The sequence below is a fragment of the Algoriphagus sp. 4150 genome, from assembly GCF_031457395.1.
GTDB lineage: Bacteria > Bacteroidota > Bacteroidia > Cytophagales > Cyclobacteriaceae > Algoriphagus.
Genome location: NZ_JAVDWS010000027.1, coordinates 1 through 57,671, shown reverse-complemented (window position 1 = coordinate 57,671; position 57,671 = coordinate 1). Strand labels below are relative to the sequence as shown.

The window sequence follows — 57,671 nt, the reverse complement described above, 5'->3', positions numbered from 1 at the left end:
CCGATTTCCTTGGTCCGCTGCTCAGCGGTGTAGGTAGCAAGTCCTAAAAGCCCAAGGCAGGCAATCAAAATCGCCAATACCGAAAATGTGGTGAAAATCTGTCTGAATCTGAAATCTGATTCGTATTGCTTATTGAAATCCTCATCCAGAAAACTGTAGATAAACGGCCTGTGGGGAGCCAGTTGCTTCCAAACTCCCTCAATCTGAGAAAGTGTGGCGGGCAAGTCTTCACCTTTCACTTTCAAACTCATATACCTACTCGCATAGGCTTCAAAAGGCAAAGTCAACGGCTCTACGGTATTATGCAGAGAGATATAATTAAAATCCTTTACCACTCCAATCACTTCCCCAGCCCTTCCCCACTGGTCAAACTTTTTTCCTACTATGTCCGCGGGATTAGAATAACCATACTGCCTAGCCGCAGCTTCATTGATGACCAAAGCCGATGTGGAATCTGAGGGATAATCTCTGGAATACGATCTTCCTGCCACCAACTCCAGACCATAATGATCTATAAAATCCAATCCTACCTGAAATATGGCCTGTCCTCGCTCTAACATCTCCCCGTCAAGCCCCTCGATAGTTGTACCTGCATTAGGAAAATGACTTCCCGGAACGCTCCGCGAAAAGGCCACTGAAAGAATAGCCGGGTTTTTCTCCAACTCGCTTTCCAAAGACGAAGAGACATTATTCACCTGCTCATCATAATTGTAGTCCAATACCACCATGTGCTCTTTATCAAAGCCCATGTCCTTATCCAGCAAGTGACTCATTTGAGTATAGACAATTATCGTCCCGGCAATCAGGGCAATCGATAAGCTGAACTGAAAAACCACCAATCCCTTTCGGAGATTTACTCCTCTGGCATCTGATTTATTTATTCCTTTGAGAATCATCACCGGCTTGAAACCCGACAAAACCAAGGCTGGGTATGAGCCTGCCAAAAGGCCAATCACAAGCATGATAACCAGAAAAGCAGGAATTGTCTGCCAGTTGACTATTCGGCTGATTTCGAATACCTTTCCAGTCATATCATTCATCATCGGCAATGCGATGGTCGTCAAAATAATACCGACTACGGCTGCCAATACCACGATAATCAGAGATTCTCCCAAAAACTGAAATATCAAACTTCGGCGATCTGCCCCGATAGATTTGCGGATACCTACTTCCTTGGCCCGCTCCATAGACCGGGCCGTGGATAGGTTCATAAAATTGATCATCGCAATAGCGAGAATAAAGAGACCTATGATGGAGAATACATAGATATTTGTCAAAGAACCCGTATCGCCAGGTTGTCTTACTGCCGATGTTCTTAGATAAACATCTTTAAGAGGCTCGATTGCAATGGTATATGGATAATCTTTGTACGGGTATCTTTTATCTAAAAATCCAGGCACTTTTGCTTCAAAAGAAGCCGGGTCAAATTGCTCATTAACCAGGAAATAGGTGTAAGTATCCACGTACCCCCATTCTTCAAAAATCCCTGGTCTGGACTGCTTGAAAGTGCTTAGAGACAATAAGGTATTGAACTTGAAATGAGAGTTGGAAGGAAGATCCTTCATGACTCCGGTCACTGTATAATCACCCGCATTTGATCTACCGGCTGCTTCACTTCCCTTCATTGTTTTTCCCAGTGCTTCCTCATTCCCAAAGTATTTTTTGGCAGTTGACTCCGTCAAGACCACACTGAACGGAGCTACTAGAGCCGTCTTGGGATCTCCTTCCAGCAACTCCCAGCTGAATACATCAAACACCGTGGAATCCATAAAAAACACGCCATCTTCCTGCTGAGTCTCCTCCCCTACAGTAAAAAGAATATCAGCTCTTCCGGAGAACTGGACCACTTTTTCAATCTCCGGAAAATCCAGTTGCAAAGCTGGCCCAATAGGAGCATTCCCCCAAACCCAAAAACCGGATAGATCAGGCTCCACTCCTTCCTGTGCTTCACCGTGAGTTACTCTGAATATTCTGTCCCCTTTTTCGTGATACTTATCATAGGAAAGCTCATCCTGCACAAACATAAATATGAGTACACAGCAAGCCATTCCGACTCCAAGTCCTACGATGTTGATAAACGAATACACCTTCTTTTTCAGAAGATTTCTCCAGGCGATTTTGATGTAGTTTTTCAGCATTTTCTTTATGGATTGGAAATACTTGTCCGCCGTGGCGGATTGGAAGATTTTAAAATTGAAAGATTAGGTGTTCAGAAGTTGGAAAGTGGTAAGGTTGAAAGGTTCTAATGTGGTAAGGTCGCTCACTGTGTCAGACTGAGCGAAGTCGAAGTCTCTACTCACTCCTCAAACTATCAACCGGATTCCTCACCGCCGCTTTTATCGCCTGCGAACTTACCGTAACCAAGGCGATAAGCATAGATATTGCCCCAGTGGCTACAAAGACCCACCATTCAATGCCAATCTTGTACTGATAATCCTGCAACCATTTGCCCATAATATACCAGGCAATAGGAGTGGCGATGATGAATGCAATGCCCACCAGTTTTAGGAAGTCTTTGGAAAGCAGTATAGAAACACTTGCTGCGCTGGCTCCCAAAACTTTTCGCACCCCGATTTCCTTGATGCGGTTTGCAGCCATATAAGCCGATAGACCGAATAAGCCGAGGCAAGAAATGACGATGGTCAGTACGGTGAACAACATGGACAGTCTGGCAGTACGCTTGGTATCGTCAAACTTCTTGGCATATGCTTCATCCACAAAATGGTATTCAAAGGGAAAGTTTGGGTTATATTGTTCGAAAACACCTTGGACAGATGCCAAACTTTGGGAAACAGTCTGTTCGGGATTGAGGCGGATATGCAAGACGCTAAACCATGAAGTGGGCCCCATGACCATCAAGGGCTTGACTGGATCATAAGGAGACTCAAAAATAAAGTCCTTGATAACACCCACGACGGTGTATTTCTCATCGCCCCTGGATACAACCTGCCCAAGGGGATCGTCCAAGCCCATTTTTTTTACGGCTGTTTCATTCAATAAAACTGCCGTAGAATCACTTGGAAACTGATGGATGTCGATGTCCCTTCCTGTTACCAGTTCTGTATCAATTACTTTCACGAAATCGGCATCCGTACTGAATTTTATGAAAGTAAGCTTGTAATCCTCCAGAGTGCTGCCCGGCCAGGAATAGCCCCAGTTGTTACTATATTGTTCTGTAATGGGGCTCATGGATTTGGTGACCGCAAGAGACGAGCCGTTGCCGAGCAACGACTGTTTGATGCTCTCATATCGTTTGTCTATGTCGCCCTGTATATTCACGTAAATGAGGTTCTCTCTATTATAGCCCAGCTCCCTGTTTTGTGCATGGCTGATCTGACGCTGGATAATGATGGTGGAGACGATCAGCACGATGGCAAAGCTGAACTGCAACACTACTAATACTTTACGGGGGTTGACCGTCGCATTTGCCAAGCGGAAAGTACCTTTCAGCACCTTAACCGGACTGAATGAGGAAAGGAAAAAAGCAGGGTAGCTTCCCGCCAATAGACCCGTAAAAAGGATAAACCCGAATAATTGTGCCCAAAAGACCAGGTCACCGTAAGGCAGGAAAAGCTGTTTGTCCACTAGTGTGTTAAAGGACGGAAGGACAAGCTGGACAACCAGTAGTGCCACCAGTCCGGCAATGAAGGCAATTAGTGTGCTTTCTCCGATAAACTGGGCTACAAGGGATGCCTTGCCCGCACCCACCACTTTTCTCAGTCCTACTTCCTTGGCTCGCTTTTCACTCCGGGCTGTACTGAGGTTCATAAAGTTGATACAGGCGATTGCCAGGATAAAAATTGCGATGAAGGCAAACAAGCGTACCGTGATGGCTCGCCCGGCCACCAACTGACCGTTTTCGCTTTTGCCGTAAAGATGCACCTGTGACAGCGGATAGCTGAACATTTCCGTGCTGGATTCCCCATTGGTGTGCTCCTTGGTAATGTCTTTGACTTTTTGGTCAAATGTTTCTTGCGATGCGTTTTCACTCAGTAAAACATAGGTATCCACCGAGGTATTTCCCCAATCTTCATCGTCCCTACCCAATTTGGTCATATAAGACCACGGAAGAATATAATCGATCTGGAAGTAATCGGATTGGAAGCGGGTGTTGTTGGGCAGGTTTTTCAATACTGCGGTAACTGTGAATATATCGGCACTATCAATTTTGACGGTCTGTCCCACGGCGTTCACTGAGCCGAAGAGCTTCCGTGCAAAGTCCTCCGTGACCACGATATTATAGGGATTATCCAGTGCCGAAGAAGGGTTGCCTTGGAGCAAGGGGAAATCGAATACATCGAAAAATTCGGGATCGACAAAGACACCATTCTCATTCAGTTTTTTATTCCCTACAGTAATCAGGAAATCGGCATAATCGGTAACTCTGACTGCTTTCTCGATTTCCGGATAGTCTTTTTCAAGCGTAGGAGCCAATATTTTGGGAGTACTGTTCCAAGCCCAAAGCCCGCCGCCGAACGTATCCCTGCTGTACATCATGTAGATCCGGTCGGACTTGGGGTGTTCCCGATCCATGCTCGTCTCGTTTTGTACCCACAGCAGAATGAGGATAGCCGATGCCATGCCGATGCCCAGCCCGGCAATGTTGAGGATGCTAAATGCCTTGCTTCTGGTAAGGTTACGAATGGCGATTTTTATATAGTTTTTTAACATGGTTGCAAGATTTTAATTACTTGTCCGCCGTGGCGAGTTGAAAGATTGAAAGGTTCCTAGTTCAAAAGTGGTAAGGTCACTCACTGTGTCAGACTGAGCGAAGTCGAAGTCTCTTCTCACTCACTCGTAAATCTTTTTTTATAAGCTAAAACCTCTTCACTTCTTTCTTTTCACCTAATACTTTTTACTCAATCATCTTGATTCTGTGCTCTTGACTCTTACCTCTTGCCTCTACTATCTTGCTACTTACGTCTTTGCTACTTAATACTTTCTACTCGCTCTTCAGCGTTCTCGCAGGATTGGTCATAGCTGCCTTGACCGATTGAAAACCTACCGTAAACAAGGCAATAAGCATCGTCACAGTACCCGTGGCCACAAACACCCACCATTCAATTCCCACACTGTATTGATAATTCTCAAGCCACTGATCCATGACATACCATGCTACGGGAACGGACAGAAGAAATGCGATCCCTACCAGCTTTAGGAAATCCTTGGATAGCAACATGGAGATACTTCCCACACTTGCACCCAGGACTTTTCTCACACCTATTTCCTTGATACGGTTTGCCGCCATATAGGTGGAAAGTCCAAATAACCCCAAACAGGAAATCACTATGGTCAGAATGGTGAAAAGGATAGACAAGCTGGCGGTACGCCTGGTATCATTGAATTTTCTGGCATATTGCTCATCTACGAAACTGTACTCAAAAGGAAAATTGGGATTGAATTCTTCAAAGACTTCTTGAATTGAAGCAATATTCTCAGCAACAGGCTGATCTGCTTTGAAGCGTATATGTACCACACCAAACCAAGAAGAAGGCCCAAATACCATTAAAGGATTGACGGGATCATAGGGAGATTCAAAAATAAAATCCTTAATAATACCTACAACAGTATAGTTGTCATCTCCATCAGATACGATCTGTCCCAGAGGATCTTCCAATCGCATTTTTCTCACAGCCGTTTCATTCAATAAAATGGCAGTCGAATCACTTGGAAACTGATGGATATCGATATCCCTTCCCTCAACCAACTTGGTCCCCATCACCTTCATAAAATCCGCATCCGTACTAAATCTGATGAAGTCCAACTTTTCATCCTCTGGAGTACTGCCTTCCCAAGAATAACCCCAGCCATCGCTGTAGCGCTGGGTAATAGGGCTCATGGACTTAGTCATAGCCTCTATGGCCCCGCTGTTTAGCAGGGATTGTTTGATGGCGCTGTAGTGCTTATCAATATCACCTTGCATCATTACATAAATAAGGTTGTCTCTATCATAGCCCAGCTCCCTTTTTTGGGCATGACTAATCTGACGCTGAATGATTATCGTGGAGACTATAAGTACAATGGCAAAGCTGAACTGAAGAACCACCAATATTTTTCTTGGGTTTACCGCAGAGGCTGCCGAGCGGAACGTCCCTTTCAATACATGTACAGGACTGAATGAGGAAAGAAAGAATGCGGGATAACTACCCGCTAGCAAACCTGTCAAAAGGATAAAGCCAATCAGTTGAAACCAGAAAACCACATCGCTGTATGGGATATGAAGCTGCTTATCTACCAGCGTATTAAACGATGGAAGAGTCAATTCAACAAACAGAAGCGCAAAAAATCCTGCTATAAACGCGATCAATGTACTTTCTCCGATAAACTGAGCAATTAGTGACGTCTTTCTTGCTCCTACCACTTTTCTCAAACCCACTTCCTTCGCCCTCTTTTCACTTCGGGCAGTGCTCAGATTCATAAAGTTAATACAGGCTATCACCAGAATAAACAGGGCGATAAATGCAAACATCCGCACAGTGACCACTCTACCTCCTACAAGCTTTCCATTCTCACTTTTCCCGTAGAGGTGGATTTGCGAGAGTGGATAGGTAAACACCTCGGTAGTATTTTCACCATTCGTATGATCCTTGGTTACGTTTACTATTTTTTCATTAAACGACTCCAGAGAGGCATTTTCCGCAAGTAAGACATAGGTTTCCACTGAGTTGTTTCCCCACCATTCATCATCCCAGCCAAGTTTCTTCATGTATGCCCAAGAGAGAAAGTAGTCGGACTGGAAACGGGTGTTGTTTGGGATATTTTCTAATACCGCGGTGACGGTGAATATATCAGTACTATCGATCTTGACTGACTGACCTATTGCATTTTCTTCACCAAAAAGCTTCTTGGCAAAATCTTCTGTGACCACCATATTATAGGGATCATCCAACGCAGTAGAACTGTTGCCCTGATGCACTGGTAAATCAAAAACATCTAAGAATTCAGGATCAATAAAGACCCCTGATTCGTTCATTTTTTTATCCCCAACTGTGAAAAGGAAATTGGCATCATTGATTCTCACCGCCTGTTCCACTTCAGGATAATCTTGTTTAAGCGTTGGTCCCAGAATTTTTGGGGAGGATCCCCAAACCCAAAGTTCACCGCTGAACGTATCCCTGTTATACGTTTTGTAAATCCGATCGGACTTGGGATGCTCCCGATCCATACTTACTTCATTCTGCACCCACAACAGAATGAGAATAGCAGAAGCCATTCCGATACTCAATCCTCCAATATTAATGAAGGCGTATCCTTTGCTTCTGGCAATGTTTCTCCAGGCGATTTTAAAGTAGTTTTTCAGCATTGGAATTGGAATATTTTAATATTGGAAAATTAAGTCCCTTTATACGAGCCATTTGTCTTTTTTTTATTGTCTTTGCTTCGACTCCGATCAGCATGACAGATACTAACGTCTTTCTACTTGATACATAATTCTTTTTTCTTAACTCTTGATTCTTGTCTCTTGATTCTCTGATCACTTATCACTGCCAACTGAAAACTTCGCCCCCTAGTCGCTCTTAAGCGTCTTCGCTGGATTAACCAATGCAGCTTTGATCGCCTGTGAGCTTACCGTCAAAAAGGCAATCAGCAACGCAATCAGGCCTGTCCCGAGGAACACTTTCCAGTCTATCCCAATCCGATAGTCAAATCCTTCAAGCCAAGCACTCATGGCATACCAAGTGATCGGAACACCAATCAGCATCGCAATCAACACCAGCTTGGTAAACTCTCCTGAAAGCAGCAGCACCAATCCCTGCACGGAAGCACCCAATACTTTTCGTACTGAAATCTCTTTGCTCCGCTGCTCTGCGATAAATGCTGCCAAACCAAACAGGCCCAGGCAGGAAATCAAAATCGCCAGTCCCGAAAAAATCGCTGTCAGGGAACCGGTTTGTTGTTGACTGGCAAATTTCTGAGCATGAACTTCATCCGAAAACTTGTATTCAAAGGGCGAACCGGGATTAAACTTCCTAAATATTCCCCCCAACTGCGCCAAAGTGGTCTGTAAGTCTGCACCGGAAAGTCGGATATGGATAAAATTCTGCTGGATTTTGGGGCCAAAAATCATGATTCCCTCTGGATTGGCAAATGGAGATTCAATGATAAAATCCTTCACCACACCAACCACCCGATATTCCCGATCACCGTCCTTGACGATCTCACCTAGCGGATCTGCAAATCCCATAAAGTCTCTCGCAGTCTCATTGATCAAAACTGCCGTGCTGTCGCTGGCATTCGTATAAACGTCTATATCCCGTCCTGCAATTAGCTGCAATCCGGCCGTTTTCACCACATGGGCATCTGCTCCCATTCGGTTGATATTTGGCATGAAAGCATCCTCCTTTCCTTGCCAACTGATCGTATTGGTGTTGCTGTATTCTTCAGTAAAAGGCGAAAAGGTACTGGAAACAGATACAATTCCAGGTAAAGCTTCTACCTCACTTCGTACTGCCGAGAAGTTTTTCTTCAGCGGTGCAGTCATCGGATGGAAGATTAGATTTTCAGTTTGCAAGCCTAGATCTCTATTCTGTACAAACTGCATCTGTTCGCGGATAATCCAAGTGCTGGCAATCAGGATTGCCACAATGGTAAATTGAAATACGACCAAGACTTCTCTAGGTTTAAACCAGCTTTTGGCACTGCTCATCCTTGACTTCAGTACCAATACGGGTTTGAATGAACTCAGCAAAAACGCAGGATAAATTCCAGCCAAAATCCCAGTCAGAAACACATAGCCCAGAGAGAAAACCCAGAAATAAGGCTGATTGAACGGGAGTTTCAGCTCTTTTCCGATTAATTGGTTAAATCCTGGGAAAAGCAACGAAATAAGGAGTAAAGCCAGTAAATATGCCGCCACTGATATCAGAATTGATTCAGCCAGAAATTGACCGATCAGCATGCCACGATCCGCTCCTGAAACTTTTCTGATTCCCACTTCTTTAGCCCTTTTCTCACTTTGAGCTGTGCTTAGATTGACAAAATTGATACAAGCGATCAGCAAGATCACAATGCCTACTAAGCCAAACATCCGGATCAGATCGATCCGTCCTCCTACAGATTTCCCATTTTCAAACTTACTCTTCAAATGGAGCTCAGACATGGGAAACAAAAAATCGGTGGTGTTCTGGACATCTCCATTTCTTAGAGAGAAATCAACAATTTTCTGATTGAAGGAGTTTAAGTCGGAGTCTGCCTTCAGCATTGCAAAAGTCCGACAGTTATTGTTCCCCCAGTAATTCCCGGTCCATCCTATGGCTTCGAGCTTGTTGTAAGGCAAAAAAGCCGTGAATTTAAAGTTGGTGTTTTCTGGTAAGTCTTCTACAATGGCTTTCACCTCAAACTCTAACTCAGACTCTACCGTCACTGATTTCCCAAGAGCGGACTCTTCTCCAAAGAGTTTCCGGGCGACAGATTTGGTCAGAATTATATGATCAGGGGAACTCATTGCTTCCATCGGATTTCCTTCCAAAACCCGGAAATCAAACATCTCGAAAAAGCCCGGATCAACAAAGGTCGTTTGCTCATAAAAACTGTTTTCTCCCACCGACAAGACCATCGGGTCCCATTCTGTGACATGAGTCACGGCTTCGACTTCCGGATATTGCTCCTGGAGTGCCGTAGCGTAAGGTGTTGGAGTAGCATTCCAGGTGATGGATTCACCCTGGTTTATATTCGTTCGCCACACCGAGTAGATCCGATCTGACTTTTCGTACTGACTGTCTACCGAAAACTCAAACTGAATCCAGACCATAATCAGAACCGAAGCGGCCATTCCTATGGCAAGTCCCCCAATGTTAATGAAAGCAAAGCCTTTTTTTCTGAGGAGACTTCTCCAAGCTATTTTAAGGTAGTTTTTGAGCATTTTATAGGATTTGAAAGGACTTGTCCGCAGTAATGGATCTTTGTATTGAAAGATTAGGAAGCAAGGAATCGGGAAGTTGGAGAGTTTAAAACCCGTATCCACTTTCGGGGTCTTATAAATCTCTTAGTTCTTGTTTCAATTCTCTTGTCCCCAATCTCTTGACTCATTATTCTTGGTTCTTGGTTCTGACCTCTTTGGTTCTACCAATTTCAACTTTCCACAAACGTGCCAGTCAAAAAGCATTCATTTGAGTCTGAATCACGTGTTTTTGAATTCAAAGCTCAATACGCTCGGACAGTTTTGTTCGCTCTCGGGCAACTAATACTAGTTATAAGGATGTAAAAAATGACACTGGAGGGTGCAGTTGTATTGGAATTAGAATCCTGAGTTTGAAGAAAGTGAGTGAGGACACTCACTTTGGCGAAAAGAAAAAACGTCAGTCACTGGAATTGGGCTGAAGCCTGATTGTGATTATAAATCCTGAAGGAATGGGCTAAAGCCCCATTCCTATTTATGAAAGGGAATCCCAAAGAGTTTAATTAATGGCTTTTACTTCGCCCACGTGAGTGTCTCACGTGATAACATCGAACAGGAAAATCAACTTTTCGCTCCGGTTTTTGTCTCACAAACTGAAATCAACTTGGGACGTTTACCATTTGTGACGCCCCGCCCACCGGAAGGTAGGCACAAGTGGAGGCAGAGACTTTGGTTACTCTCCTTTCAAATTATTCACCGGATTTATAAGAGCTGATTTAAAAGCATGATAACTAACTGTAAGTAAAGCTATAGAAATGGCGACAGCCCCGGAAACAAGAAATATCTGCCAGCTTATTTCAATTTTGTATTCATAATCTTTGAGCCAATTCTCCATCGAGTAATAAGCGATAGGAATGGCAAAGAGCAATGATATTAGAACTAAATAAACGAAATTTTGGGTTTGCAGTCTATAAATCCCTTGGATGGATGCTCCCAAAACTTTTCGGATGCTCATTTCTTTGTTTCGTTGCTCCACCATAAAGGCTGACAAGGCAAACAACCCCATGCAAGCGACGAAAATAGCCAATACCGCAAAACTGGTAAATATGGTCTTGATCCGATAGACGTTGTCGTACATCTGAGCAAATGAATCATCCATAAACGCATAACGGAATGACAGATTGGGAGCAAATTCATCCCACTTTTTTTCTATAGTTTTCAGCAGGCCGGGCATATCCGCAGTATTTACTTTGACCGATATAATGGTATTGCTCTTCTCATAAAACAATGCCAGAGGCATTACTCTTTGTTTCATGTTATCGTATCGGAAATTCTTCACCACGCCTATTATTTCATTCAAATGGCCTGATCTGGATACTTTTTTTCCGATAGGGTCAGTAAGTCCCAGCTCTGCTACCATTTGTTCATTCACGATGGTGGCATCCCGATCTGAAGCTATAGTTGCATCGAAGTTCCTTCCTGCTATCAGTTCAATCCCCAGCGTCTCCAAATAGTCTTCGTCTATTTGCCAGACCTGGCCAGAAATGTCTTCATCTATATTTTCTCCACCTTCCTTGGTAAATGAATTGCCGTTTCTTTTAGTGTTCTCCAGTGGCAAATAATCACTGATACTTACGGATTCCACTTCCTGCATCTTGGAAAGTTCTTCTTTGAATATCACATCTTTTTCCCCCAGCATGTTCGTTCCATAGAGTTGAATTACCTGATCTTTTTCAAAGCCCACTTTGGAATTCAGAATAAAAGACATTTGCTCATTAATGATGAGTGTGCCGATGATAAGTATGATGGAAATCGTGAACTGAAAGACCACTAAACCACTTCGAAAACCACTGGATTTACCCCCTAGACGAAGTTTTCCTTTTAGCACATTGATCGGGGAAAAGCCGGATAAGTAAAGCGCCGGATAAAATCCTGCCAAGCCACCCACCACCAACGCAGCAAGTAATAAAACGGGAATAAAAAGTTGATTTCCCCAAGGCATAGACAGCTCAATACCAGTCATTTTCTGGAAAACCGGCAAAAAAGTCTGCGCCAATACCACACCGAGCACAAAAGCCATCAGGGTGAGTACTAGTGATTCTGTTAAGAATTGTATGACTAAGTTACTTCGACCGGAGCCCACCACTTTCCGCAGGCCTACTTCCTTAGCCCGATTGGCCGATCTGGCTGTTGACAAATTCACAAAATTAATAGTGGCAAGCAGCAAAATAAACAAGGCAACTGTCCCAAAAATCCAGATAATTTTGATGTCATTTCTAAAGCCGGATTCATAACCAATATCAGCAGAGTAAAGCTGAATATCGGTCATAGGTTGAAGGTAAATACTTGCCTTATCTTCAATCTCCTCTGCCATGGCATATCCTCCGGCTGCCAGGGCTGGTTTTAAATATTTCTTAATAATGGAAGCTCCAAATGTTTGATCAAAAAGGGAAACATCGGTATCCGGTCTAAGTCGGACGTATGTAAAATAGTTGGATTGTATCCAGCGATCCTGTTCCCCTTCGTCAAACTCCACACCTTTCATTGTCAAAAAGTACTGATAGTCCATGTGGGAATTTGTAGGAAAATCCCGCATTACAGCCGTGATTCTATGAGGATCATCCCTGTTGCCATTAAGGTACACAACCCGTCCTATAGGGTTTTCATCCTTAAAATATTTCTGGGAAACAGCTTGCGAAATCACAATTGTTTTGGGTTCTTCCAATGCGGTTTTTGCATCACCGAATATCATCGGGATACTGAAAATATCAAGAATAGCCTGATCAGCATAAGCAAATCCGGCTTCATGATGTTGCATCACTTCATCATCAATTTGGAGTTCATTTGTCCCAGCCCCATAGAAGAGATCGTTATCCATTATCCTTCCAGCCTGTTCAATTTCACCAAAATCTGATTCAATTGTCCGAGCCGTGTTTGCAGAGAAATGAATACTTTTCAGAGTCTCTTTCCCAAAATTAAATTGACGGACTAATCGGTAAATATTCGTTGAATCCGGCACGAATTTATCGTAGCTAGTTTCGTGAATAATGTAAACTGAGATAAGAATACATGCCGATATGCCAATGCTCAATCCGGTTAAATTGATAAATGAAAATCCTTTGGATTTGAGGAGATTCCTCCAGGCGATTTTAAAGTAGTTTTTCAGCATGGGTCAATTGGTTGTCAGATTTGTCTCACTTTGGTATTCAGCATTCGCCATTCAGTGTTCATTATTTCAAAAGTTGTCATCGTTGTTCTCTCAAGGTTCCTGTTTCTTGCAATTGGAATAGTTACCAAATGATAGAAAAAGAGATTGCTTCATTCGTTCCTCATTCGCAATGACGGAAATCCAGTCTCTCTTATCTAGAATCTACATTCTTGATTCCAGGCTCTTGGCTCTACCAATTTCAACTTTCCACAAACGTGCCAGTCAAAATACATTCATTTGCGCCTGAATCAAGTGTTTTTGAATTCAAAGCTCAATACGCTCGGACAGTTTTGTTCGCTCTCGGGCAACTAATACTAGTTATAAGGAGGTAAAAAATGACACTGGAGGGTGCAGTTGTATTGGAATTAGAATCCTGAGTTTGAAGAAAGTGAGTGAGGACACTCACTTTGGCGAAAAGAAAAAACATCAGTCACTGGAATTGGGCTGAAGCCCGATTGTGATTATAAATCCTGAAGGAATGGGCTAAAGCCCCATTCCTATTTATGAAAGGGAATCCCATAGAGTTTAATTAATGGCTTTTACCAAAATGTGATTCCTCTTGATCATTAAAATCAGACCTGCAATGATAAAAGGCAAACTTAACAATTGCCCCATGTTTAAAACCATTCCTGATTCAAATCCAACTTGATCAATTTTGAAAAACTCAAGAAGAAATCGGGCTGTGCAGGACAAAACCAAAAAAAGCCCAAATAGGAATCCTTTTTCTTTTTGGGCTTTCCCAGCGTAAAAGTTCAAAAATAGAAATATGGAAAAATAGGCCAGAGCTTCATACAGCTGCCCAGCATGCCTTGGGATTGAATCAATTTGTTGAAATACAAAGGCCCAAGGTACCGTGCTGGGATTCCCAATCATTTCAGAGTTAAATAGATTTCCCAACCTAATAAAACCACAGGCTAATGGAACTACCAAGGCTAATTTATCCAAAACCCAGTAAATATTAATTTTTTGCTTCCAAGAAAAAAGCATAACTGAAACCAAAATCCCAATCCCTCCCCCATGACTTGCAAGTCCACGAAAGCCGATAATTTCAAATTCAGGATAAAAACGTACAGGAATGAAAATCTCCAGGGGATTTTGAAAACAGTAGTCAAACTCATAAAAAAGGCAATGTCCTAGCCTTGCCCCAATTACGGTTCCAACAACTACAAAAACGAGTAATTTATCCAGCTTTTCTTCTGGCACGGATTCGGCTCTGAATTTCTTGTGCAAAAGGTAAAAACCTATAATAAAACCCAACCCAAAGAGTAAGGAATAGATCCTTATATCATAGAATCCAAGGTCCAGTAAGCTGCCATCATAGTTCCAATAAATGTATAGGGGAAGCATGGACTTAGATTGAGCACCCTCCACTCAGTGCGAAAATCAACAACGAATAAGCAAATGCATTTTGGGCTATTCGCTTGGAAACAAGGTTAAAGGAACTCGAACTTTTTGGTTCGATACAGGAAAGGATTTCAGATTCATCAATATCATCCAATCCATTGATAACCTTGAATTGATCCCAGGAAGGCTTCAGTCTATTTAGGTTCATTTTGTAAGGTCTTTACTGTTTTTCTAAGTTGAGTTTTTATCCTGTTCAATTTTGTGCTGACATTGCTCTCTGAAATGGAAAGCATCTTTGCCATCTCTTTATTATCGTATCCTTCCAGATAGAGGATTACTACCGCTTTATCCATTGGTTTGAGAAAACCAATCGCATGCTGAAGAATCAACAAGTCATCATCAGAGCCCACATCCTGATGATATTTTCTATCAAAAGATTCTGAAAATGGCTCTGTCAAAACAACAAGCTTCTTTTTTCGTTGAATGGAGATCAGTGTATTGAGTGCTACCCGATACATCCAAGTACTTATTTTCGATTCCTGATTGAATTGGGGAAATGACTTCCATAGTGCGAGTAAGACATCTTGCCTATAATCCTTCATCTCCTCTTGAGAATTTGCATAGAGCCGACAGAGGCTATTGACAATACCTTGGTTTTGTCGAATCAATCCTAAGAATATAATTTTTACTTCAGACTCCATGATACCTTTACTATATAAACCATTAGTCGCAAAGTTTTCAATTTTGTCACAGTCTAAATGAAAAAATAATGAAAAAGGCTCGAACGTTTTTGTTCCCTTTCGGGCAAAAAAAAGCGAAGTTGTCTCATCACTCATAATTGTCCCATTGAGCAGCTTGCCTCGCTGTGGAGGGAAGTCGAAATGGGCCAAATTAGCGCATAAAAGGCTTCGACTTTCATGCCTTCGGCAGACTGGCTGCTCAGCCTGACAAGAAAACCTACTTATGAAACAGCCTCGTTGGCAATGGAAGTCAGGAGAAGTACCATAGTTATCTCTAGTCACTACTCTCTAAATCCAACTTCTTGTTTCTTAGCTCTTGTATCTTGTTTTTTTGCTACTTAAATCTTGATACTAATTAAACTCCAGATTGATACTTCCACCGGAGCTTTGCATAGTTACGGGAACTCCCCCGCCATTGATTTTACCCAGAATTCTATCCTTTTTCACTTCTCCGCTGAAATTGGAAAGCTTGGAATTTACCCTTCCCCCACTGAGATCAAGGTCAAGCCCCAATCCATCAGGAACTACTGCGGTAATGCTTCCTCCACTGCTCTTCATGGTAAGTTCTTTCTCCACATTCAATAGCTGAGCCCGGATAGATCCTCCACTGGTATTTGCGGAAATGCTGCCATTGATATCCGTTATATTAACGCTTCCTCCGGAAGTATTTACTTTCAGATCTCCTGTGAGCCGGTTTACTTTTATCGAACCTCCACTGGTCTGCACATCGACGTTTCCTTCGAAGTTTTCAAGTCTAAAAGAGCCTCCTGAACTGTGTGTATTCACATATCCACTGCTATTTAACACCTGGATACTTCCCCCACTCGTAGCTATTTCCTGCTCTCCTTTCAATCCATCCACTGAAATAGATCCTCCGCTGGATTGAAATTTAGAAGACATTTCGGTGGGCACCTGAATCTTGAATGACAGATTCAATTTACTTCGGCTACTGTTATTTTTCTTTTTCACGATCACAGCAATGGTATTTCCACTTTGGCTGATATCCAAGTTATAGTTAGCCAATTCCCGTTCTACCTCTGCATCTTCAGTGCCTATTTCCTGTCCGTTCAGCTTCACAAACATATCGACGATTACTTGATTACCACTTGCGCCAGTTACAGCGACTGATGCACCGGATGTCTCTATTTTGAGATTGCCTGAGCTATTGAGCGTAAACTGCTTGGTGAGATAAGGATCTGTCTTAAAAGGAGTTGCAAAAGCAGCCAACTGCACGGATAGCAAAACAAGAAGCAGGAATGCTGAAGGGATTTTTAAGAGTTTCATACGTGTTGGGTTAAGATTCACAGTTGTCAGTGAGTCTGCTATTCCCCATTAGTATGCCGGTAAAAAAAAGTGAGAATTTCGGCTGGAAATGGGCATTTCCGATTTATCCCAAGTATATCTCGGACAGTTTTGTCCGCTGACGGGCAAAATTTCAACGTATGTATATACGCAATTCCCCTTACTTCGTAACCTTTACTGGATTAGGGAAGTCGCAGGGATAGGACTATATTAAAAAAAGAGACCCCGTCACCGAAGTCTCTTTATTTGAAATTTTAAAAGCAGCTTAATGCAAGTTTATTCTACAATATGAACTTTAAGCATGTTAGTTTTACCGTTTGATTTTAGCGGCATGCTGCCTGTGTTTATTATGATGTCACCGGTTTTTACGTGACCGTCATTTTTCAACGTATTCTCGATATCAGTAAAGGTAGCGTCAGTTGACACCTGATTTTCGTAGAAGTAGGCACGTACTCCCCATACCATACTCATTTGAGTGATCAAAGGCTTGTTTCTGGTAAACACAAAGATACCTGCAGACGGTCTGTGGGATGCGATTCTAAATCCTGTAAAACCGGAAGAAGTAATTCCCACGATTGCTTTGGCTTTCACATTTCTGGAAAGTCTGGATGCCATCAAGATCAAATTGTTGCTTAAGAATGTGCTGTCATCCTCAGGGATTTTATAGAGGTTGTGATAGATCTCCGCATTTTCTTCCAAGTAGCTAATGATACTACTCATAGCTTTCACTGCATTGACAGGATATTTCCCTGAAGCAGTTTCCGCTGAAAGCATAACTGCATCTGCACCATCAAGTACTGCATTGGCCACATCATTTGTCTCTGCACGGGTAGGACGGGGATTTACTATCATACTTTCCATCATCTGGGTAGCGATGATCACCGGCTTACAGGCAAGCTTACATTTCTCTACAATTCTTTTCTGCCAAAGAGGAACGATTTCCATGGGAACTTCCACTCCCAAATCACCGCGGGCCACCATTATTGCATCAGTGGCCTCGATGATTTCATCTATGTTTTCAAGAGCTTCAGGTTTTTCGATCTTGGCTACGATCTTACAAACTTTGCCTTTTGCTTCAATTCTCTGTCTAAGATCGATGATGTCCGCAGCAGTTCTTACGAAAGAAAGTGCGATCCAATCAACTTCCTGTTCTAGTCCGAACGCCAAGTCTTCTATATCCTTCTCGGTAAGAGAAGGAGCACTTACTTTGGTGTTTGGAAGGTTGATTCCTTTTCTGGATTTCAGGATTCCGCCATGGATTACTGTACAATTGACATTCTTTCCATCGGTATCGTTCACTCTTACCTCCAGATTACCGTCATCGATCAAAATCCTGTCTCCTACCACCACATCATTCGGAAGATTCTGGTAAACAGTACTTACGAGGCGGCTTGTACCTATTACAGGATCATTTGTAATGGTGATTAGCTCTCCGGACTTGATCTCCACACCATTGTTCTCTACTTCACCCACACGGATTTTCGGACCTTGGAGATCTTGGAGAATACCCAGATTAAGGCCTTCATCCTTGTTGATCTGTCTGATAATTGATGCTACTTCAGCGTGAATTTCGTGTGTTCCGTGCGAAAAATTCATGCGAAACACATTTGCACCGGCAGCTGCCAGACTCTTGATGGTTTCGTAGTTATTTGAAGCAGGGCCTATAGTTGCTAGAATCTTAGTCTTATTGAAATGGCTCATTAGGGGATTAATAAGTTAATAGGTTTTCTTTTGATTTAAGTTTGCTTACATCCAGCTTCATCACATTTTGTATGTAGCGATTTTTTGCCAGCTGGTTCGCAAATGTATTAATACTTATTTGAAAGGTCTCGTCTTGTACCAAAAGGAAATAATCCATTGATTTCAATTCCGGTATCAAATACGACACTTGATTCGTGGAATTCAAGGCTTTATTTTTTAACAGTTGAACAAATCCATGGGGTAAAGAAAGGAAATATTGGGAGATTTTTAGGCTTGGAAGGGTCATAAATTCCAATAATAGGTCATCCGATTTGATGAGTTTGAGGTCTAATTCCCTATTGATAAGCCATGCCATCTTATAGTCCTTTACGGGCGATACAAGCCCCAAAAGCTCGAAATCATATGTATGTTCAATCAGTAATTTGGACTTCTTCATGCGGGGAAAAAATGAATCAAAACAAAGTTAGAAAATATAATTCAACTTCTATGGACAACGATTTGCATAAAAATTTACTTGAATCTTTTCTTTGTCAATTAGGCATTAAATATATTTCTTTGCGAAGTGTTATTAACTAAACTGATCACAAAATGTCTGAAATTGCACAAAAAGTAAAAGCCATCATCGTTGACAAACTTGGCGTAGAAGAGTCTGAAGTTACTTTGGAGGCGAGCTTTACCAATGATCTTGGTGCTGATTCTCTTGATACTGTAGAATTGATTATGGAATTCGAAAAAGAATTCAACATCTCTATTCCGGATGATCAGGCTGAGCAAATCGGTACTGTTGGACAAGCAGTAACCTACTTGGAAGCTAACGTAAAATAATAATTCCTAAATTCATTCCATGAATTTAAAAAGAGTTGTTGTAACAGGTATAGGTGCCCTCACACCAATAGGCAATACCGCAGAGGAATTCTGGAACGGTCTGGCTAATGGTGTGAGCGGTGCTGCGCCGATTACCAAATTCGATGCTTCCCTTTTCAAAACCCAATTTGCCTGCGAGGTCAAAAACCTTGACGTAGAGCAGTTTATTGACAGAAAAGAAGCTCGAAAAATGGATCCTTTCACCCAATATGCCATGATTTCAGCTGATGAAGCCGTGGTAGATTCGGGATTGGATCTTGAAAAAATCGATAAATCAAGAGCCGGAGTAATCTGGGGATCAGGAATCGGAGGGCTAAGAACCTTCCAGGATGAGGTGACTACATTCTCCACCGGAGATGGAACTCCCCGTTTCAATCCTTTCTTTATCCCGAAGATGATTGCTGACATAAGTTCCGGCTTTATATCTATTAAATATGGTTTTCGCGGTCCAAACTTTGTGACAGTTTCTGCTTGTGCCTCAGGAACCAATGCCCTAATCGATGCATTTACATACATCCGAATGGGAAAAGCTGATATTTTCATCAGCGGTGGTTCCGAAGCTGCAGTCACTGAAGCGGGTATTGGTGGATTCAATGCAATGAAAGCCCTTTCCCAAAGAAATGAATCACCGGAGACTGCCTCTAGACCTTTTGACAAGGATCGTGATGGTTTTGTATTGGGTGAAGGAGCCGGAGCATTAATCCTGGAAGAATACGAACATGCTAAAGCACGTGGGGCCAAAATCTACGCTGAACTCGTAGGTGGTGGGATGACTGCTGATGCGCACCACATCACAGCTCCCCATCCCGATGGTTTGGGTGCCAGCAGTGTGATGAAAATAGCTTTGGAAGACGCAAATCTTAAGCCTGAAGACATAGATTACATCAATGTACACGGCACCTCCACTCCATTGGGAGATGTAGGAGAGATTAAGGCGATTCAGGGAGTTTTCGGTGAGCATGCGTACAAGATGAACATCAGTAGTACAAAGTCCATGACGGGTCACCTACTGGGTGCTGCAGGAGCTGTCGAAGCGATTGCTTGCATTTTTGCTTTGAACAAAGGCGTGGTACCTCCTACGATCAATCACTTCGAAGATGATGAAGCGTTTGATCCAAGACTAAATTTGACTTTCAACAAAGCACAGGAGAGAGAGATAAAGTATGCGTTGAGCAATACGTTTGGATTTGGCGGACATAACTGTTCGGTGATTTTCAAAAAATATAATTAGTCTGGATTTTGAAATTATTTCAAAGGCTCGGATTTAACAATCTCTTCTTTAGTGCAAAAGACAAAAGGCTTGCTGCCTCCATCAGACTGATGACGGGGAGCAGGCCTTTTAATTTATCGCTGTATAAACTAGCACTTACCCCATCCGGTTTGGGCGAGGAGACTTCACAGGGATTTCGACTCTCCAATGAGCGACTGGAATTTCTTGGAGATGCAATTTTGGGAGCAGTCATTGCCGAATTCCTTTTCCAAAAATTCCCCTTCCGGGACGAAGGCTTTCTCACCGAGACCAGATCCAAACTGGTAAACAGGGAAACGCTGAACGATACCGGAATCAAAATCGGCCTGCGAAAAGCATTGGATATGGAGATCGGTGAGCGGACATTTACCGGAAACAAGTCGCTGTATGGAGATATGTTGGAGGCTTTTCTTGGAGCTGTCTACTTGGACAAAGGCTATCACTTCACCAAGAGATTCATTACCCAAAGAATTCTACTTCACTTTGATGTAGAAAGCATGATCGCCACTACTACAAATTACAAAAGTAAGATCATCGAGTGGTCTCAAAAGGAAAATAAACCGGTGGAATTTGTGGTGCTCGGCGTCAGCGGAAACCAACGATTCAAAGAATTCAAGGTTGCTTTACACGTAGATGCAAAAGAAATCGCACAAGGGAAAGGGAGCACCAAAAAGAAAGCGGAGCAAGAAGCAGCCAAAAATGCGTGCGAAACACTAAGTATTGCCACTTAGCTTAGTAATTTTAGGATTAATCAATCCAATCCATGTCTTCTATTAAAATCGCGGGAGCCACCGTCAATCAAACACCGCTGGACTGGTCAGGAAATCTGAACAGAATTATTCTAGCCATTGAAGAAGCCAAAAAACAAGAGGCTGAAATCCTGTGCCTGCCGGAATTGGCTATCACAGGATACGGATCTGAAGATTTATTTTTAAGTTATTGGTATCCCAAGAAAGCGCTGGCTCAACTTGCACTTTTGCTCCCCCATTGTAAGGGAATCACTGTAGCTGTAGGCCTTCCCGTAAGAATTCAGGATAAGGTTTATAATTGTGCAGCGGTCATTGAAAACGGTACTGTCAAGGGCTTTGTGGCAAAGCAATTTATGGCAATCGACGGTGTTCATTATGAATTCCGCTGGTTTACACCATGGATAGCAAATGAGGTTGTGGAAATAGAATTCCTGGGCCAGCAGGTTCCTCTTGGTGATCTGACTTTTCATCACAAAAATATCCATTACGGATTCGAAATATGTGAAGATGCCTGGAGGGAAAATCTTAGACCCGGTTTAAGCCTATACGAGCGTAAGGTCGATTTGATCTTCAATCCCAGCGCCAGTCACTTTGCCATGGGCAAAACCCAGCTTCGCAAAGAACTGGTAGAAGAAAGTTCAGCCAGTTTTGACTGCTATTATTGCTATGCGAATTTACTGGGAAACGAAGCGGGAAGAATGATTTTCGACGGGGAAATCCTGCTTGCTAAATCGGGAGAGTTACTCTCTAGGAATAGACTTCTATCTTTTGAAGACTATCAGGTAAATAGCTTTTACCTAGAACCAAAAATTCAAGGTATCGCTCCCGTCAACTCTAAGAATGAGGAGTTTGTCCAAGCTTCAGCTCTGGCTCTTTTTGATTACATGAGAAAAAGTAAAAGCTCCGGTTTTGTCTTATCCCTATCAGGCGGTGCAGATTCGTCTTCGGTCGCCATCTTAGTTGCTGAGATGGTAAAGCGGGGGATAGATGAATTGGGACTGGAAATATTTACCAAGAAAGCAGGTATTAAGAAGCTCCCTACTTCAAAAGATCCGGAAAAAGAACTTGTAGGACAATTACTGACCACAGCATATCAAGGAACCAAAAACTCTTCTGAAGACACATTTTCTTCAGCAGAATCATTGGCCAAAAGCATAGGAGCCACATTTTATCATTGGGATATCGATGAAGAAGTGCAATCCTACACAGCCAAAATAGAAAAAGCCATTGGCAGGAAATTGACTTGGGAGCAGGATGATATCACGCTTCAAAACATCCAAGCAAGGACCAGATCTCCTATAATCTGGATGCTTGCCAATATCAATAATGCCCTGCTCCTAGCCACCTCCAATCGAAGTGAAGGCGATGTGGGCTATACTACTATGGATGGAGATACTTCCGGAAGCATCTCTCCCATAGCTGCTGTGGACAAATATTTCATCCTAAACTGGCTGAGATGGGCTGAGAAAAGCCTGAATCGCGAAGGTCTGGCAAAGGTAAACGCTCTTCAGCCAACTGCCGAACTCCGTCCGCAGGAGAGAACCCAGACAGATGAAAAAGATTTGATGCCTTACGCCGTCATCCTGGAAATAGAAAAACTTGCCATTCGCGACAGACGTTCACCTATGGACATTTATCTTATCCTCTCTGAGGAACTTGAATTGGAACATGATATTTTGAAAAACTATATCAAAAAATTCTTCCGACTTTGGTCACGAAATCAATGGAAAAGGGAAAGATTCGCTCCTTCCTTCCATTTGGATGAATTCAATGTGGACCCCAAAACCTGGTACAGATTCCCGATTTTATCAGGAGGATTTGCGGAAGAACTTGCTCAACTAGATCAACTATAACAAAGAAATTATGTTTGAATTAATCATGAACTATATGGTGTGGGATGCAAACCCCTCAGTAATTCCCGGTTGGGAAAGACCACCTTGGTACAGTATTCTTTTTGCCGCCGGTTTCGTGATTTCGCAGCAGTTCATGGTTCACTTTTTCAAAAAAGAAGGGCAAAACCCAGAGTTGGTTGACAAGCTAACCATCTACATGGTGATAGCGACCATCGTAGGAGCTAGACTTGGGCATGTGCTTTTCTACGAACCCGCCAAATACTTAAGTAATCCAATAGAGATCCTGAAAATCTGGGAAGGAGGACTCGCCAGTCATGGAGCTGCTATTGCCATTCTTTTTGCCTTATGGCTGTATGCCAAAAGAACTCCTGGACAAAGTTACCTCTGGGTAGTAGATCGAATTGTAATCGTGACAGCACTGACAGGAGCATTGATCCGCTTCGGGAATCTGATGAACTCTGAGATCGGCGGAAAAGACACCGGATCAGATTACGGTATAGTTTATGCCTGGGATACGGAGGAATTACTGTCTACGCTCAAGGTTCCTATAGAATCAATCGATCCCTACAAACCTGATGACCGCCAGAATGAATTGGTTGGAAACGGAATCGTTCCACTGAATATTGACTTGGAAATAAGCAAAGGCACCTATTCTTTGGAAGAATTGGAAAGTACACTACGACGCGATATCAAGTATGTATTAACGCAATTCAAGTCCAGTCAGGATTACTTGGCTGAGCCAAGAGAAAGTCCTCTGGATATGACTATTGCTGACAAAGGAGACCATTACTTGATCACAGTACGTACATTCGGAAGAGCCAAGCACCCAACTCAAATCTACGAATCCCTCTCTTATTTTGTAATATTTCTTGTGCTTTTTGCTCTTTGGAACAAATACAAAGAACGGTTGCCGGAAGGAATTCTATTGGGTATCTTTCTGATCACAGTATTCGGCATGCGCTTCGTCTGGGAGTTCTTCAAAGTAAGTCAGGTGGATTTCGAAGATGCTATGGCCTTCAATATGGGTCAATTACTCAGTGTTCCTCTGATAATAGCCGGGGTTATATTAGTGGTCCGTGCCCTGAAAAATGGGTTGAAGCCAATCAAAGGTTAAGGAATTGGATCATGCCCGTGGCCTCCCCAAGGGTGGCAACGGGCTATCCGTTTTAGCCCCATCCAGCCCCCTTTGAAAACCCCATGCTTCATTATCGCCTCTTTCATGTATTGACTGCAAGTAGGTGTATATCTACAACTCGACGGAAATAAAGGAGAAATGGTGTACTGATATACCAAGACTGGAAATATAGCTATCTTTCGAAGTATGGATTTTGGCATGAATTAGTCCTATAATTGTAGCGAATGTGCTCGCAACTGCGTAAATAACCAAAATTAAACTTTCAGAATTCCCTCTTGATCCTCAAGAATCCAAATATTCTCTTCTTCTCTCTTTTATTCTACACTCTTTTCTTTGGGTTGGGAGAAAGCAGGACCTATGCACAAGGGGATACCTCCTATGCTCCTGTGATCAACCAATCTCCTGATAGCGTAAGAGTCAACAACATTTTCATCGTAGGAAATGTGAAAACTAAAAAGAGTGTAATCCTCAGAGAGTTGGATTTCATCACCGACTTTTACTATGACTGGAATACCTTCCTGGAAATACTTATCGCTGATCAGAAGAAGATTTATAATTTGATGCTTTTCACTTCAGTAGAAATCACCCCGCTGGTCACTGGAGACAATGAAGTGGAAATTCTCATCGCAGTGAAGGAACGTTGGTATCTCTTGCCACAGGTAATTTTTGAGCTCGCTGACCGAAATTTTTCAGAATGGTGGACCAACCAGAACCGTGATTTTTCAAGGGTGAATTACGGGTTGCGGTTAAGTCACAGCAATGTGGGGGGGAGAAATGATAAACTCAAATTTGCAGGACAACTCGGCTTCACTAAGGCATTGGATCTACAATACAGCAAACCCTATATTGACAAAAAGCAAAAGCACGGATTGGCGGTACAACTTACCTACAGGGAAAATAAGACAATTCCCATCCGATCGGAGTTTAATAAACAGGTCTTTTTCACCAATGAAAAAGAGGATATAATCCGGAAAAATTTTGCCGGCGCGCTAAGATACACGTATCGAAGAAGTTACTATAACTATCACTTCCTCACCTTAGGCTATAGCTATACTTGGGTGGCGGATGATGTTCTGACTGAAAACCCGGAATATTTCCAGCACAGGGGCAATAAGCTGAGGTACGCATTCGCCTCCTATACTTTCAGACATGATAGAAGGGATAACGTGTCTTACGCTACTGATGGCGAACTTTTACAGGTTTCTCTAACGAAATATGGGATCATATTCACCGATGAATTAGATGAAGTGGAGGTCAATCTCACAGCAAATAAATATTTCAAAATTTCCGATAAATTCCACTTCAACTCCGGACTCACGGCCAACTGGTTTTTGAGTACAATTCAGCCTTACACCTTAGTGAGAGGAACAGGATACAACCCTAATTTTATACGTGGCTATGAGCTGAACGTAGTGGAAGGGCAGCAACTATACGTGCACAAAAACAGCTTAAGATATAAATTTTTGGATTGGGCAATTGACATCTCCAACCTGATCAAGCTGGAGCAGTTCAACACTATTCCGATCAGGCTGTACCTAAGTGCGAATTTCGATCACGGCTATGTGAAGGACAGAAACAATATCCCTGTAAATTCCCGTCTCGCCAACAAGTACCTGATGGGATATGGCACCGGGATAGATTTGGTAGGTTTCTATGATGCCGTTTTCCGGTTTGAATATTCCATGAATAATAGTAAAGAAGGCAACTTCTTCTTTAACTTCTCGGCACCTTTCTAAAATTCTTGTCAAAATAATTTCAGTGCCTTTGGCTGAATATCAAGTTTTTAACTAAATTAGTTAAGACTTTTTATCCATCCATTATGAAGCTATTGACTTTTTCATGCTTCCTGCTGTGTGTATGCTATTGTGCAAAAGCGCAAACAGACCCTCTCACACAAGTGCACGGTGCCAGAGGTCAGGGCATGGGCAATCTACGCGTGCATGGCATGGATACCTGGAGCTACTTCAATAATCCCGGCGGACTCGCAAAACTGGAATCTTCCGCTGTATCAGTAGGATACGATAATCGATTTGGGCTAAAAGAGCTAAGCAGTCTAGATCTCGTCGGAGCTTGGAACCTAAAAGCCGGAACAGTAGGATTTGGTCTCTCCCGCTATGGAGGTAGTTTGTTCAATCAACAATCCCTTGGTCTTGCATTCGCCAATCAGTTGGGAATAGTAAGTATGGGAGCAAAGATGGAATGGTTTCAAACTCAGATTGAAGGATTTGGGAGCGGAAACAGTGTTATTTTCAGCCTTGGGGGAATGGCAGAGCTTAGCCCTACATTTTCTATTGGAGCCAGTATCTCCAATCTCAACCGATCCAAAATATCACGGGACTCTGATATAAGACTGCCCACAGGGATTAGCTTAGGCGTCTTTTACACCCCCATCCCACTGCTTCAATTTCATCTCGAAGTGGAAAAGGACATCCAAATCAAACCTGTAGTAAAGGCGGGATTGGAATATGGCATTAAAGAATGGGTGTATCTCCGTACCGGTATCAACAGCAACCCCAGCAGAATGTTTTTTGGAGTAGGCCTGAAATCGGACCGCTTTAGTCTGGACTATGCCCATGGACAAAATCAAGCTTTGGGAAGTTCGAATCATGTAAGTTTGGGATTCTCACTGGTAGAAAAATGAGGGCGTTAATTTTCATTATCGCTAGTTCATTTTGCCTGAATTGTTTTGTCTTTGCTCAGAGCCCTCCATTGCCAGACATGGATTTGGAATCATTAATGGAGCGGCTATTCCCTGTTCAGGATGAAGACTTGGATTATGAATCCGTCTACGAAGTCCTTCTCCAACTGTACCTGAATCCAATTGATATCAACCGTGCAAGTGCAGAAACACTAGCCGCGAGTTACCTACTCGCCCCAAGGCAAATTACCAACCTGATAGCTTATAGAGTCAAGTATGGTTCACTGATTTCTCTTTATGAACTCCAAGCCGTCCCGGGTTTTGACTTAAAAACAATAGACCAAATCCTCCCTTTTTTAACGCTGGGATCTGGGACTTCAAATCAAACCCAACCTTTTTGGAAGCGTGTTGTCAATGAAAAACAAGCATATATTATACTTCGTAATCGCCGCACGTGGGAAACCCGCAAAGGATTTACCCCTGCAGACACCAGCTCTACGGGCAGGATCTCTAACCGTTATTTAGGAGATCCCAATGAATTATATATGAGATTCCGTATACAGCATGCCAGAGATTTCAGCCTTGGGATTACACTGGACAAAGATCCGGGCGAACAATTCATTTGGGACAGAAAAACCGCCCGATATGGGTTCAATTTTTTCTCGTTTCACTTCACCAAATACTATCTCGGCAAATGGAAAACGATAGCATTGGGCGATTTTCAGGCTCAATTTGGTCAAGGATTGGTTTTCGGAGCGGGCTATTCCCTAGGCAAAGGTGCCGAAACAGTTCCTACTGTCCGCAGAAGTAGTGTTGGAATATTGCCTTATACCGCTGCTATGGAATTTGGTTTTTTCCGCGGTGCAGGTCTTACGTATCAAAGTGGGAACTGGCAAAGCAGCTTAATCACCTCCTATGCACCCAGAGACGGCAGAGCAGCAAGCAGTCTTGACACCCTGAGTTCGGAAGATTTGATCATCAGCTCATTTAATCAAAGTGGGCTTCACCGTACACAGAGTGAGCTCAGCACCAAAAATCAATTTAAAGAATTAAGTCTGGGAGGAAATATCCAGTATTCCGCATCCTCAGGAAAACTACAAACCGGAGCCAATTATCTCTTTACCCGATTTGATCATCCTTGGGTCAAAAGGCCCACATTGTACAATCAGTATGACTTCTCGGGACAGAGTAACAGTGTGGGCAGTTTTTATATGAACTACAATTGGAAAAATTTCTTTCTTTTTGGAGAATCAGCCCTTTCTCAATCAGGCGGAAGCGGCAATGTAATCGGTTTTGTATCCAGCCTGAGCAAGCAGCTGGATCTATCCTTCCTGTGGAGAAAGTATGATAAAGATTTCCATAGTTTTTATGCAAATTCCTTCGCAGAAAGCACGAGATCAGCCAATGAGCAAGGCGTCTATCTTGGCATCCAAATCAAGCCGGTTTCCAAGTGGAAAATAAATGCATATTATGATTTTTTCAGATTCCCATGGCTTAAATACCGACTATATGCTCCATCCAAAGGCTACGAATGGCTAGGCAGGATCAGTTACCAACCTACAAGAAATCTTATAGCCTTCTTTCAAATCAGAGAAGAACAAAAGGACAGAAACTTATCAGATTCAGGAGAACCGGCACTCCCCTATCAGATCAGACCTCTGAATAAGATAAACGGATTACTCAGTTTGGAGAACCATGTCAGTAAATCATTCTTTTTCCGTTCTCGAATCCTTTTTAGCAGAGTCAATTTCAATGACCAAGAATCCTCAGGGTTTATGGTGCTGCAAGATGCCCAATACAGTTTCAACAAATTCAGGTTGACCGGACGGGTTGCCCTCTTCGACACGGATGATTACGACACCAGACTATATGCCTTCGAAAATAATGTACTGTGGACTTTCTCCATCCCTGCTTTTGCAGGACAAGGCATGCGTTACTATCTTCTTACACAGTATCAGATCAATCCCCAGATCACCGCCTACTTTCGCTTCTCCCGGACATCTTATACAGACAGAGAAACTATCAGTTCGGGGCTGCAAGAGATTGATGGATCCAGACAAACGGAAACCGCCTTGCTGGTCCGCTGTATGCTCCATCGTTAAACCCGAATTATTCATTTGCATCCCCACTTCGGATCTAATACAAAATCGGGGTTAAATTTCCATCAATGGTATCATCCTGAGCCTACTTTTTTGATAATTTGTACCCAAACCACATTACCGTATGAAAAAAACGCTACAATTAACCATTTTCTTTTTGTTTTCATTAAATCTCGGTTACGCCCAAGACTTGGATTTGGGAAAAATGAGTAAAAATGACGGATTCATTCCATTCTATCTAGATGAAGACAAAGGGAAGATCTACCTCGAAATCGATAAGTTGGAATGGGAATTTCTCTATGTAAATTCTCTCACAGCAGGTGTAGGATCCAATGATATCGGGTTAGACCGTGGTCAATTGGGCAATACCAGAATAGTGGAATTCAGAAAGTCGGGGAACAAGCTGTTTTTGGTTCACAAAAATTATAATTTCAGAGCTTTTTCAGACAATCCCGCCGAAGTTCAATCCATTAAAGATGCATTTGCCGAATCAGTACTTTGGGGATTTGAAATCACAAAAACAGAAGGCAACAAGCTTATCGTCGATGCCACAAATTTTTACCTTCAAGATGCCCATGGAGTCTCCGAAACATTAACGAGAACCCGTCAGGGATCATTCCGGGCAGATGCAAGCCGTTCCGGTCTGTACTACCCAATGACCAAAAACTTTCCCCAAAACACTGAAGTGGAAGCCACCATCACTGTGACGGGACAGGCCACAGGCGGAAACTTAAGAGCTGTCACCCCTTCTCCCGACGCAGTCACGGTACGTCAGCGGCACTCATTCATTGAGCTTCCGGATGATAAGTACGTTCCCCGTGAGTTTGATCCCCGGGCAGGCTTTGGAAGTATCTCCTATATGGATTTCACTACGCCAATCTCAGAGCCGATCATGAAGAAATTCATCGCACGTCACCGATTGGAAAAAAAAGATCCCGGCGCAGCAATGTCAGAAGCAGTGGAGCCCATAGTATATTATCTGGATCGGGGAACGCCTGAGCCTGTGGCTTCGGCTTTGATTGATGGCGGAAACTGGTGGAATCAAGCATTCGAAGCTGCCGGATTTATCAATGCATTTCGGGTGGAACTGGCGCCGGAAGGTATGGATCTGATGGATGTGCGTTATAACGTAATTCAGTGGGTACACCGCTCTACCCGGGGCTGGTCCTATGGAGCGAGTGTACGCGACCCCCGCACAGGAGAAATCATGAAAGGACATGTTTCCTTAGGCTCACTGAGGGTGAGACAAGATTTCTTGATCGCGCAGGGATTACTACAGCCATTCGAAGATGGCGCTCCGTCCAATCCACAAATGCTTGAGCTAGCTGTCGCCAGGCTCAAGCAATTATCAGCTCATGAGATCGGCCACACCATCGGCTTGGCACATAGCTATGCTACCTCAGCCAATAATCGCTCTTCCGTCATGGATTATCCTTATCCGCTGATCACCGAAACCGCTGAGGGTGAACTCGACCTAAGCAATGCCTATGACGATAAAATAGGTGATTGGGACAAGTGGGCAATCAAATACGGCTATGCTGTCATCCCAGAAGGTGAAGATGAGAATGAATTTCTCAGAAAAACCTTGGAGGACACTTACGATGCCGGCCATCAATTCATTACGGATGCTGACTCCAGAAATCCAAGCGGCGCACATCCAACCTCCCATCTTTGGGACAATGGAACCTCGGCTTCAGTGGAGCTGATGCGGATGCTGGAGCTTAGAGGAAACCGAATGAAAACCTTTGGCTTAAATGCCATTCCTACGGGACAGCCTCAAGCTTTACTCGAAGAGGTCTTCGTGCCACTTTATCTGATGCATAGGTATCAACTGGAAGCGGCCAGCAAGCTACTGGGCGGTGTCGATTATAGATACAAGATAAAAGGGGACAATCAACCTATTCATGGTTGGGTTCATTCGGATGAGCAGGAAGCCGCACTAAAGGCTCTTATGCATGCTATTTCGCCGGAGCAACTGCGGGTTCCCGATCATATTCTCAAGTTAATTCCCCCAAGACCTTTTGGCTATGGCAACAACAGGGAGACCTTTGTTTCCAGGGTAAATCCAATTTTTGATCCAATTGCCCCGGCAGAAACCATCGTTGATCTTGCGCTTGATTTCATGCTTGACGGCTCCAGAATAAACAGAATCTATTTGCAACATCTTCAAGAGAACAATCTTTTCGGAGCTAATGAAATGTTGGAGACTATGGAGAAGCAAATTTTCTCCAATTACACCAAAGAAGATCTCAACTTGGAAATCGTCCTGATGACCCAATCCAAGTATGTGGATCATATCATAGCATTGGCTAAGAATGCAGATGTTTCCAATACAATCAGGGCAATTGCCAGAGGAAGATTACGGAAACTTGCAGGCGCCCAAGGACAAATGGCTATGGACGGGAATGCAATAACCCAGCATCGTACTTATTTGAGCGAAAAAATAAATGCTTTTCTAAATCTACCGGAAGAGCTTGTGGTACAGGAAAAACTGAAAGCCCCGGACGGTCCGCCTATCGGAATGGATATGATGAGCTGTGATTTCGATTTCTGAAGTGTGCCCGGCATGCAGCTGCACCATAGTTATAGTCCAGTGATTCGGGATTGAAAAAATCTTCATCCATTTGGGCTATTACACAAAACATTAATTAATACCTCTGCCACCGTTCGTGCCTGCCCTCCGGTAGGCGGGTCATCACAAACGGTCCTCAATCTCCACTCGCTGCCGCCGTTCGTGTCACCACGAACGGACTTTAACACCCACTTTTCCGTGAGTGAGGACACTCACGGAGGCTTTGGAATAGACTTTCAGAAAAAAACGCATCATGCACATATTTGGCAAAGCTTTACAAAGCAAATAGGTAAATTAGCGGGAGCATTGATCAGGATAGGACATTGGATGAAACCTTCTTGACAAACCACTGTTTAATTACCCAAACGCTTAACTATATATGAACAACCCTTTATTGGCTGATTTTGCCACGCCTTTTGAGACCGCCCCATTCGATCAGATCACTCCCTCCCATTTTCTTCCTGCCATCAAAGCCGCAATCATAGAAGCGAAGGAGGACATTACGAGGATTAAATCCGAAGCTGTTCCGACTTTCGAAAACACTATTGAAGCACTTGATGGAGCAGGCAAACGATTAGGCATTATAGCGGGAATATTTTTCAATCTGAATTCAGCGGAAACCAATGATGAAATCCAATCCCTAGCCAGAGAGATCTCTCCCCTTCTGACTGAGCATGGCAATGACATACTGCTGGACCAAGCACTTTTTCAGCGGGTTTTACAGGTTTTTGAGCAAAAGGAGCAACTGGAATTGACTCCGGAGCAAGCTACTTTGCTAGAGAAAACTTATAAATCTTTTGTACGAAACGGAGCGAAACTCACCGGAGAAAAAGCTGATCAGCTTAGGAAGATAGATCAGGAATTAGCTCAAGTGTCCTTAAAGTTTGGCGAGAACGTTCTGGCTGAGACTAATAAATTCGTGCATTTTATAGATCAAGAATCTGATCTGGAGGGGTTGCCTGAGGGGATCAAAGAAGCTGCCGCACAGATCGCAGAAGAGAAAGGAGAGCCCGGTAAATGGGCATTTACGCTGGATTACCCAAGCTATATCCCTGCGATGACTTATGCCAAAAACAGAGCCCTACGTGAGACACTTTTCATGGCTAATGGCACCAAATGTGCCAAAGGGGACGAACTTGACAATCAAGAAATAATCAAAGAAATCTTAAAACTTCGTCATAACCGTGCCGTGCTGCTGGGCTATAAGAGCCACGCGGACTTTGTGCTGGAAGAGCGCATGGCCAAAAGTCCGGACCAAGTCATGTCATTCTTGGACTCCCTTCTCGAAAAAGCTAAGCCAAAAGGGATAGCCGAAATGAAAGAGTTGGAAGCTTTTGCTGCCGAATTGGATGGTCTGAAGGAGTTGAAAAAGTGGGATTTCGCCTATTATTCCGAACTTCTGAAAAAAGAAAAATATGCACTTGACGATGAATTGTTAAGACCGTATTTCCGATTGGAGAATGTCATTGACGGGGTGTTTCAGACAGCCGAAAAACTCTTTGGAATCACCTTTTCTCCGGTAGCGGACATTCCACTCTACCATAAAGATGTCACCGCCTATGAGGTCAAGGACAAGGAGGGCAAATACCTATCCATATTCTACGCTGACTTTTTCCCGCGCCCCGGCAAACGAAACGGAGCATGGATGACCAGCTATAAGGGTCAAAGTATCAAAGCAAGTGAAGATATCCGGCCACATGTCTCCATCGTCTGCAATTTTACCAAACCTACCAAATCAAAGCCGAGTCTCCTTACTTTCAATGAAGTTACGACGCTTTTCCACGAGTTTGGTCATGCGCTTCATGGCATGATGGCAAAAGGAACCTATGAGTCACTTTCAGGCACAAGTGTATTTTGGGATTTTGTAGAGCTGCCTTCCCAGATTTTCGAAAACTGGTGCTACGAAAAGGAATGTTTGGATCTTTTCGCGAAGCATTATCAAACTGGAGAAAAAATCCCTGAAGAGCTAATCGAGAAAATCAAAAAGGCGTCTAACTTCCAGCAAGGATATCAGACGGTAAGACAACTAAGTTTTGGCCTGCTGGACATGGCATATCACAGTCAGGATCCAAGCCTGATCTCCGGCATTTCAGAGTTTGAAGAAGAAGTGATGAAATCTACGGAATTACTTCCCAAGGTACCCGGGACATTGATGAGTACTTCATTTTCACATATTTTCCAAGGGGGTTATTCTTCAGGCTATTATAGCTATAAGTGGGCAGAAGTACTGGATGCCGACGCATTTGAACTGTTTCAAGAAAATGGCGTTTTCGATCAGGCTACGGCTGATTCTTTTGTCAAGAATATACTTTCGGCCGGCGGTAGAGAACACCCTTCCATCCTATACAAGCGATTCCGTGGCAGAGAGCCTAAGCAAAATGCTTTATTGAAACGTGCCGGATTGATTTCGGAATAATTTGCTTTCTTTACTCAAAGGTATCTTGTAAAGATTCTTTGGCCTATAAACTCCCCAGCCCCAATGGAAAACCCGGCGTTCAAACTTCCTCCTTATTTAAAGGCCCTCAGTGTAATGATATTCATTATTGTGCTGGTATTTTTCCTGATAATAGGCAAGAGCTTGCTCGTCCCTTTATTCATGGGTGGTTTTTTTGCGATTTTGTTAACGCCGCTTTCTATATGGCTCGAGTCAAAGAAGGTTCCAAGGATACTTTCCTGCATCATTTCCTTGTTGGTAATGACTGCATTGGCAGGTGGTCTTTTGACTTTTGTGATCGGAAATGTGGCAAATTTCACCAAGGATTTTGATGACGTTTCGGGAAGACTTATTGAATATGCAGAAGAGGTTGATCGTTGGGCGATGGATACCTTCTCTTTCGACCCTGCAATAAGTGAGAAAGCCAATACACAATACTTGAAAAACATATTGACCGAAAACAGCTCAAGCATTGGTGACTTCGCCATGAAGACTGTGGGGTCGCTTACCGGACTGGTTTTAATTCCGGTCTTTATGTTTTTCTTTCTTCTGTATAGAAATCACCTCACCAATGTCATTATCAATATCTACAAAGATAAAGACCCGGAATTGGTAAAAATCCGTATTGTCAGCCTTAGAAAAGTGATTTTAAATTACATCGTGGGCGTGGTAAAAGTGATGGGGATTTTAGCTATTCTTAATATCACAGCCTTCTCATTATTAGGGATAAAACATGCCGTTTTCTTCGGAACCCTTGGAGCAATTTTGAATATCATTCCGTATGTCGGTCCTTTTTTCGGTGCCATGCTCCCAATGGTCTATTCCTTTCTCACCAAGGATAGTTTGTTTTATCCGGTGGGAGTCCTCGTCAGTTATCAAATTATACAGATGATTGAGGGAAATTTTCTGACTCCCAAAATAGTGGGAGGAAATGTCAATCTCAATGCCTTTATAACATTTCTGGGCCTACTCATCGGAGGTACAATCTGGGGCGTAGCCGGTATGATTTTGATCATTCCTATGATGGCGATTCTCCGTGAAATATTTGATCTGAGTGATACCACCCGACCCTATGCATTGCTACTAGGTGAGGAAAAGGAAGAAAAAAAACAAGAAGCGCAAGAAGAAGAAGCCGAAGAAATCAATGAAAAAGACAACGATTAATATCCTCTTGACGATAGTGATTGCGGGAGTTATATTTTCCTGTGATTCGGACGAGAATAAAAAAGGCAGATTTCTTCTAAAAGGAAATGAAAAGATGGAGGAAAATGATCCCAAAGGAGCGATGGGATTCTACAAAGAAGCCCTGAAAATGGATTCTACCTATGCTGACGCCCACTACAATAAGGCTCTTGCCCACTTGCAATTGAATCAGCTTACCGAAAGCATCCAAGACCTAAGTCTTGCCATCAAATACAAGCCTGATTACTATGATGCCGTCTTCCAAAGAGGCCTGAGCTACCTAGACAACGGTGAATTTTATAATGCCAGAGAGGATGGGAAAAAGCTGATACAGCTTGATGGACAGAACTGGAAAAGCCACTTTTTTGAGGGATTGGTGGAGGAGAAATTAAAGAATTTCCCTAAAGCACTCGAAGCATTCGGAAAGGCATCCGAACTCAATCCGAAGAATTCTGATCTATTAGTTAACCAGGCTACCATACTTTACTATCAGAAGAACTTCGCCGCTGCACAGCAGGCGTTAAATGAAGCAATGGATGTCAATCCGTCGGAACCAAATATTCATAATCTGAGATCCATGATTTATTTTGATGAACAGAATTATGAGAAGGCTCTGGATGCTGTAGATAAAGCAATTTCTCTGAATAAAAGTCAACCATATTTCTACAACAATAAAGGCTTGTATCTGCTCTTTCTTGATCGACAAGAAGAAGGATTGGAGCTAATCAATCAAAGCATCAAGATGGATGCTAAAAATCCTTTTGCACTAAGAAACAAAGGGATTTATTATGTAATGCAGGGAGACAAAACTTCAGCCTTGCAGTATTTGGTGGAATTGGGTCGGGATTATCCGGATATGGACTTAGTGGAAGAATACTTGAAAAAAGCTCAATCGCTCTGATTCTTCTCAAAAATCACTTCTTTGATAATCTTCTGCAGTTCTGAGGCATCAATAGGTTTCGCTACAAAACCGTCAAAATCACATTCCTCTATCCGGTCTATAATTTCCAGTTTTGCGGAAGCAGTAAGAGCAATTACAGGGGCTTCTGAGATTTTTTTAATTGCCATAGTCGCATCGAAACCGTCCATTTCCGGCATTTGAATATCCATCAAAATACAATCAAAATTAGTGTTACTCACCGCATTGACTGCTTCGAGTCCATTCATAACCCGCTCATAAGTGAACCCCCACTTATTAATGATTTTGCCCAAAACCAAAGCATTCACATCATTATCCTCTGCCATGAGTAGATGAAGCGAAGAATTTTGATCAGAATAATTCCAGTTAGCCACAGGTTTTTTCAACTTCACCTCTGCGATATCAAACTCCAACTCGAAAAAGAACCTACTTCCTTTATTCAATGAAGATTGCAGGGAGATCTCCCCTCCCATTAAATTCAAAAGCTTGCGTGTAATAGAAAGTCCAAGTCCGGTTCCTCCATATTTTGAGCTGAAAGTAGGTCTTACCTGATCGAAATCGTTAAAAATCCTCTCTTGATGCTCCGGTGCTATACCTATGCCATTGTCGCATACTTCAAAGTAAACTTGAATCTTGCCATTGCTATTTTTAAGTAAATTCACCGTCACTTTAACCTCACCTTCATTGGTGAATTTGAGTGCATTGGTGATCAGATTATTCAGAATTTGCGAAAGTCGTGTTTTGTCTCCGAAAACCGTAATATCAAGTCCCTCAGAAAGTGAGATTTCCAATCTGTTTTTACTATCACTGGCATGGAATGACAATCCTTTGATAATCTGATTTATAAAGGAACTCAGATTAAAAGGCACTTTTTCGATTGTCAATTTTCCTGCTTCGATTTTCTGAAAATCCAGTAAGTCATTGATCATAATGATCAGGTTGTCCACAGCAAAATTGATGGTATCCAATTCTGATTTTTGATGTGTCAGCGGTTCGCCATGAAGCAAGGAATATACGGAAGCAGAAATAGCATTCAACGGTGTACGAAGCTCATGGCTGATCATAGAAAGGAAGTCAGACTTGATTTGATTGGCCTTTTCCGCCACTTTTCTGGATTCATCCAAAGTAGCTTCAAATTCTTTTTGTTCACTGATATCCGTCAAGTATCCATACCAAACCATATCACCATTCGCCAACGCTTGCGGTCTGGCAGCTCCAAGAACCCAGCGATAAGTATCAGAATTTGGTTCTGATTTTACCCTAAACTGCCCTTGCCATGGCTCTAATTTCCTTGCTGAAGCGACAACACTCAATACCAACTGAGGCAAGTCCAGCGGATGAACTTGAGAAATTGCCATTGTAAGGTCTGTAATACTCTCAATATCTTGAGGCTTTAATCCCAATACCTGAGCAATACCTTTGGAGAGAAACGAAAAGCCCATTTTTCCTTCGCTGTCCAATACCATTTGATATAAACCGCCGGGAACCTGTTCAGTAAGATTCGCCAGGAAATTACTGCTATTCTCCAAATTCTTCTTCAAGGTGACTCTTTCAGAGATATTCTGAAATGAAAGCATCACGTATTGTAGACCGTCTGACAAAAGTTGTTTTGAGGCGATTTCTAAGTATACCTGATTTGGATAGAAACCGGAAAGTGTGGATGAAAAGCGATGAGTGACCGGTTCTGAAACTGCGGCCCCTATCCATTGCCTCCATTGCTGAGGGTCCTGGAATAATTCTTCCAATTCGCTAAGATGATTAATTGAGGCATCTGTAGCATATCCAAAAAGTTTCAGTGCTTCTGCATTAGAAAGAAAAACACTTCCGTCAGGTCTTATTATCAATTGTGCATCAGGAGATTCTATCAAAAACTGCTGAAATTCCATCTTGGCAGAATAATCCTGACGTTGGTTTTTTTTGCCTTTATGGAAGATGAAATAATTTGTAGAACTATCCTGAGGAGATTCAATACTGAAGTTGTAATCATTGCCTCCATACCTCAGTTCAATCTCTTCTGTAAAATTAATATCACTGAGATTCAGATCTAGTCCCACAAGGCTTCTATCTGATAGATTTGCTCCAATTTGATCTTCAAAAGATCTATTGGAAAAAAATATGGGATAGGGAAAGATATCATCAGCAAGAAATACCATCTCTGATGACTCATTGACGAGTTTCTTAAAAGTATTGTTGATTTCCCTCTCTTGCATTGAAATGGCTATTCCCTAATTGGTAATCACTCTTGGGGCAACTTATATTCAAGACCCAAGCATCATGACGTAAACATACATCAATTTGTATTTCATATCAAATATTTTGATCTATAAATATATTTAAATGAAGTTAAAATTAATTTTTATTTTAAAAATGTTCATATATGGGACATACTCCCGCCAGTCTTCCTAAATCCATTGACTCCTTTTGAAAAAAAATGATTATGCATATTCGCTTCCAAATCACTACAAGAAGTGAATGATTGGACCACCAAGCTAAAAATCAATATTCAAAAAAACTGTAATCAGATTGCCCGGACAGATGTCACACCATGAAGAAAAAAAAATCGGGAGAAACCTTAATGGATAAGCTATAAAATCAAATCTAATTATCCGCAACCATGCCAGCTGTCTAAGTTTCTTCGCTTATCTGACCGGAAGCCCCATGTGTAGGCAATGACAGGAGACTCATCGCATCAAGGCAGTTGAAGTGGCCTAACCACTAAAATTCAACAAATCCTATATTATTTTGTCCTCCTACTTGCAGAAAAGCGGATATACATAAAATCAAATTCCGAATTCTACCTGGAATGTGGCAAACCAATAATTCCTCAAGTTTACTACCTGGATCTGTCCATCATTCCAAGCGTATCCCAGATTCCCCTGAAGCTTTATTCTATGCCCGTTTAGGTATTTGGAATATCCCATAGCTACTTCCTCGATCCTGCCTTCGTATTCATCAATCACCTTATCGGGACGTACTGAGGCGTATCTTAAAGCCAATTCAGACTTCCTGGTAATCATTTTGCTGAGGTGCATATTGGTGCCGATTCCGACAAAAACCACTTGAGAATCTCCTTCTGCATTTCTGGTGACGGGATCAGCTGCATCTCTCTTAAAAAACTCTGCCATAGCCCCCCAGCCTGCATATTTGAACATGGCATCAGCAATAAGCACATTCAAATCCCTTCCCTCATAGAGCCTAGATCCGAGCTGCCCTCTTGTCCGGTGGGCATTTTTATTCAAATTATAGGACACACCAAGGGTAAGTTTTGGCGTCTGTTCGAATTCCAAATCGCCTTCCGAATAATCTCCATTATTTGTAAAATTACCGAATGGCAGATACTCAAACCTTCCCGTGTAGCTCAGCCCACTGTCCCCTACAGAAGGATTTCTTCCCTCTCCTGTATTGATAGCACCTTTGAGTTGGAATTGGGATTTCCCCATGGTTTGATACGTGTAATATCCAAAAAAGCCAAAATCACGGTCCAGTGTAAAGAAGCCATTTGCTATAGATCGATCCGCAAACTGAAGATTTCCCGAACTTATTACACGCTCCCTATTCCCCGGAAGCTTGGATTGTCCGAAACCCAAATACAGATTTGGAGTCAAAAAGTAATACACTATTGCATCACGGATAGGCTGGGCGTACCCCCCGGATTCCAAATCCAAATCTGATTTAGAAAAGCCCAATTGTATATAATACTGAATCTTAGGACTCAACACGTATCCATCAAGCCGTAGTCGAAGTCTTCTAACTCTAAAATCCACCTGGTCAATCGAAAAATCCTTAGCATTAACTGTATTAAAACCAAAACGGTTTTGCATTCTAAATCTCAGATTCAGAAGAAAAAGAGAGTCTTTGGAAATACTTATCCCATTTTTCACATTGATAAGTGCACGCTCATCTGATTCATTCTGGGCAAATGAAGCCTGGGTACCACATGCGATCAGTAGAATGCAAAAGCAAAGGCAAAATAAGAGTTGAGACTGTTTTTTCATGAATCCGGTGCAAGAAAAAAGCCGTAACGAATATCGCTACGGCTTAAAATTGGATTAGTATTATTAGGCTTTTGCTTTGATCAGATTAAGTGCTGATCCCGCTTTAAACCACTCTATTTGTCCTTCGTTATACGTATGATTCACTTGGATCGTATCAGAAGATCCATCAGCATGATTCAACACCACTTGTAATTGCTTGCCTGGAGCAAACGTAGTCAAACCTACAATATCAATGGAGTCGTCTTCCTGTACCAAATCATAGTCAGCAGGATTGGCAAAAGTCAATCCCAGCATACCCTGTTTTTTCAAATTTGTCTCGTGAATCCTTGCAAAAGATTTCACCAAGATAGCACGTACTCCGAGGAAGCGAGGCTCCATCGCTGCATGCTCTCTTGAAGATCCTTCACCGTAGTTCTCATCACCTATTACGATCGAACCGATGCCATTGGCTTTGTAGTCACGCTGAGTAGCAGGCACTTCACCATATACTCCTGTCAATTGGTTCTTCACAGAGTTGGTAGCATCTGTATATGCATTGACAGCACCGATAAGCATGTTGTTGGAGATATTGTCCAAATGCCCTCTGAATCTCAACCATGGACCGGCCATAGAGATGTGATCCGTGGTACACTTACCTTTTGCTTTGATCAGAAGTTTAAGACCTTTCAGATCTACCCCTTCCCAAGGCTTAAAAGAATCCAATAACTGCAGACGATCAGAAGTAGGGCTTACGGCGATAGTGACAGCAGAGCCGTCTTCTGCCGGCTGCTGGTATCCTGCATCCTCTACCGCAAAACCTTTTGCAGGCAACTCAAGTCCACTTGGCTCATCCAACATTACAGATACACCTTCTTCATTGATTAGGCTATCAGTCATTGGATTGAAAGTCAAATCACCTGCAATTGCCAAGGCAGTCACGATCTCGGGAGATGCCACGAAAGAGTGCGTGTTGGGATTACCGTCGGCACGCTTTGCGAAATTTCTGTTGAAAGAAGTTATAATCGAGTTTTTCTCCTGTTTTTCAGCTCCATGACGGGCCCACTGACCGATACAAGGTCCACAAGCGTTTGCAAGAACTACACCGCCCATTTGCCCGAACGTATCCAAGAAACCATCGCGATCAACGGTGAACCTTACCTGCTCAGATCCGGGAGTAATTGTATATTCAGATTTAGCAACCAATTTCTTGTCTACAGCCTGCTGCGCTAGGGAAGCAGCTCTGGAAATATCTTCGTAGGAAGAATTGGTACAAGATCCGATCAAACCAACTTCCAATTTTGCCGGCCAACCGTTTTCTTTCACTGCTGCGGCAAATTTAGAAATAGGCCAAGCCAAATCAGGAGTAAATGGACCATTTACATGTGGCTCCAATTCCGAAAGGTTGATCTCGATTACCTCATCAAAGTAGGTCGCAGGATTGGCATAAACCTCCTCATCTCCTGTAAGGTGCTCAGCGATTCCATTTGCCAATTCAGCCACATCAGCTCTATCTGTAGAGCTTAAGTAAGCAGCAGACTTCTCGTCGTAACCGAAAATAGAAGTAGTAGCTCCAATTTCAGCTCCCATGTTACAGATAGTACCTTTACCTGTAGCAGAAAGAGATCTGGCACCTTCACCGAAATACTCCACTATAGCGCCTGTACCGCCTTTTACTGTAAGGATACCGGCCACTTTTAAGATTACATCTTTTGCAGCCGTCCAGCCGGAAAGCTTTCCGGTAAGTTTCACTCCTATTAATTTAGGAAATTTCAACTCCCACGGAAGTCCTGCCATTACATCGCAGGCATCAGCTCCACCTACTCCTATCGCCACCATTCCAAGTCCACCTGCATTTGGAGTATGTGAATCAGTCCCAATCATCAATCCACCCGGAAATGCATAATTTTCCAACACTACTTGGTGAATAATACCTGCTCCCGGTTTCCAGAAGCCCAGTCCGTACTTATTGGAAACAGAAGCTAAGAAATCGTAGACCTCCTTGTTTTTATCTTTTGCTTTAGTCAAATCCTGAACAGCTCCCACTTCAGCCTGAATCAAGTGATCACAGTGAACCGTGGATGGCACAGCCACTTGACTCTTACCTGCCTGCATAAATTGAAGTAGAGCCATCTGTGCAGTAGCATCTTGCATTGCAACCCTATCCGGTTGAAAATCAACGTAAGATACACCTCTGTTGTAAGCCTGGGTAGCGACTCCTTCAGTTAAGTGTGCATAAAGAATCTTTTCAGTCAAAGTAAGTGGACGCCCCACAGCCTTACGAGCCGCTTCGATACGTTCTGGGTATCTGGCATACACTTTTTTGATCATTTCAATATCAAAAGCCATTGTATAGGGATTTTTTGTTTGGTAAAAGTTTCGATTTTTATCGACCGCAAATATAGGAAGTTAGCCCAATAATAGGTAACCATTCCCCGTGTGTAAAGCAGCCTTTCTCCTTATTTAAAACCATTTTAGCTTTATCAGACGATGAAGCCTACCCATACAAGCTTCTAACTACTTATTTATCGCACTCCAAAAACTTAAATCAAACTTAACCTATCGTCGCCAAACAACTTTTTCACCCTTCATTTAGAGTCTAAAAATACTATTCTGCTTCCCTTTTCCCTAAACACCTTTGTTTCTGCCCATATATTTACTCTCACTTATCGGTTTTGGACAACACCCAATGGCCAAAACACTTATGAGATGGGCTATTCTTTCTTTCCCGGCGAAAATCCGAAGCAGAGAACTCAATTCCTAAACTGAGTTTTGCTGTGTCCGTGAAGCTGTCCATAATCATCTTATTTTTTTAGTCATGGTACTCGGCTGTAGTCGGAAATATTTAAATTGCGTATACATTACTAATTTATCCTTCCGCCTAAATGGAGTTCACTTTCAATCCGTTCTCTGTCACTCTTATATTTTCAGGATTGCTTGTAGGCGGACTTTCACTTTATATAGCGATCAAAGTAGAAGACGCTACCCGATGGGTTGCCATTACCATGCTTTGTGCAGCAATTTGGGGATTTTTCTATGGATTGGAACTCAGTGTCGCTAACAGAGAAGCCATGCTATTCTTCATCAGACTAGAATATCTTGGAATATCTTTTCTCGCAGCATTTTGGCTCTTTTTCAGTTTGAAATACACGAGCTATAAATCAAAAAATATCGGTTTACTGGTTGTACTGATACTACTAATACCGGTATTGACTTATTTATTGGTGCTTACAAATGAAATCCATCATTTACACTACAAATCATTTGAGGTCATAACTGCCGCATCCTTCCCTACCGCTAAAATCGAAGTTGGTCCATGGTACTATGTCAATTTGATCTATATATACTTCGCATTCTCACTGGGAAGCCTTATCATTTGGAAAAGATTCCGGTTCTCAGACCAATTGTTCAAAACCCAAACCAGGTTATTGCTCTTGGGAGGTTTATTCCCATTAGTTTTCAACTTTCTGTATCAAACTCATATTTTCAGGCCATTTGATGTCATTGATTTGACTCCGTTCGCCTTTTTGTTTACCTATCTGATTTTGGGATTTGCCATACTCAAATATCAGCTTTTCAGTCTCAAGCCCATTGCCCGCACCAAGATAATGGAAGCAATTACGAAAGGAGTTCTAGTGTTGGATTCTAACACTAAAATAGTGGACTACAATCCGGCTTTTAATTCCTACAGCTTTACTCCAAAAAAAATAAAAGTGGCGACTAAAGCCGAAGTTATTTTCAAAGAAAGCGAAGAAATTCTTGAATTAATTGCACGTAAACAAGCTACTAGCATCGAGAGCAAAATCGTCTCCGGAATGCAGGAAAAAATTTATCTTATTGAGGCAATTCCACTTTTGGACAGAAAATCCATAACCAACGGGCTAGTCTTGCTCTTTGAAGACGTCACAGAACAAAAATCAATTAACGAAACGCTTAAAAACCAAGCCATTGAACTTCAACAGTTAAACGATTTAAAGGATAAGTATTTCAGCATTATTTCCCATGACCTGAAAGGCCCAATTTTCGGCATCAAAGAACTGATCCATCTGACCAACTGCGGGGTAGTGTCACGGGAAGAATTTATGAATATGCTTCCTGAAGTATCAAAGAATATGGAACAAGTCGCCCTTTTGCTTGAAAATCTATTGGCTTGGTCCAGCTCTCAACTCAAAGGTGGAGAGGTAGTGAACTATCAGGAATTCGATATCCACAAAATACTTAGTCAGCAAAAGGAAATTCTCGAAAGGATAGCCACTGAAAAGAAAATTGGCATCTCTATAGATGCCCAAGCTAAATTCACGGCAAAGGGAGACAAGAACATGATAGAATTGGTGGTAAGAAACCTGATAAACAATGCCATAAAGTTTTCTGACATTGGAGGGAAAATCAGAATTTCCACCTACGATGAGCTGGCCTTTCTGACTATTTGCATTGAAGATTTCGGCAAAGGAATTTCCGTTGAAAACCTTTCTAAAATCCGCAACGGGGTTTCATTTACCACCACAGGCCAAAACAATGAATCAGGGACTGGTCTCGGCCTACTATTGGTCAAAGAGTATATCCTAAAAAACAATGGGCAACTGGAAGTTCACTCCGAAGAAGGCAAAGGCACCAAATTCTGTATGAAACTACCAATTGCCAGTAAGGATATTCTTTGCACTAAAGAGATCCTTTATTAGGACAATCCCAACAAAAAAGCCACGGTATCCACATTGTCTGCATATTCCCATGGTTCCGGACTCTGGGCGGAGCCAAATGGAATGTGTCCTGACCCGCTTCCTACTACGCATTGAATTCTAGATTCTATCGGATTCAGCTTTTCTGCCAACTGCTCTTTGTTTTCATACACTTCATAGTATAGAACTGCTATAGGAGACACGAGCTCACTACTTTCCTTTACCAGCAAAAAACCATTATCCAAGTGCTCTTCCAGGTTCACGAGATAGATTGATTTATTGTAATCGTAGTTGTTGTGATACTTGTGGTGAGATCCTATTTCAGAATAAACTTCCAGAGCACCGAGCAAATCCTGAAGTTGATCCTTCGACTTCACGTATATTTTAGAAACATTTCTACATCCCAAACCATAGTATTGAAAAATATCTTTTCCTAACCCGATGTAGTCTTCGGTAGTCTCATTGCCGGAAAGCACCGCCACTGAAGTTCTGTTTTGCCGGATCACATGGGGATATTTCCCAAAATAATAATTGAAATACCTCGAGGAATTGTCACTTCCTGTGGCGATATAGGCATCCATGCCCTTGAGCATTTCTTCAATCCTCACTTGCCTTTCTATTCTGGGGTCAATTTCAATCAATTTTCCAATGATCCATTTCATCAAGACCGTATCCGAGGAACTCAACTTGATCACTGCCTGATGGCCCGAAAGTATCACACACATCAGATCGTGGAATCCCACTGCAGGGATATTCCCGGCCATCATCAAGCCAACCGCCTTCGGGTTTTCTATTTCTTTCAGTTCATAGTCAGAAAGCCAAGAATTCAGTTTCTCTTCAGATAGCATATGCGTAATCCCCTGAAGAGATGATTCTACAGAATCTTTGGTAAACCAATTATTGTTGTTTTCTGCTCTCCAAAGCAATTCATCTTTTTCATCCAGACTCAATTCTTTGATAGCTTTTCCAAGATTGACAAATGCGGATATACGTTCTGCTGGCTTCATGCTTTGTAGTTAATTGGAGCAAATTTAGCTTTTTTGAAAATAAGCGACCTTAGAATCGAATTAAATTAGTTAGTATGACAACTTTTTTATTGCCTTACAGTTTTAAGGTTATTACTTTTGATCTTTAAATAATCGAAGTTATGGCTATAATGATTACCGACGAATGCATCAACTGCGGTGCATGCGAACCAGAATGCCCAAATACTGCCATCTATGAAGGTGGAGTAGAATGGACTTGGAGTGGCGGTACTAGTTTGGATGAAGTTACTTTAGAAGACGGTACTGTAATAGATGGGCATGAGAAGCAAGAACCCGTATCGGATGAGTTCTACTACATTGTGACTGACAAGTGTACAGAATGCAATGGCTTTCACGAGGAACCGCAATGCGCTGCCGTATGTCCGGTAGATTGCTGCGTGGATGATCCCGATCACCTTGAAACAGAAGATGAATTATTGGCAAAGAAAGCAATGATGCATGGAGAATAAGTCCTCATAATAAAGGCTTAAATTTCACCCGTATTCACACTTATGCAACTTAAAACATGCCACTGCATAAAATATTACCGCTAGAATTTGACTTCTAGAGACGAATTGTTTTATATTCGGTCGTATTTTAACCAACTTTATACTTATAACAAAACGAATTGTGGAAGATCAAAGAGGCTATGATAGAGATGAGATTTTCTCTAAAAAAGTAAAAGCAGGTAAGAGAACTTATTTTTTTGATGTCAAATCAACTCGCTCAAACGATTATTATCTGACGATTACAGAAAGTAAGAGAAAAGTAAACGGCGAGAATTTCACTTACGAAAAGCATAAAATCTTCCTTTACAAGGAAGATTTCTTCAAATTTGTAGAAGCACTTAATGAATCGGTAGATCACGTGAAAAACGAGCTTCTTCCGGATGTTGATTTCGAGCAATATGAAAAAGAAGAATCTGAGTCTGAATACAATGATGAACTGAAGTGGGAATAACACATCTGGATTTCAGTTTCAAATCAGAGAAATAGTATATTAGAGGAGACAGTTTTGTCTCCTTTTCTTATTTTAGGATATGCAGCGTTTTTTCATTTATCTCATTCTATTTATTGCAGTTTTTCTGCTATTCGGCTGGTATTTTTCCAATATCACTCTTTACCTGATCATTTCATTAATCCTAGCTGCGCTGTTGCGTCCGCTCACCAACCAGCTGAATGACATTCACTTATTGGGGCAGCATATCCCAAGATGGGCAGCTATATTGCTATCCTACTCGGCCATCATTCTGCTGATGGTACTACTCAGTTTTCTGTTTTTCCCACTGATCAACAACCAAATCATTATTCTTAGTGAATTGGATCTGAATGGCATCTATGAGCAAATCCAAGTCCCTGTCACAAGAATTGAGAGTTTTCTCTTCCGACATGAATTATTGGAAACCCAGCCGGGATATTTGTTTGGCCGCCTGAAAAGCAGCATGGTCCGTATGATTACCGAATTCGATTTCACTTCATTTATCGGTGGAGTGATCAATACCACGAGTAGTCTTTTTATTGGAATAATGGCAATTGCTTTTATAAGTTTCTTCCTGCTTTTGGAAAATGGACTATTGCGAAGAAACTTACTCAATTTAATTCCAAACCCCTATTTCGAGCTTTCGGTTGCGACTTTCACCAAGGTGGAAAAGCTGCTTTCCAATTACCTTTCCGGGCTTATGCTACAGATGCTCGCAATTTTTTCCCTAGCAAGTTTTGGTCTGACCATTATGAATGTGGAATACGCCTTGACCATTGCACTATTTGCCGCAGTAGCAAATCTAATTCCGTATGCAGGACCTCTACTGGGTGCTACATTCGGCATCATAGTCGGAATTTCTTCGGGTACTTTTGAAACAAACGCTGAACTCGGCTACCTCATCATTAAGATACTTTCCGTTTTCGGACTGGTCCAGATGACCGATAATCTTTTTCTACAGCCTATGATTTTTTCTAAATCCGTAAAAGCACATCCCCTTGAAATATTTGTTGTTATCTTTGCCGGGGCAAAAATCGCCGGAGTGTTCGGGATGATATTTGCCATACCGGTTTACACCATCTTTAGAGTTTTCATTTTGGAGTTCTACACGGGGTATAAATCTTATCGAATATTTAAATCAAAATAACTAATTAATGGCATTACAATGTGGCATTGTAGGACTTCCCAACGTAGGGAAATCCACTCTGTTTAACGCCCTATCGAGTGCGAAAGCTGAAGCAGCCAATTTCCCTTTCTGCACTATCGAGCCTAATGTGGGGGTAGTTACTGTTCCGGATAAGAGACTTCAGATCTTGGAGGAACTTGTCAATCCACAACGAGTCCTTCCTACCGTGATCGAATTCGTTGATATCGCGGGACTGGTGAAAGGCGCCAGCAAAGGCGAGGGCTTGGGCAATAAATTCCTTGCAAATATCCGTGAGGTAGATGCTGTCATCCATGTGATCAGATGCTTTGACGATGAAAACATCGTTCACGTGGCGGGTGGTGTAGATCCTGTTTTCGATAAAGAAGTGATCGACACGGAGCTTCAGCTGAAAGATCTGGAATCAGTGGATAAGAAAATCCAAAAATCCGAGAAGATTGCGAAGTCCGGCGATGCCAAAGCAAGAAAAGAACTGGAAACACTTTTGCTCTTCAAGCAAGCATTGACAGACGGAAAAAATGCCCGATCTGTAGATGTGGAAAAGGAAGATCTGGAAGCTGTGCGCGATCTACATCTATTGACCATCAAACCGGTGATCTACGTAGCCAATGTGGATGAGGAAAGTCTTCTGGCCGGCAACAAATACGTAGATAAACTCAAGGAAGAAGTGAAGAATGAAAACGCAGAAGTAATCATTCTTTGTGCTGCTATCGAAGCTCAAATAGCTGAATTCGATGATCCTGAAGAGAAAGAAATGTTCCTTGGAGAATATGGACTGGAAGAAAGCGGGCTGAACAAATTGATCAGCAGTGCGTATTCATTATTAGATTTGATCACCTATTTCACAGCAGGTGTGCAGGAAGTTAGGGCTTGGACTATCAAAAAAGGCTGGAAAGCTCCTCAAGCCGCGGGAGTGATACACACCGATTTTGAAAGGGGTTTTATCAAAGCGGAAGTAATCAAACTCCCTGAATATCAGAAATTCAAGACAGAAGCAGCTTGCCGGGAAAACGGGAAAATCGCCATCGAGGGAAAGGAATACATCGTCCAAGATGGTGACATTATGCATTTTAGATTCAATGTGTAAGAATTTCTAAAAAAAAATGATATTTTTGTAATTGCTTATTCACCCCAAACGTTACAATTTTATCTTATTTATTGTCTCATTTTATTTTTAACCTACCGTGAGAGTTAGACTAATATTTTCCCTAAAAAACAAGGGTTCCTATTTACCTTTCCACCATCAGTACATACTGGCGCAATTCCTTAAAGGGTTAATTGTGAAAGGTGGAAGAGAAGAGTTTTACAACTATAACTACTTCAATTTTTCTGGTCTGAAAGGCCAGACTAAAGTGAGTAGAAGTGGATTGCATTACTATTCCAGTTTGGTTACCCTAGTATTGTCTTCCCAAAGCGAAGACTTCATGGATTACTTGCTAGAGCAGGTTTTTGCCACCCCAAAAATCGAGCTGGGCAACCTAATCATGGTTCCGGAATACACTGAAATCGAAGTGGAACCGATATTGGAGACCTCAAACAAATTTGTTTGTATTTCTCCTCTGGTATTGATCACTCCTGCATTCAATGAGGAAGCGGGTAAGCGATTCATAAGCCCGGACAGCGATGAGTTTTCCGACTTGCTTTACGAATCCACGCTTACCAGAATGGAGCGCTCAGGATGGTACACAGCCGAACAGATGGAGACTTTCTACAAATTTCAGGTGGTTCCGGATATGATTTATGTAAATAAACTAAAGGAAGCACAGAAGAAATTTGCCAGAATCTATGCCGTCTATGACATGGACGTGAAATACGAAGTAAGAGGATATACCCTTCCCATCACACTATATGCGGCGCCTGAAGTTCAGGATTTCGTATTCAAATGTGGTTTGGGTGCATTCACTCACAAAGGTTTCGGCATGCTGGATTTGGCAAATCATCCGGCTGGACCAAGGACCACTACGTACAAATTCAAAAGAGAGGGTTTTGTCCCCTACAAGCCAAGTGAGCGCGTTCGCGAGAATGTAGCACCACAAGCTGATGGAGACAATGAACCTCCTATCTCTACAGAAGAAGATTCATAAAAAAATCCCTTCCGGTAAATCGGAAGGGATTTTTTTTTTATAGTCTGCGACGATTCGGATGGAGGTAGATATAGCCGACAAGCTGATCATATCGGGAACCCAAATTCCTAAAGTAAACCAGCACTTCATATTCATTCTCCGTTTCGAAATAGCTTCCTTCAAAAGACTGGGGCTCGAACTTCCCGTCTACAGAATAAGCATATTGATAATCATACCAGCCTTGCTTAGCTAGAAGTGAAGTGGTATAAACTCCCATTTTTGGATCCCATTCCATCTTCGCTTCCGTAGCCTTCCCCCAATTGGTCAATGCGCCCAGCAGGTAAACAGGCTCCGATTTTTGCTCTATTGCCAATCTGAAGGTCATCAATATATATTCACTCTCCACTTCAGGATCTCCACCCAGTCTATCTTTGGTCTCCACCAGATATTGCCCGTTCAAGTCTAGATATTGAGAATATGCTGTCTCCGGTCTGGGCTTGTCTATTGTGCCATCGGCAAAAATCACATCCGGTTCCACCCGCATATTGGCTATATTGACACCATTGGCACGTATGAATCTCAAATCAAAAAAACGAAATTCATTTCCTGCATCAAATGTATTTCCCCCATCAAAGGACTCGTACCGGAGAATCTTCGAGCTTTCATTCATAAATGTCGGCTTAGACAATAGTTTTGCATTGTCCCAGCGTTGGTTTTGACGAATAAGTATTTTGATCTGTCCTTCGGGATTAGTCACTTCTCCGGCAGAATAATTCACAGTCAAATTGATTTGCTGAGAATTCCTGCGGTCTGCTGTCTGGGATGGAGGAACTATCGCCGCACCCACTTTGAAAATCTCCTCATAAACCATAAAACGCTTCGTCAGAATCACATCTGATTCATCACGCTGGCGGTATACTTTTACAATGTAATTCCCTGATTTGGTGACTGGAGGCAGTTCAAACCGGTAATGAATATAAGGAATTCGCGTATTGACCGAATATTCGTAATTCTGAATGTTGAACTCATTGAATGTAGGTGAGAAATCGTTATCCTTCAATTGTGATTTCTGCCAGTCTGCATCACAATGGATCAGTTTTGCAGTGTATAATTCCGGATCAAAAGCAAGGTCATCAAATAAGAGCAAGAGCGGCTTACCGGACCGGAGCGGAACTACCGGTGCATCTATCGAGGCATCAAAGGTGACTCCTGCGGGGAACAACCGGACAGACTGGATATGATCCTTGTACACTTTATCTTCCAGTTGCTGCGCAAGAAGTGGAAATACAGCTGAACTGCACAGCAACAAACTTAAAAAAAGGGATTTGGTCTTCATCCTGAAAAATAGGCAAAATGAAGACCAAATCTAAAATTTACGGGGAAAGGACTTCCTGTAGTGTGGAAATTTTATCTACCAAAGCCTCCCATCGCCCGTTAGATGCCTGAAGCTTCGCCTGAATTCCCTGATAAGTCTCCTGAATTTCTTGGGCTTCCTGCTCCCGGGAATATAGTTCCGGATCTGCCATCTTACGCTCCAGTCCGAGTTTTTTTTCTTCCAACTTTTCCACTTCCTTTTCCACTTGCGCCAATTCATCCTCAAGCTTACGGAGATCTTTCTTGGCTTGCTGTACCTCAGGATTATTTACAGGTGCCTTGGACTTGGGCTGTTCTTTTTTTTCCGCCTTTTGGACCGCTTGTACAGGAGCTACCTGAGCTTGCTTTTCGCGCCAAGCTTCATACTCTGCGTAAGTTCCCAGATACTCTTTGATCTCATGGTTCTCTATATACCAGATCTTATTTGCCACACCTCTGATGAAGTGCCTATCGTGAGAGACAGTCACAAATGTCCCTTCGTACTGCTGAAGTGCCTGAATCAAGATATTCACAGACTGGAAATCCAAGTGGTTGGTAGGTTCATCCAGCAGCAGGAAATTAGATTCGGATATCAACGTTTTCGCCAGGGCAACTCTGGATTTTTCTCCACCCGAAAGCACCTTGATCTTTTTGAATACTTCCTCATTGGAAAATAAAAAGCAGCCCAGAACTCCACGAAGTTCCATTTCAGACTTTGCACTACCCGCTTGTGCCATCTCTTGGAGTATCTCATTATCCAGCGTCAGTGCTTCGAGCTGATGCTGCGCAAAGAAGGATTTGATGACATTATAACCTTCCGTTCTTCCTTTTATATCCTTCTCAGAACCATCGATGATTCTGAGCAGAGTTGATTTACCTTTTCCATTCGCTCCTATCAGCGCTATTTTATCCCCCCGCTCGATTCGGGCAGTAGTGTTTTTCAAAATCACATTATCCCCATAAGCTTTCGAGATGTTGTCTAGGGTAATCACATCACGACCGGATTGCTTGGAAAATTTAAATTTGAAGTTTACAGAAACCTCATCACTTACCACTTCATGCACACGGTCCAATCTATCCAAGGCTTTGATCCTTGACTGTACCTGGTTGGACTTGGTCGCCTTCGCACGGAACCGCTCGATGAATTTTTCAGTTTGCTTGATCATCTGCTGCTGATTCTCGTAAGCATTCTGCTGGATTTCCATCCGCTCCACCTTCTCTTCCTTGTAATAAGAGTAGTTGCCTGCATAAAGTGTCAAGGAATTATTTGCCACTTCTACAGTGCTACTGATGCAATTATCCAAAAAAGTCTGATCGTGGGAAACCACGATCACTGCTCCCTCATAGTTTTTCATGTAGTTTTCTACCCACTCGATGGAAGGAAGATCCAGGTGGTTGGTAGGCTCATCGAGCATAAGAAGCGATGGCTTTTCCAGCAAGAGCTTGGCGAGCATCACACGCATTCTCCATCCTCCGGAAAACGTACGAAGCGGTTTATTCAAATCAGCAGATTTAAAACCAATTCCTTCCAATACTTCCTCGGCTTTTGCTTTGATTGTATAGCCTTCATTTGCTTCGAATCTCTCCTGAAGAAAGGCCAGTCTATTGATCATCTCATCGGAGTAGTCGGTTTCCATCTTTTTCAAGATTTCATCGATTTCATCCTGAAGAGCCAACGTTTCCTTGAAAGCTGCCAGAGCTACATTCAGAATACTGTCGTCAGACTGATAGGAAAGCAAATCCTGATTCAAAAATCCAATGGTACAATCCTTTGCCTTTTGAACTTCTCCGGAACTAGGCTGGTAATCCCCATTGATAATTTTCAGCAAGGTGGATTTACCTGTACCATTCTGGCCTACAAGACCAATCTTGTCTTTAGGCTTAATATGTAAATTGGCGTTTTCATAAAGGGGACGTCCGCCGATGAAGTAAGAGAGGTTGCTAATCGAAAGCATAAATTGATTTTCAACTAATTAATATTCAGCATTTTATATGCTAAACGTGGAATGATGGCAGATAGAACAGTGTTTGCAGTTATTCCCATGCCCCATTTTTGATAAGAAAACCCAAAAATTCTCTGAGTTTTCGAATCTGCAAAGGTACTGGTAAGTAAAAGAAAACCCAACTTTATAAAAGCCGGGTTTAAGAAGTGATCCTCCTTTTCTATGGGTGCTGTATTTGACTTAGGTCGCACTTGAATAAGCTAAAGCTTTTTCATCTGATAGTTCGATTAATTTATTGGCTCAACATCTTAAAAAATAACCATTCCCCCGCTCATCCTCCTTTCAATCCTAAACATTCTGAATGTTTGTTATCTTTCACTATAAAAGAAACTTCCAATCATGAACTATCTATCCAAAACCACGCTCGCTCTTGGAATAGGAATGTCGCTATTCACCTTCGGCTGCAATCAAAATCAAAAATCTGAGGCTCAAACCTTTAAGACTCCAGACAGTACAAACAAGGAAGCGATCAATGATGCTACAGCAGATGTACAACTTGACAAAATCGCCCTTCCTGCCAACTTCAAAATTGCCGTATGGGCAGCAGCTATACCAAATGCGAGGCAGATGGCGATTTCAGAAGAGGGAATCGTTTTCGTAGGAAACCGTCAAGAGGACAAAGTCTATGCGGTCATCGATGAAGATGGCGACGGAAAAGCGGATACCAAATTCACATTGGCTGAAGGACTGAATATGCCAAATGGAGTAGCCTATAGAGACGGTGATCTCTACGTGGCTGAAGTAAACCGGATCATTCGATTCAAAGACATCAAGAACAACCTGGGCAATCCTACTTATGAAGTAGTCTATGACGACTATCCTACAGAAACGCATCACGGTTGGAAATTCATAGCTTTTGGCCCGGATGGCAAGCTGTACGTACCCGTAGGCGCACCTTGCAATATTTGTGAGCCGGAGAAAGAAATTTTTGCCTCCATCACTAGACTGGATGTGGATTCACCAAACCCAACTCCGGAAGTCTACGTGCATGGCGTAAGAAATTCGGTGGGTTTTGACTGGGATCCCAAGACCGGGGATATGTGGTTCACGGATAATGGAAGGGATATGATGGGAGACGATGTGCCTAATTGCGAATTGAATCATATCACAGAAGCAGGACAACATTTCGGCTATCCTTATTGGCACGAAGGAACAGTAAAAGATCCTGAATTTGGCAACAATGGTGGACCGGCAAGTGATTATGTAGCTCCTGCCGCAAAACTGGGTGCCCACGTAGCTCCGCTGGGCATGAGATTCTATGAAGGCAGCATGTTCCCTTCTGAGTATAAAAACAAAATAATAGTAGCTAAGCACGGATCCTGGAACAGAAGCAAAAAGTCCGGCTATGTGCTAACTTCTCTCAAAGTTAACGGAGCTAATGCCGCGGACGAACAAGAGTTTGCATCGGGATGGCTGGATGAGGCAGCCCAAGAAGCTTGGGGACGGCCAGTGGATGTCCAAGAAATGAAAGACGGAAGTCTGTTGATATCAGACGATATGGCCGGTGTGATCTATCGGGTGACTTATTCAGAGAATTAATTCAGATAAAAAAGGGAGGCAAAACAGCTTCCCTTTTTTTAATCTACTAACAACTCTACTGGAATATTATACGCCTGATTCAGCCTTTTGATTTGCTTCAAACTTAGGCTCCTCTTTCTATTCATTATTTCAGAAACTCTGCTGGCTGGCCCTAAAACAGGCACAAGATCCTTTTGCTGCAGGCCATTTTCAGAAAGGTAATAATTAAGAACTTCAATCGAATCAGCTAGGGAGCTCTCTATTTTATATCCTTTTTCCTCTTCATATTTCTCTATCAATATGGAAAGAACTTCCAGATAATTCTCATTATCCGAGTTTGCTTTCACTCCACTACTCATTAAATCCTTTATCAGTTCAAGTGAAGCTTGGTACTCCAATTCATTCGTGATGACTTTGAGTGAAGGCCTTTCAATTGTTTCCATATCTGCTAAATTTTATTTGCATCAATTTTATCATAGTCAGAATGAGTACCTATCCAAATCGTGTACACAATATCCTGTTTTCCCAAGCTGGCAACATGAATCCCTGTAATTAACCGGTATTTATTTCCACCAATATTGAATATCACTTTGTTGTTAGCTAGAACATCTGCAGAACCAAAGAATAATTTGATTTCATTCAGATTATCCAACTTCAGAGATTTTACGACTTTCACCCAGCGCTCAAGCGGGGCTTTAGCATCTGGATGCTTAGAAATAAAGCTTACTAAGGTTCGCTCTGATATGATTCTCAATTTGCAACAAAATTAATCACACAAAAGTTACACTTTTTGGAAAGTATTAAAAACAAAAGCCTCAGAAATTTCCTAAGGCTTTTTGAGTATATATTTTGAGAATTACTCTAACCACTCCGGTTTGGTGGTCAGCACTTCAGCTTGAAGTTGGTTCAATAGATTATACAATCCAAAATAAGTCCTGTTTACATACAGCTCATGCCTAGAGCCTCGGGCCTGATTGGATTTTTTGAACAGCTTGTCATTCGAAACCCTATCCCCCAATTCGAAAATCTTCTCAAAGAACCCGTCATCAGAAAAGTCAAACTTGTCTGCATGAAAAGGCTTACCCAGCAGGGAAATCATTTCCTTAAATACAGATTTGAAATACTGCTGTTCCTCCTGAGAATCTTTATCCGAAATAAATTCCAGATCAAAGAATACCTGATCCAGTTCATTGCTATTGATCAACAAATCCTTTTTGATCAAGGCAAAATAACCCTGGTAGAAGTCCTCAGGAATTACTTTCACACAACCAAAGTCAATTATTCCCAATTGATCATTTTTCTGAATTATGAAATTTCCCGGATGCGGATCGGCATGAACCTGCTTGAGATTGTGCACCTGATGATGGTAAAAATCCCACAGTGCCTGTCCGATCTGATTTCTGGATTCCTGACTTGGATTGGTTTCCAGCCATTCCTTCATATGTGCTCCATCGATCCAGTCCATCGTGATAATCCGTTCCGCACTTAACTCATCATAATAAGTAGGGAATTTCAAATTGGGAATATGGCTGCACTCACCTGAAATCTCTCTGGAACGCTTGACCTCCAATACATAATCTGTTTCTTCGAGCAACTTTTCCTCCACCTCAGCCATGTAATGATCCAATTCCTTTTCATTCATATTGAGCAAGCGCAACGCAAATGGACGGACAAGCTTCAAGTCTGAACTTACCGAATCGGCAATGTCGGGATATTGGATTTTGACTGCTAGCTTTTTATCACCCAACGTAGCCTGATGCACTTGACCTATAGAGGCTGCATTTACTGCCGATCTGGTGAAGGTATCGAAGATCTGATCAGGGGTTTTGGCAAAATATTTCTGAAAAGTTTTTACTACCAAAGGGTAAGACAGTGGCGGTGCGGAATATTGCGCCATAGTAAACTTATCCTGATAGGCCCGAGGCATCAGATTTTTGTCCATGGACATCATCTGGGCCACTTTCAGTGCAGAACCTTTGAGCTGACTCAGAGAATTGTAAATATCGGATGCATTGTTTTGATGGAGCTCTTCCCTATCCATCGAGGGATTCACCATTTTTTTGGCGTAATGCTTCACATAATTCCCTCCTACTTTTGCTCCTGTGGAGATGAATTTGGCAGCACGCTGCACTTTTGAGACAGGGATTGCCTGTTGCTCATTTAAATTGTCTGTCATGGGTTATTTAGACTGATACATGAACTTCGCAAAATCCAAAAAGGAATCCAGCGCACTTTTCCCCATCAGATCAAAACCCAAATTCACGGATTTCTCTATGGCAGCATCTGTCTTCTCAAATCGTGGAGACCGGTCATCCAACCAGTATCTGAACACAAATCCTACCTGAATCCACAGGGCTTCATCGTATCGATCAGAAATCACCGGGCGGGAGGCGATTTCTTGCGTCTCCTTACCTTCCAAAATTATTTCATTGGCAAATGCCTTAAATTTTTCCTTAAATTCTGCAGACTCCTTCGGTAAGGTGACAAAGGATTTTGCTTTGCTCTCATAGAGACTTAGCAGGTAAGACCTGTTCTTTTTCAGCACTTCAATCCAAGTGAATAAAAAACTCAGAAATTTCTCTCTCGCCGAATACCCTTCAAAAACTCCCTGCTTATCGATTTCAGCCAGCGTCTCATCAAAAATATCTACAAGGATTGTGGATTTGATTGACTCGAAAGAGGTGAAATAAGTATAGAACTCCTCCTCCTTCATTTTCAAATCCTTCGCAAACTTAAATACTGATTTAGGCAAATCACCATGCTCAAGCACATGATTTTTAAACCCTTCCAAAATCAACTTTCGGTAATCCTTCTTGGTCGTTTTCTTAACAGTGGTAGTTTCCATAGTATCTCTTTTATACAGACACTTAACCGTCAAGTGGCACAACAGGTTTAGAAAAACATAAAAAACTTCATGATTATCTGAAATGATGCCAGTAGCATCGTTTTCTTAGGTTTGCTTGCTGGAAGACCGAAGACGGATGACCGAAGTAACCTTGACCTTACCTGATTTTGGTTGTCACATTCTTGTCTTCCGGACAGTTAAGTTAAGTGATTGTTTTACTATTCTCTTTCTTGGTTGTTCAGGGTTA

41 protein-coding genes (1 of these 41 running past the window's edge) are annotated in these 57,671 nt (G+C 42.3%); 19 read left to right on the top strand and 22 right to left on the bottom strand.

Annotation, left to right across the window (positions count from 1 at the left end; all coding sequences use genetic code 11):
- The 11 genes from J2X69_RS22350 to J2X69_RS22300 form a co-directional block, all read right to left on the bottom strand.
- Positions 1-2,138 carry the 5' portion of an FtsX-like permease family protein gene (locus J2X69_RS22350; RefSeq protein ID WP_310108327.1) on the bottom strand. Its footprint begins 277 nt before the window's first position, so only the first 2,138 of its 2,415 coding nucleotides appear in the window; it begins with the start codon at positions 2,136-2,138; the stop codon falls past the left edge of the window.
- Positions 2,139-2,292: 154 nt separating this feature from the next.
- Positions 2,293-4,671 carry an ABC transporter permease gene (locus J2X69_RS22345; protein WP_310108325.1) on the bottom strand — a complete coding sequence of 793 codons (2,379 nt, stop codon included), beginning with the start codon at positions 4,669-4,671 and terminating at the stop codon, positions 2,293-2,295.
- A 271-nt stretch (positions 4,672-4,942) separates the two neighbouring features.
- The gene (locus J2X69_RS22340; RefSeq protein WP_310108323.1) at positions 4,943-7,303 is read right to left on the bottom strand and encodes an ABC transporter permease; all 2,361 of its coding nucleotides are present in this window, start codon (positions 7,301-7,303) and stop codon (positions 4,943-4,945) included.
- A 204-nt stretch (positions 7,304-7,507) separates the two neighbouring features.
- Positions 7,508-9,862, bottom strand: coding sequence for an ABC transporter permease (locus J2X69_RS22335; RefSeq protein WP_310108321.1), 2,355 nt, complete (start codon positions 9,860-9,862; stop codon positions 7,508-7,510).
- Between the two features lie 709 nt (positions 9,863-10,571).
- Positions 10,572-13,007: an ABC transporter permease gene (locus J2X69_RS22330; RefSeq protein WP_310108319.1), complete on the bottom strand. Its 2,436-nt coding sequence runs from the start codon at positions 13,005-13,007 to the stop codon at positions 10,572-10,574.
- A gap of 564 nt (positions 13,008-13,571) precedes the next feature.
- On the bottom strand, positions 13,572-14,393 hold the full coding sequence (gene lgt / locus J2X69_RS22325; protein WP_310108317.1) for a prolipoprotein diacylglyceryl transferase: 822 nt from the start codon (positions 14,391-14,393) through the stop codon (positions 13,572-13,574).
- Positions 14,394-14,397: 4 nt separating this feature from the next.
- Positions 14,398-14,598: a hypothetical protein gene (locus tag J2X69_RS22320; RefSeq protein WP_310108315.1), complete on the bottom strand. Its 201-nt coding sequence runs from the start codon at positions 14,596-14,598 to the stop codon at positions 14,398-14,400.
- On the bottom strand, positions 14,585-15,091 hold the full coding sequence (locus J2X69_RS22315) for a sigma-70 family RNA polymerase sigma factor (protein ID WP_310108313.1): 507 nt from the start codon (positions 15,089-15,091) through the stop codon (positions 14,585-14,587). Before J2X69_RS22315 ends, J2X69_RS22320 begins: the two co-directional genes overlap by 14 nt.
- A gap of 390 nt (positions 15,092-15,481) precedes the next feature.
- Positions 15,482-16,414, bottom strand: coding sequence for a hypothetical protein (locus J2X69_RS22310; protein WP_310108311.1), 933 nt, complete (start codon positions 16,412-16,414; stop codon positions 15,482-15,484).
- Between the two features lie 294 nt (positions 16,415-16,708).
- Positions 16,709-18,133, bottom strand: a complete 1,425-nt coding sequence (gene pyk, locus J2X69_RS22305; RefSeq protein ID WP_310108309.1) for a pyruvate kinase — start codon at positions 18,131-18,133, stop codon at positions 16,709-16,711.
- A 7-nt stretch (positions 18,134-18,140) separates the two neighbouring features.
- Positions 18,141-18,569: an IPExxxVDY family protein gene (locus J2X69_RS22300; RefSeq protein ID WP_310108307.1), complete on the bottom strand. Its 429-nt coding sequence runs from the start codon at positions 18,567-18,569 to the stop codon at positions 18,141-18,143.
- A 152-nt stretch (positions 18,570-18,721) separates the two neighbouring features.
- On the opposite strand from J2X69_RS22300, the gene J2X69_RS22295 reads away from it, so the two are divergent.
- The 5 genes from J2X69_RS22295 to J2X69_RS22275 are packed head-to-tail and all read left to right on the top strand — an operon-like array spanning position 18,722 to position 23,962.
- Positions 18,722-18,958, top strand: a complete 237-nt coding sequence (locus tag J2X69_RS22295; protein ID WP_057940051.1) for an acyl carrier protein — start codon at positions 18,722-18,724, stop codon at positions 18,956-18,958.
- A gap of 19 nt (positions 18,959-18,977) precedes the next feature.
- Positions 18,978-20,228 carry a beta-ketoacyl-ACP synthase II gene (gene fabF, locus J2X69_RS22290; protein WP_310108299.1) on the top strand — a complete coding sequence of 417 codons (1,251 nt, stop codon included), beginning with the start codon at positions 18,978-18,980 and terminating at the stop codon, positions 20,226-20,228.
- A gap of 8 nt (positions 20,229-20,236) precedes the next feature.
- Complete coding sequence (gene rnc / locus J2X69_RS22285; protein WP_310108297.1) at positions 20,237-20,977, top strand: ribonuclease III; 741 nt, start codon at positions 20,237-20,239, stop codon at positions 20,975-20,977.
- 32 nt (positions 20,978-21,009) lie between these two features.
- Complete coding sequence (nadE, locus tag J2X69_RS22280; RefSeq protein ID WP_310108294.1) at positions 21,010-22,848, top strand: NAD(+) synthase; 1,839 nt, start codon at positions 21,010-21,012, stop codon at positions 22,846-22,848.
- 10 nt (positions 22,849-22,858) lie between these two features.
- On the top strand, positions 22,859-23,962 hold the full coding sequence (locus J2X69_RS22275; RefSeq protein WP_310108292.1) for a prolipoprotein diacylglyceryl transferase: 1,104 nt from the start codon (positions 22,859-22,861) through the stop codon (positions 23,960-23,962).
- Here the strand turns inward: J2X69_RS22275 and yidD are convergent.
- Positions 23,959-24,183 (bottom strand): membrane protein insertion efficiency factor YidD, encoded by a 225-nt coding sequence (yidD, locus tag J2X69_RS22270; protein ID WP_310108290.1) that lies wholly within the window; start codon positions 24,181-24,183, stop codon positions 23,959-23,961. The two genes, J2X69_RS22275 and yidD, sit on opposite strands and share 4 nt — an antisense overlap.
- A 75-nt stretch (positions 24,184-24,258) precedes the next feature.
- Between yidD and J2X69_RS22265 the strand changes: the two genes are divergently transcribed.
- From J2X69_RS22265 to J2X69_RS22235, 7 genes are all read left to right on the top strand, one after another.
- The gene (locus tag J2X69_RS22265; protein ID WP_310108288.1) at positions 24,259-25,719 is read left to right on the top strand and encodes a hypothetical protein; all 1,461 of its coding nucleotides are present in this window, start codon (positions 24,259-24,261) and stop codon (positions 25,717-25,719) included.
- Positions 25,720-25,802: 83 nt separating this feature from the next.
- On the top strand, positions 25,803-26,624 hold the full coding sequence (locus tag J2X69_RS22260) for a hypothetical protein (RefSeq protein WP_310108286.1): 822 nt from the start codon (positions 25,803-25,805) through the stop codon (positions 26,622-26,624).
- A 77-nt stretch (positions 26,625-26,701) separates the two neighbouring features.
- Positions 26,702-28,723, top strand: a complete 2,022-nt coding sequence (locus tag J2X69_RS22255) for a helix-hairpin-helix domain-containing protein (RefSeq protein ID WP_310108284.1) — start codon at positions 26,702-26,704, stop codon at positions 28,721-28,723.
- 121 nt (positions 28,724-28,844) lie between these two features.
- Positions 28,845-31,274: a zinc-dependent metalloprotease gene (locus tag J2X69_RS22250; RefSeq protein WP_310108282.1), complete on the top strand. Its 2,430-nt coding sequence runs from the start codon at positions 28,845-28,847 to the stop codon at positions 31,272-31,274.
- A gap of 397 nt (positions 31,275-31,671) precedes the next feature.
- Positions 31,672-33,708 (top strand): M3 family metallopeptidase, encoded by a 2,037-nt coding sequence (locus J2X69_RS22245; protein WP_310108280.1) that lies wholly within the window; start codon positions 31,672-31,674, stop codon positions 33,706-33,708.
- 63 nt (positions 33,709-33,771) lie between these two features.
- Positions 33,772-34,890: an AI-2E family transporter gene (locus J2X69_RS22240; RefSeq protein ID WP_310108278.1), complete on the top strand. Its 1,119-nt coding sequence runs from the start codon at positions 33,772-33,774 to the stop codon at positions 34,888-34,890.
- Positions 34,871-35,809, top strand: a complete 939-nt coding sequence (locus J2X69_RS22235) for a tetratricopeptide repeat protein (protein WP_310108276.1) — start codon at positions 34,871-34,873, stop codon at positions 35,807-35,809. The genes J2X69_RS22240 and J2X69_RS22235 overlap by 20 nt, the downstream gene beginning before the upstream one ends.
- On the opposite strand, the gene J2X69_RS22230 is transcribed toward J2X69_RS22235, so the two are convergent.
- From J2X69_RS22230 to J2X69_RS22220, 3 genes are all read right to left on the bottom strand, one after another.
- Positions 35,797-38,037, bottom strand: coding sequence for an ATP-binding protein (locus tag J2X69_RS22230; protein WP_310108275.1), 2,241 nt, complete (start codon positions 38,035-38,037; stop codon positions 35,797-35,799). The two genes, J2X69_RS22235 and J2X69_RS22230, sit on opposite strands and share 13 nt — an antisense overlap.
- Before the next feature lie 570 nt (positions 38,038-38,607).
- Positions 38,608-39,822, bottom strand: a complete 1,215-nt coding sequence (locus J2X69_RS22225; RefSeq protein ID WP_310108274.1) for a porin — start codon at positions 39,820-39,822, stop codon at positions 38,608-38,610.
- A gap of 63 nt (positions 39,823-39,885) precedes the next feature.
- Complete coding sequence (locus J2X69_RS22220; protein ID WP_310108272.1) at positions 39,886-42,147, bottom strand: aconitate hydratase; 2,262 nt, start codon at positions 42,145-42,147, stop codon at positions 39,886-39,888.
- Positions 42,148-42,683: 536 nt separating this feature from the next.
- Here J2X69_RS22220 and J2X69_RS22215 point away from each other — a divergent pair.
- The gene (locus J2X69_RS22215) at positions 42,684-44,477 is read left to right on the top strand and encodes a histidine kinase N-terminal 7TM domain-containing protein (protein WP_310108269.1); all 1,794 of its coding nucleotides are present in this window, start codon (positions 42,684-42,686) and stop codon (positions 44,475-44,477) included.
- On the opposite strand, the gene J2X69_RS22210 is transcribed toward J2X69_RS22215, so the two are convergent.
- The gene (locus tag J2X69_RS22210; protein ID WP_310108268.1) at positions 44,474-45,481 is read right to left on the bottom strand and encodes an acyl-CoA reductase; all 1,008 of its coding nucleotides are present in this window, start codon (positions 45,479-45,481) and stop codon (positions 44,474-44,476) included. The two genes, J2X69_RS22215 and J2X69_RS22210, sit on opposite strands and share 4 nt — an antisense overlap.
- A 140-nt stretch (positions 45,482-45,621) precedes the next feature.
- On the opposite strand from J2X69_RS22210, the gene J2X69_RS22205 reads away from it, so the two are divergent.
- The 5 genes from J2X69_RS22205 to cas6 all read left to right on the top strand — a co-directional run bounded on the left by J2X69_RS22205 (position 45,622) and on the right by cas6 (position 49,726).
- Entirely contained in the window at positions 45,622-45,969 is a 348-nt protein-coding gene (locus J2X69_RS22205) for a 4Fe-4S dicluster domain-containing protein (protein WP_310108265.1), read from the top strand.
- A gap of 160 nt (positions 45,970-46,129) precedes the next feature.
- The gene (locus J2X69_RS22200) at positions 46,130-46,459 is read left to right on the top strand and encodes a DUF3276 family protein (RefSeq protein WP_310108263.1); all 330 of its coding nucleotides are present in this window, start codon (positions 46,130-46,132) and stop codon (positions 46,457-46,459) included.
- Between the two features lie 79 nt (positions 46,460-46,538).
- The gene (locus tag J2X69_RS22195; RefSeq protein WP_310108261.1) at positions 46,539-47,624 is read left to right on the top strand and encodes an AI-2E family transporter; all 1,086 of its coding nucleotides are present in this window, start codon (positions 46,539-46,541) and stop codon (positions 47,622-47,624) included.
- Positions 47,625-47,631: 7 nt separating this feature from the next.
- Complete coding sequence (gene ychF / locus J2X69_RS22190) at positions 47,632-48,729, top strand: redox-regulated ATPase YchF (RefSeq protein ID WP_310108259.1); 1,098 nt, start codon at positions 47,632-47,634, stop codon at positions 48,727-48,729.
- A 97-nt stretch (positions 48,730-48,826) separates the two neighbouring features.
- Positions 48,827-49,726 (top strand): CRISPR-associated endoribonuclease Cas6, encoded by a 900-nt coding sequence (cas6, locus tag J2X69_RS22185; RefSeq protein WP_310108256.1) that lies wholly within the window; start codon positions 48,827-48,829, stop codon positions 49,724-49,726.
- A gap of 37 nt (positions 49,727-49,763) precedes the next feature.
- On the opposite strand, the gene J2X69_RS22180 is transcribed toward cas6, so the two are convergent.
- Together J2X69_RS22180 and J2X69_RS22175 are read right to left on the bottom strand one after the other, a co-directional pair.
- A complete protein-coding gene (locus tag J2X69_RS22180) occupies positions 49,764-51,041 on the bottom strand; it encodes a type IX secretion system plug protein domain-containing protein (RefSeq protein WP_310108254.1) in 1,278 nt (425 codons plus the stop codon).
- Positions 51,042-51,078: 37 nt separating this feature from the next.
- Entirely contained in the window at positions 51,079-53,013 is a 1,935-nt protein-coding gene (locus tag J2X69_RS22175; RefSeq protein WP_310108252.1) for an ABC-F family ATP-binding cassette domain-containing protein, read from the bottom strand.
- A 387-nt stretch (positions 53,014-53,400) separates the two neighbouring features.
- Between J2X69_RS22175 and J2X69_RS22170 the strand changes: the two genes are divergently transcribed.
- Positions 53,401-54,600, top strand: coding sequence for a PQQ-dependent sugar dehydrogenase (locus J2X69_RS22170; RefSeq protein WP_310108249.1), 1,200 nt, complete (start codon positions 53,401-53,403; stop codon positions 54,598-54,600).
- 38 nt (positions 54,601-54,638) lie between these two features.
- On the opposite strand, the gene J2X69_RS22165 is transcribed toward J2X69_RS22170, so the two are convergent.
- The 4 genes from J2X69_RS22165 to J2X69_RS22150 form a co-directional block, all read right to left on the bottom strand.
- Positions 54,639-55,022, bottom strand: a complete 384-nt coding sequence (locus J2X69_RS22165; RefSeq protein ID WP_310108248.1) for a transcriptional regulator — start codon at positions 55,020-55,022, stop codon at positions 54,639-54,641.
- 5 nt (positions 55,023-55,027) lie between these two features.
- A complete protein-coding gene (locus J2X69_RS22160; RefSeq protein ID WP_310108246.1) occupies positions 55,028-55,333 on the bottom strand; it encodes a type II toxin-antitoxin system HigB family toxin in 306 nt (101 codons plus the stop codon).
- A 102-nt stretch (positions 55,334-55,435) separates the two neighbouring features.
- On the bottom strand, positions 55,436-56,755 hold the full coding sequence (locus tag J2X69_RS22155) for an AarF/UbiB family protein (RefSeq protein WP_310108245.1): 1,320 nt from the start codon (positions 56,753-56,755) through the stop codon (positions 55,436-55,438).
- 3 nt (positions 56,756-56,758) lie between these two features.
- Complete coding sequence (locus tag J2X69_RS22150; RefSeq protein ID WP_310108243.1) at positions 56,759-57,424, bottom strand: TetR family transcriptional regulator C-terminal domain-containing protein; 666 nt, start codon at positions 57,422-57,424, stop codon at positions 56,759-56,761.
- Positions 57,425-57,671 lie beyond the last annotated feature (247 nt).

What these genes read in the sequence shown, in the direction of transcription:
- nadE (WP_310108294.1), top strand. Translation starts at nt 21,010, where the DNA reads ATGTCTTCTATTAAAATCGCGGGAGCCACCGTCAATCAAACACCGCTG.
- J2X69_RS22225 (WP_310108274.1), bottom strand. Translation starts at nt 39,822, where the DNA reads ATGAAAAAACAGTCTCAACTCTTATTTTGCCTTTGCTTTTGCATTCTA.
- J2X69_RS22195 (WP_310108261.1), top strand. Translation starts at nt 46,539, where the DNA reads ATGCAGCGTTTTTTCATTTATCTCATTCTATTTATTGCAGTTTTTCTG.
- J2X69_RS22245 (WP_310108280.1), top strand. Translation starts at nt 31,672, where the DNA reads ATGAACAACCCTTTATTGGCTGATTTTGCCACGCCTTTTGAGACCGCC.
- J2X69_RS22170 (WP_310108249.1), top strand. Translation starts at nt 53,401, where the DNA reads ATGAACTATCTATCCAAAACCACGCTCGCTCTTGGAATAGGAATGTCG.
- J2X69_RS22230 (WP_310108275.1), bottom strand. Translation starts at nt 38,037, where the DNA reads ATGCAAGAGAGGGAAATCAACAATACTTTTAAGAAACTCGTCAATGAG.
- J2X69_RS22315 (WP_310108313.1), bottom strand. Translation starts at nt 15,091, where the DNA reads ATGGAGTCTGAAGTAAAAATTATATTCTTAGGATTGATTCGACAAAAC.
- fabF (WP_310108299.1), top strand. Translation starts at nt 18,978, where the DNA reads ATGAATTTAAAAAGAGTTGTTGTAACAGGTATAGGTGCCCTCACACCA.
- ychF (WP_310108259.1), top strand. Translation starts at nt 47,632, where the DNA reads ATGGCATTACAATGTGGCATTGTAGGACTTCCCAACGTAGGGAAATCC.
- J2X69_RS22210 (WP_310108268.1), bottom strand. Translation starts at nt 45,481, where the DNA reads ATGAAGCCAGCAGAACGTATATCCGCATTTGTCAATCTTGGAAAAGCT.
- J2X69_RS22275 (WP_310108292.1), top strand. Translation starts at nt 22,859, where the DNA reads ATGTTTGAATTAATCATGAACTATATGGTGTGGGATGCAAACCCCTCA.
- J2X69_RS22335 (WP_310108321.1), bottom strand. Translation starts at nt 9,862, where the DNA reads ATGCTCAAAAACTACCTTAAAATAGCTTGGAGAAGTCTCCTCAGAAAA.
- J2X69_RS22215 (WP_310108269.1), top strand. Translation starts at nt 42,684, where the DNA reads ATGGAGTTCACTTTCAATCCGTTCTCTGTCACTCTTATATTTTCAGGA.
- J2X69_RS22260 (WP_310108286.1), top strand. Translation starts at nt 25,803, where the DNA reads ATGAAGCTATTGACTTTTTCATGCTTCCTGCTGTGTGTATGCTATTGT.
- J2X69_RS22300 (WP_310108307.1), bottom strand. Translation starts at nt 18,569, where the DNA reads ATGAAGAAGTCCAAATTACTGATTGAACATACATATGATTTCGAGCTT.
- J2X69_RS22235 (WP_310108276.1), top strand. Translation starts at nt 34,871, where the DNA reads ATGAAAAAGACAACGATTAATATCCTCTTGACGATAGTGATTGCGGGA.
- J2X69_RS22220 (WP_310108272.1), bottom strand. Translation starts at nt 42,147, where the DNA reads ATGGCTTTTGATATTGAAATGATCAAAAAAGTGTATGCCAGATACCCA.
- J2X69_RS22295 (WP_057940051.1), top strand. Translation starts at nt 18,722, where the DNA reads ATGTCTGAAATTGCACAAAAAGTAAAAGCCATCATCGTTGACAAACTT.
- J2X69_RS22340 (WP_310108323.1), bottom strand. Translation starts at nt 7,303, where the DNA reads ATGCTGAAAAACTACTTTAAAATCGCCTGGAGAAACATTGCCAGAAGC.
- pyk (WP_310108309.1), bottom strand. Translation starts at nt 18,133, where the DNA reads ATGAGCCATTTCAATAAGACTAAGATTCTAGCAACTATAGGCCCTGCT.
- J2X69_RS22320 (WP_310108315.1), bottom strand. Translation starts at nt 14,598, where the DNA reads ATGAACCTAAATAGACTGAAGCCTTCCTGGGATCAATTCAAGGTTATC.
- J2X69_RS22310 (WP_310108311.1), bottom strand. Translation starts at nt 16,414, where the DNA reads ATGAAACTCTTAAAAATCCCTTCAGCATTCCTGCTTCTTGTTTTGCTA.
- J2X69_RS22255 (WP_310108284.1), top strand. Translation starts at nt 26,702, where the DNA reads ATGGATTTGGAATCATTAATGGAGCGGCTATTCCCTGTTCAGGATGAA.
- J2X69_RS22180 (WP_310108254.1), bottom strand. Translation starts at nt 51,041, where the DNA reads ATGAAGACCAAATCCCTTTTTTTAAGTTTGTTGCTGTGCAGTTCAGCT.
- yidD (WP_310108290.1), bottom strand. Translation starts at nt 24,183, where the DNA reads ATGCCAAAATCCATACTTCGAAAGATAGCTATATTTCCAGTCTTGGTA.
- J2X69_RS22250 (WP_310108282.1), top strand. Translation starts at nt 28,845, where the DNA reads ATGAAAAAAACGCTACAATTAACCATTTTCTTTTTGTTTTCATTAAAT.
- J2X69_RS22330 (WP_310108319.1), bottom strand. Translation starts at nt 13,007, where the DNA reads ATGCTGAAAAACTACTTTAAAATCGCCTGGAGGAATCTCCTCAAATCC.
- J2X69_RS22205 (WP_310108265.1), top strand. Translation starts at nt 45,622, where the DNA reads ATGGCTATAATGATTACCGACGAATGCATCAACTGCGGTGCATGCGAA.
- J2X69_RS22240 (WP_310108278.1), top strand. Translation starts at nt 33,772, where the DNA reads ATGGAAAACCCGGCGTTCAAACTTCCTCCTTATTTAAAGGCCCTCAGT.
- J2X69_RS22155 (WP_310108245.1), bottom strand. Translation starts at nt 56,755, where the DNA reads ATGACAGACAATTTAAATGAGCAACAGGCAATCCCTGTCTCAAAAGTG.
- J2X69_RS22175 (WP_310108252.1), bottom strand. Translation starts at nt 53,013, where the DNA reads ATGCTTTCGATTAGCAACCTCTCTTACTTCATCGGCGGACGTCCCCTT.
- J2X69_RS22165 (WP_310108248.1), bottom strand. Translation starts at nt 55,022, where the DNA reads ATGGAAACAATTGAAAGGCCTTCACTCAAAGTCATCACGAATGAATTG.
- lgt (WP_310108317.1), bottom strand. Translation starts at nt 14,393, where the DNA reads ATGCTTCCCCTATACATTTATTGGAACTATGATGGCAGCTTACTGGAC.
- J2X69_RS22150 (WP_310108243.1), bottom strand. Translation starts at nt 57,424, where the DNA reads ATGGAAACTACCACTGTTAAGAAAACGACCAAGAAGGATTACCGAAAG.
- J2X69_RS22345 (WP_310108325.1), bottom strand. Translation starts at nt 4,671, where the DNA reads ATGTTAAAAAACTATATAAAAATCGCCATTCGTAACCTTACCAGAAGC.